Genomic DNA, 57,671 nt, shown 5'->3' with positions numbered 1-57,671 from the left:
CTGTAGTTTCCGTAACAGCGTCAATGGTTGGTTTTCCAACTACTACCATTGAGATTACAGAATCACAGTTGGTCGGGTTAGTGATCTCGCAGATGCTGTATTCAACATTATAGTTTCCGGCAGCAGTATTCGCTGCAACCGTTACTGTTCCGTCTGCATTTAAGGTTAATCCTGTTGGAACGCTGATTCCGGTTAATTTAACTTCGCCGGGATTTGTTCCGATAACAACCGGATTTCCGTTTAGAGTATCATTATTTACAAGTGAAATTGTTGTTCCGCCTGTGTTTCCATTGATTGAAGCTGTAGTTTCTGTAACAGCGTCGATGGTCGGTTTTCCTACCACAACCACCGAGATTACAGAATCACAGTTTGTCTGGTTGGTGATCTCACAGATGCTATATTCTATATTGTAGTTTCCGGCTGCAGTATTAGCTGCAACCGTTACTGTTCCGTCTGTATTTAATACAAATCCTGTTGGAACTGTGATGCCTGTTAGTTTAACTTCTCCTGGATTGGTTCCGATTACAACCGGGTTTCCGTTTAGGGTATCATTTGTAATTACTGATTCTGCTGTCGTTCCGCCTGCATTTCCATTGATTGAAGCCGTAGTTTCAGTTACCGCGTCAATGATTGGTTTTCCTACCACAACCACTGAAATTACAGAATCACAGTTTGTCGGGTTGGTAATCTCGCAGATGCTATATTCTACATTGTAGTTTCCTGCAGCAGTGTTCACTGCAACTGTTACTGTTCCGTCTGCGTTTAAGGTTAATCCTGTTGGAAAGGTGATTCCCGTTAGTTTTACTTCTCCGGGATTTGTGCCGATTACAACCGGGTTTCCGTTTAAGGTATCATTTGTAATTACTGATTCTGTTGTCGTTCCTCCCGTGTTTCCGTTGATTGAAGTCGTAGTTTCTGTAACAGCGTCGATAACTGGAGCAACAACTGTAATTTTAACTGATGCTGTACTGCAATTAGTTGTATTTGATTTTTCACAAATCGTATAATCAAATAAATAAGTACCAGCAGGAGTTTTTGGATTAACTGTTACTGATCCAGTAGTCGTATTAAAAGTTAAAACAGAAGGTAAAGTACTTGCTAAAGTAAGATTCACATCGCTTGTAATTGCAGCGTTACAGTTTAAAAGATCATTACTTAAAACATTTGAAACAGCAACTCCTCCTGAAAATCCATTAAATGAAGATATAATATCATCATTTGCTTTAATTGGACCTACTACTTTTACCATTTGTGTACACGTTTGTGTATTTCCCGAAGCATCTTTTGCTGTCCAGGTTACTGTTGTAACGCCAATTGGAAAGCTCGATGGTGCATTATTGGTAACTGTAATTGCTCCTGTACAATTGTCCGTTGTTGTTGGAGTTCCTAAAACAACTCCCGTAGTAGCGCATGAATTAACATCGGCTACAACCGTAACATTCGACGGACAGGTAATTGTTGGTTTTTGGGTATCGCTAACTGTTACCGTTTGTGTACACGTTTGTGTATTTCCTGAAGCATCTTTTGCTGTCCAGGTTACTGTTGTAATTCCGATTGGAAAACTTGATGGTGCATTATTGGTAACTGTGATTGTTCCTGTGCAATTGTCAGTTGTTGTTGGTGTTCCCAAAACAACTCCCGTAGCAGCGCATGAATTGGCATTGGCTACAGCCGTAACATTCGACGGACAGGTAATTGTTGGTTTTTGGGTATCGCTTACTGTTACCGTTTGTGTACACGTTTGCGTATTTCCTGCAGCATCTTTTGCTGTCCAAGTCACCGTAGTAATTCCGATTGGGAAACTTGATGGTGCGTTATTGGTAACTGTGATTGCTCCCGTGCAGTTGTCCGTTGTTGTTGGAGTTCCTAAAACAACTCCCGTAGCAGCGCATGAATTAACATCGGCTACAGCCGTAACATTCGACGGACAGGTAATTGTTGGTTTTTGGGTATCGCTTACTGTTACCGTTTGTGTACACGTTTGTGTATTTCCTGCAGCATCTTTTGCTGTCCAAGTCACCGTAGTAATTCCGATTGGAAAACTTGATGGTGCATTATTGGTAACTGTGATTGTGCCTGTGCAGTTGTCCGTTGTTGTTGGAGTTCCTAAAACAACTCCCGTAGCAGCGCATGAATTAACATCGGCTACAGCCGTAACATTCGACGGACAGGTAATTGTTGGTTTTTGGGTATCGCTAACTGTTACCGTTTGTGTACACGTTTGTGTATTTCCTGAAGCATCTTTTGCTGTCCAGGTTACTGTTGTAATTCCGATTGGGAAACTTGATGGTGCGTTATTGGTAACTGTGATTGTTCCTGTGCAGTTGTCCGTTGTTGTTGGAGTTCCTAAAACAACTCCCGTAGCAGCGCATGAATTAACATCGGCTACAACCGTAACATTCGACGGACAGGTAATTGTTGGTTTTTGGGTATCGCTAACTGTTACCGTTTGTGTACACGTTTGTGTATTTCCTGAAGCATCTTTTGCTGTCCAGGTCACCGTAGTAATTCCGATTGGAAAACTTGATGGCGCATTATTGGTAACCGTGATTGTGCCTGTACAGTTATCAGTTGTTGTTGGTGTTCCCAAAACAACTCCCGTAGCAGCGCAGGAATTGGCATCGGCTACAGCCGTAACATTTGACGGACAGGTAATTGTTGGTTTTTGGGTATCACTAACTTTAACCGTTGAAACTGCAGAAGTATTTTCGCAAGTTGTAGCTGTATTGGTGACTTTAACTTTATAGTCTCCATCAACTGTAACAACTAGTGTAGATGATATTTGTCCTGAAATTACGACGTTATCTTTATACCAAACATATGCTGGAGAACCAGCATTGGTAACTGCTGTTAATGTAGTTGTATAACATGCTGTTAATGTTCCGTTTATTGAAGCTGTTGGCAAAGGATTTGGCGTTGTTGAAATACTAGCCGAATTATTTGCTGAATTAGTATCCAAAACAGATGCCGGAATTACTGCAGTATTAGTATAAGCTCCACTAGCATTTACTTTGGCAACAATTTTTAATGTTACAGCTATCCCTCCGTTTATATCTCCAATACTCCAAACTCCTGTTCCTGAATTATAAGTTCCTACGGATGGTGTTGAACTCACAAAAGTATATCCTGTAGGAAGCAAATCATTTACAGAAACTCCTGTAGCATTATTTACTCCTAAATTGGATAAGGTTACTGTAAATTCAACATTCGATCCTACACATGGTGTTGTATTGTCTACTGTTTTTGTAACACCCAAATCTGTACACAAAGTAACGGATACAGGCTTTGATTGTGTTTGAGCTCCACATGTTAAAGTTGAAGCTACAGAATAAGAACCCGTTTTAGTTGCTGTGTAGGTATTTGAGGTAGCACCTGATATTGCAGTACCATTAAAATACCATTGGTATGGAACAAATCCGGTTGGTGTTGACAATATAGCTGTACTATTTGTACAACCACCTCCTGCAATATAAGACAAAGTTGGATCTTCTGGCTGAACAGCAAAATTCGAAAAGAAACCTGCCATAGAGAATCCTCCGCCTTGTTGTACAATCGAAACTGTTAATTTAGCATCACTAGATATGGAAAGAACATCCGGGCTTCCGATTTGAGTATCTTCAAAATTAATTAAATACCATCCTGTTGCTCCCAATTGATGACGTGCTGAAACTCCTGATTTTGTTTCAATATCTACACCATTAACATATACTTTTGCTACGGCATCTTTTAAAAGAACATATCCAAAATAAGGCAATGAACCTGTACCGTAATTTCTAAATTTTGCTGTTTCTATAAATTTAGACCCTCCACATTCTGAGACCGGAGCAATCGTCGAAATATCAACTTCACAAGATTGAGCTGTTCCTGAATAAACAACAACATTGTTATCTGCAGAAACTCTTGAAGCTGAAAAATTAGCTCCTGAAACACCATTCAAAAAGGTAAAAAAGCTACCCGCTGTTGCTAATGTTGTTGTTTTTGTAGATACTAAAGCACCGGTTACCGAATAAGTATCTACAATAACTTTTGTATTGGGTTTAGTTGCAATTACAGTAGTTTGTTCTGCCGTATCGTTTCCTTTTCCTCTTTCTATAAAATATTCTGAACCTAAAACTGCTTCTGGCGGAATTTGATTAAAAGCTCCATCTCCACAACCATTTGGTGTATCGATAAAAGCAGAAGTATTCATAACACTCGGGTTTGAAGTTTCTACTAAAGTTCCAATTGTTGCTTTGAATAAATAACTTTGTCCTGCATTTAAAGTTGCTGTTATAACACCTCCAATTGTTACGGTTGTACCGTTTGTAATTGCCATTACACTATAAATCGGACGTTGATCACCGTAATTATTGAAATTTCCAAGAGAACCATCTCTGTAATATCCAACTCTAAATCTTATCCCAATTCCGGCATCACCAAAACTAGTCAATGCTGCATTTCCTTTAATATCCTGATCAGATCCATCACCACCTAAAGCATCAGAAGCTACGTTTCGTAAATTAATAGATATCGGCGCACTACCCGTAACGATTAATCCTGCAGCATTTAAAACTGTATTAAATGTAAAAGCAGGAGCTGCACTCGGTTTACCGGCAAATCTATATATTGCAGGTGCTCCTTTTGAAGCTATAAGTGTTGTTACAACTGTACCATCACTTTTTGAAACGGTAATATTTACAGTTGCTGTTGAATTCGTCGCAATAACAATTTCATTTGCTTTACTAAAATACTGCCAAGGCGCTGGCGCTATATAATGCTTAGTATAAAATTGAGCTGAGGCATTATAGCTAATCATTAAAAATAAAATAAAAGCAAGTAGTTTAATTGAATTAAACTTTCTAAGAGTAAAGTTACGCATAGACAATTGTAATTTGAATAATAGAAATATTAGAAGTTGAAAAATCAAACGAGATCTTCAACATATAGGGCAGATACGATAAAAGAAAGGAAATGGATTTTGAAGATCTCTTAAAAGATTTGTCAAAATCAATGCAAAAAGAAAGTAGTGTTTGGACCATTAGTATTTATAGGCTCAAGACTAAAATTGTCTTTAGATTAAATTAGTAGTTTTGGAGTCGCGAAATTATATAAAGTCCTCTATACTAAATACTTTCGTCGACAAACTACCAAGATAAACGTTGAATAACACTTTTTATCAACAAAAATTAACCTGAACCTGTATAAAAATTAACTATTTGATAATAATAGCGGAGAAAATTCTTAAATTTTTATCAAATATTTTGTTTTTGAGCAAAAAGATGACAAAATCATAAAACAATCTTACAAAACAACAATAATAAATATTTTATAATCACTTATAAATCAAATAATTATATACTTTTACAAAACAAAAACAACCTACAACTTTTCACAGCTAGATCATGAATTTTATTCAAAAAAAAATAAACAGAAAAAACAAAAAGAAAGAATAAAAGCTTATAACTGAGTAGAATAAAAAATAAATTTTATTCAAGAAACTTAATATTTCGTTTTAAACCATCAAATTTTGTTCTCTTAATAGGAGAATTTTTAAAAACAGTACGAAAAGTTTCTTCTGTAATTTCAATCCAGTCTTTTTTAGTAAAAGAAAGCAAATCAGGATTAGGATTAAATAATGGTTCAGAATGCGATTTTGAGAATCTATTCCAGGGACAAACATCCTGGCAAGTGTCACATCCAAACATCCACTCATCAAATTTACCTTTCATGTCATTCGGAATATTTTCTTTCAATTCGATCGTATAATATGAAATACATTTGCTACCGTCAACAACATGAGGAGCAACTATCGCTTGTGTGGGACAAGCATCTATGCAGGCCGTACAAGAACCGCAGTGATCTGTAGTGGCATAATCATATTCAAGATCTAAATCGAGAATAAGCTCTGCAATAAAATAAAAAGAACCTACTTTTTGAGTTATGAGATTGCTGTTTTTTCCAATCCAGCCCAAACCGCTCTTAGCCGCCCAGGCTTTATCCAGAACTGGAGCAGAATCGACAAAGGCACGCCCGGAAACATCACCAATATTTTCCTGAATCGAAAAAAGGAATTCTTTTAATTTCTCCTTAATCACAAAATGATAATCCTGACCATAAGCGTATTTAGAGATTTTGAAACTTTCCTGAGTTTGAGATTCTTCAGGATAATAATTCAATAAAAGCGAAACAACACTCTTAGCATCGTCGACCAATAGAGTGGGATCTAATCGTTTGTCAAAATGGTTTTCCATATATGCCATTTGACCATGACTGTTATTTTTTAGCCAGCTTTCAAGTCGAGGCGCTTCTTGTTCTAAAAATCCGGCTTTGGAAATGCCACAAGAAAGAAACCCAAGCCTTTTCGCTTCAGTTTTTATAAATTTTGAATATGTTTCTTTAGCATTAATTGTCATCTTTTAGAGAATAAGACTTTTACTCCAACAGGCTTCAATGTAATCAGTGGATTGAGCTGTATTTCACTATTAACAGATGTAATATTGTATCTTTTTACTAAATTAGAAATCGTCAAACACATTTCATAAATAGCAAATCCAGCTCCAATACACATTCTGGGCCCTGCTCCAAATGGATAAAAATATTGCATTGACTGTTTCTTCTGTTCTCCCAGAAATCTTTCTGGTATAAATTCATCCGGATTTTCCCAATACTTTGGATTTCGGTGCAATTCATAAAAAGAAACCCCAATTAATGTTCCTTTCTTTATATTATAACCAGCTAAATTATCATCTTCAACATTTCCCCTGTCAGTAATCCAGGCTGGTGGATATAAACGCATAGCCTCATTTAAAACTGCATTTGTATAAGTCATTTTCTGAAGCTGCTCAACAATATTTTCCGTTTGAGATTCAATAGCTGTAATTTCATCTAAAACTTTCTGTTGTATCTTAGGATTTATTCCCAAAAGATAAAGAGTGAAAGTTAATGCATTTGCGGTAGTTTCATGACCGGCAATAAATAGGACTTTAATCTCATCAACCAATTGTTTTACAGACATTCCTTCACCTGTATCTTCATATCGCGTTTCTAAAAGCATATTAAGTAAATCATTAATATCTTCTTTAGATTTGCCTCTCTCCTCAACAATCTCCCGAATAATACTATTGTTCTCCTCTGCCAATTCAAGATGTTTCTTAACCTGACCTGTTACAGAAAACCACCAGGCTTTATGAGGAAGCCTAATTTCTTTGATTAAAAAATTCTGCACTTCTTCGATAATATATTTAATGCGAATTAATTTTTCTTCTGAAATTGACAGCTCGAAAAGAGACTTAGCAACAACATTAAAGGCCAACTGACTCATAATTGGAAAAAGATCAACTGCTTTTTCCTCAATTAAATCATCAAGCTCTAAAACAATTGTTTTATCCATATTTTCAACTAACTGATTCATTTTTTGCTTATGAAAGGCAGGTTGAATAAGTCTTCTTTGTTTCAGCCAGAAATCACCGTCAACAGTTAAAAGCCCTTTTCCTAAATATTTAGAAAGATAAACAGACTGAAACTTAGACTTATGATAGTTCTTCTGATTTTTTTGTAAAATATATTGGGCAACTTCGTTATCTCTGGATAAAATTATATGCTTTGAAAAGCCAATTTTTAAAGAAAAAGAATCTCCAAACTTATCAAAATATCTTTTATGAAAAGGAATAGGGTTTTTACGCACTCCTTCAGCATCCAAAAAAAATCTAAATATTGAAAGTCGGTTAGGGTAATTATATTTTTTATTCTCAGACATTTTAAACAGAATTAAAACAATCCGCCCTGAATGTTAGTGTTTATTTTTCCCAAATGCTTATACGCTTTATCAGTTACTTCACGTCCACGTGGTGTTCGCATAATAAACCCTTCCTGGATAAGGAATGGTTCATAAACCTCTTCAATTGTTTCACTGCTTTCTGAAACTGCAGTCGCTAAAGTTGAAAGGCCGACAGGTCCACCTTTAAATTTATTAATGATGGTCAACAAAATTTTATTGTCCATTTCATCAAGACCATGTGCATCCACATTTAATGCTTTAAGTGCGTAACGTGCAATTTCAATATCAATAGTACCGTTCCCTTTTATTTGTGCAAAGTCACGAACTCTTCTTAATAATGCATTTGCTATACGAGGTGTACCACGGCTTCGTCCAGCAATTTCAATTGCCGCTTCAAGCGAAATTGGCATTTTTAATATCGAAGCACTTCTCTCAACAATTGTCGTTAAAAGTTCAGTTGTATAATATTGTAGTCGTGATGAAATCCCAAAACGGGCACGCATTGGAGCCGTTAACAATCCAGATCTTGTTGTTGCTCCAATTAAAGTAAAGGGATTTAAATTGATTTGCACTGTTCTGGCATTTGGTCCAGATTCAATCATAATATCAATTTTAAAGTCTTCCATAGCCGAATATAAATACTCTTCTACGATTGGACTTAAACGATGAATCTCGTCAATAAATAAAACGTCCCTTTCATCAAGATTTGTCAATAAGCCTGCTAAATCACCTGGCTTATCCAAAACAGGACCTGAAGTTATTTTAATACCTACTTCCAATTCATTTGCTAAAATATTAGCTAAAGTGGTTTTACCTAATCCCGGAGGTCCGTGAAAAAGTGTATGGTCAAGTGCTTCTCCACGTTGATTAGCAGCAGCCACGAAAACTTTTAAATTTTCTAAAACTTGGTCCTGTCCTGCAAAATCATCAAATGACAGCGGACGCAATCTTTTTTCAAGATCTAGTTCTTCAGGGTTATATCCTTTTGTTGTAGGATCTAGATTTTCATTCATTTTACAAAGATAGACAAAGTAATCAGTTTGTAAAACAGATAATTTTTAATATAATTCAGAACTTCAGAAACAAATCCTAATATCTAAATTCCCAACTCCAATAATTGAGAACATTTCCGTAATTGAAATTTTCAGCTAAATACTAATTGGCCAAAACAAAAAAGGCCATCTTTTCAGATGACCTTTCTTTATTATTTTTAGTGGTGTAAAACTTCTTCACCTTCTTTCATTGGTACATTTTGAGGAACAAAATCTACATCATGATTTGGGTTACTGTAGTCATACGGCCAACGGTATACATGAGGAATTTCACCTGGCCAGTTACCGTGAATATGTTCTACTGGAGTTGTCCACTCTAATGTTGTTGATCTCCATGGATTTTGAACAGCTTTCTTACCATAGAAAATACTACTAAAGAAATTGTACAAGAATACTAATTGGAACGCGCCTCCTACAAGAGCAAATGTTGTAATTAAAACATTCACATTTTGTAAATCATCAAATAATGGGAAGTTTGTGTTTGTATAATAACGTCTTGGTAAACCAGCTAATCCAATAAAGTGCATTGGGAAGAATACTCCGTAAGCACAAACTGCTGTTACCCAAAAGTGAATATAACCTAAGTTTTTATTCAACATTCTTCCGTACATTTTAGGGAACCAGTGGTAAATACCAGCAAACATTCCGTAAAGTGCAGAGATACCCATTACTAAGTGAAAGTGAGCAATTACAAAGTAAGTATCATGAACGTTAATATCTAAAGTACTATCTCCTAAAATGATTCCTGTTAAACCTCCAGTAATGAAAGTAGAAACCATCCCGATAGAGAATAACATTGCAGGGTTGAATTGTAAGTTACCTTTCCATAAAGTTGTAATCCAGTTAAATGCTTTTACAGCAGATGGAATTGCAATCAATAAAGTTGTAAAAGTAAATACAGATCCTAAGAAAGGATTCATACCTGAAATAAACATGTGGTGACCCCAAACAATAGTTGATAAAAATGCAATTGCAAGAACAGACATAATCATCGCTCTGTATCCGAAGATTGGTTTACGAGAGTTCGTAGCCATAATTTCAGAAACAAGTCCCATTGCTGGTAAGATTACAATATAAACCTCAGGGTGACCTAAAAACCAGAATAAGTGTTCAAATAAAACTGGAGAACCACCTTGATAGTGTAAAACCTCTCCTGCAATATAGATATCTGACAAGAAGAATGAAGTACCAAAACTTCTATCAAAAATTAATAATAATGCAGCTGATAATAATACTGGAAACGAAATAACACCAATAATAGCTGTTACGAAAAATGTCCAGATTGTAAGAGGAAGTCTAGTCATAGACATTCCTTTAGTTCTTAAGTTGATTACAGTAACAATGTAATTTAAAGATCCCATTAAAGAAGATGCAATAAAGATAGCCATTGAAACTAACCATAAAGTCATACCTGTTCCAGAACCCGGAATAGCTTGTGGTAAAGCACTTAATGGTGGGTAAATTGTCCAACCTGCAGAAGCTGGACCAGCTTCAACAAATAATGAAGACAACATTATTACAGCAGACAAGAAAAACAACCAATATGAAATCATATTCATGAATCCCGAAGCCATATCTCGTGCACCAATTTGAAGTGGAATAAGTAAGTTACTGAATGTTCCACTCAAACCAGCCGTTAGTACAAAGAATACCATGATGGTACCGTGAATTGTTACTAAAGCCAAATAAATATCATTTGCCATTACACCATCTGGTGCAAATTTGTCTCCTAATAAAACATTAAAAATTTTAAAAGACTCCTCTGGCCATGCTAATTGCATTCTGAAAAGCAAGGACATTGCAATACCAATAATACCCATGATAATACCTGTAATCAAGTATTGCTTAGCAATCATTTTGTGATCAATACTAAAGATGTATTTAGTAATGAACGTGTCTTTATGATGATGTTCGTGCTCGTGATGATCGTGTCCGTGATCGTGATCGTGCGCTTCTGCTGACATATATGTGTACTTTAAATTTTCTTAAATAAATATTATTTCATAGCAACTTTAGCTACAGCTGCTTTTACAGTATCGATAACCGCTTTTACGGTATCTTTAGCAATAGTACTTACACTATCTGTAGTAGCTCCTGCTCCTTCAGCTGGCTTTTCAGCAGCAGCCGCCGCTTTAATATCCTGAGCTAAAGTAGTTTTTTCACTTAACCATTTTTTATAATCTTCCGGAGTATCAACAACAACTTTCATTTGCATGTTGTAGTGAGAAGCTCCACAAATTTTATTACATAATAATAAATAATCAAATGTATAAGGATCTAAAGCTGTTCCACCTTTTGCAACTAACTCTGTGCTTTTTTCAGATCGAAGTTTGTTTATGTTTGAAACTTTCTCAACCATAAATGGCAACTCTCTGTATTCAGCAGTTGTGTAAGTTGGAATGAAAGCAAACTCAGTAACCATTCCAGGCACACAGTTCATTTGCGCTCTAAAGTGAGGCATATAAGCTGAGTGCAATACGTCTTGAGAACGCATTTTGAAATGAATTTTTTTACCTTTTGGAATATGCAATTCAGAAACAATAATATCATCCTGAGCATTCGGATCAGACATATCAACACCCAAAGTATTAATACCTTCGATTAAACGAACATTAGCTTTTCCTAAAACATTATCCTGACCTGCATATCTTGCAGTCCATTTAAATTGTTGAGCATATAATTCGATTTCTATTACATCTTCATCTTTATCAACAAACATAATATTGTTCCATGCATACAATCCATAAAGAATTAAACATGCTAAAACTACAGATGGAATTATACTCCAGATTGCTTCTAATTTATTACTATCAGCAAAGAATAATGCTTTTTTATCTTTATGACCTCTATTTTTGAAAGAGAACCAATATAATAAACCCTGAGTAATAAATTGAACTACGAAAATTAAAACCCAAGTAATATTCATTAAATTATCTACTAAAAGTCCATGCTCTGAAGCAGGTGTATGAAGCGCTAAACCACCCCATTTTAGTAAACCATAAATTGTAAATATATATATGAATGCCAAGAAGCCAAACATAACATACCCCTGAATATTATTATCATTATCTGATGCAACCTGAGAATCGTCCGAAGAAGACCCTACCTGAGTAAGATCAAATATCTTGGTCAATTGCCATAATGCAACTGCTAATAAAACTAAAACTATAATTACCAACAAACTTGTCATCTGTTTATTTCTTTAAATATTAATAATGAAAATGTTTACTTTCTTCTATGAAAGGATTTCTTTTTGCTAACAGAGGAGCTTTAGTCAATGCAGTAAATACTACAAAAATAAACAATCCCAGGAAGAAAAGAATAGATGCAATTTCAGAAACTCCAATAAACCATTTATCTCCAACTGTACCAGGCATAACCATATTAAAGAAATCCACATAGTGACCTAATAAGATAACAACACCAGCCATTACAATAACCCAGCTTAAACGTTTAAAGTCAGTATTAACTAAAATCAATAATGGGAAAACAAAATTCATAACAACTGCTCCAAAGAAAGGCAAGTTATATAATTGAATTCTTGTGATAAAATAAGTTACCTCTTCAGGTATATTTGCATACCAGATCAACATAAACTGAGAGAACCATAAGTATGTCCAGAAAATACTAAAGCCAAACATAAATTTCGCTAAATCATGTATGTGACTTGTATTTACATATTCTAAATATCCTTTAGATTTTAAATATATAGTAACTAATGCTATAGTAGTAATAGCGCTTACAATGAAAGAAGCAAATACATACCATCCAAATAAAGTACTGAACCAGTGTGGGTCAAAAGACATAATCCAATCCCAGGACATGATAGACTCAGATACGATAAAGAATACTAAGAATCCTGCAGATAATTTAAAGTTCTTTTTGTAATTTAAATCATCGTTAGCTTCATCTTGAGCCAAGCAATTTTTTCTTGAATAGTGACGGTATAAATTCCATCCTAATAAAAATATACCTGCTCTAACAATCCAAAAAGGAAAGTTTAAATATCCTGCTTTACCAGCAATAATTTCATCATAATTTGGACTTTTAGGATCTGTAACTCCTTCACCTAACCATACAAATATGTGATTAAAATGTAATCCGCAAAGAACTAAAATTAAAAAGAAAATTACTGAAGCTACAGGTAAGTAAGCAGTAATTCCCTGCATTACTCTGAATAAAACCGGAGACCAACCTGCCTGAGCCACTTGTTGAATAGCATAAAATGCTAAAACTCCAAGAGAAATTAACAAAAAGAAAATACAAGCTACATATAATGCAGACCAAGGCTTATTTTGCAATTGGTGCAATACATGTGTTAAATGTTCTTTATGTTCATCGGCAGCACTAATTTCTGCATGTTCACCATCTTTATGTGATTCGTGTGAAGCTTCCGCAGCTTCATGATGTCCCGCTTCTTTATGGGAAGCCTCTGCAGTTTCTTCATGTGCAACACCATGCGAACCATGAGCATCTGCAGCAAGAATTTTTTCAACTTCTTGAATATCTTTAGGAGCAGTTAAAAAACCATATCCAATTCCTAATATACCAACGGCCATTAGGATGATAGAAAAAGTTTTTAATTTACTTGAAAATGTATACATATCTATTACGATCAGTTTGTTCAACAATTATAATTGGCTTTTTAGTTTTAGAACATAGTCAGCAACTAACCAACGTTCGTGGGCACTTAATTGATTTGCATGTGAACCCATTGCATTTAAACCATAAGTTTCAACGTGAAAGATACTTCCTTCAGTGATAACTCTGTCTTTATAGCTAGGTACTCCAAGAAATTTTTCTCTCTCCACCAATTTACCTTTACCGTTTCCAGTTGCACCATGACAACTAATACAGTAAATTTCGAAAAGTTCTTTTCCTTTTCCTGAATTTCTTTCAATAGAATCCAAAGGAGATTTTAAATTAGCTTTTGCCAATTCGTAACCTGCTGTTGAATTTTCATATTCATAAGGTTCGAAACCTCTATTAATAGTTCCTTCTACAGGAAGCTGTCCTTCTTTTCCACCTTTAAATATTTTTGCCTCTGAATAAGTTTCATAACCTACAGATTCATACATATTAGGGAAATACTGATAGTTTGGTGCCGAATTATTGTGGCAAGATGAAACTAAAATAGTTATACCAACTAAAAGTGTTATTTTATATATCCTTTTCATAGCTACAATTAATTCTTTTCAATTACTTTAACTTCAACAGCTCCTGTACCTTCGAAAAAAGAAACTAGTTCAGCTTCATTATCGTTTACAGCAACTTCCATTAAGAAATGGTCATCTGTTGTTCTTACATCAGGATTTTCTGCCTGTTTGAATGGCCATAACCTACTTCTCATATAAAAAGTAATGACCATTAAGTGGGCAGCAAAAAATACTGTCAACTCAAACATAATCGGCACAAAAGATGGCATATTCTGGATATAACTAAAACTTGGTTTTCCTCCAATATCTTGCGGCCAGTCATGAATCATAATATAACTCATCATGAATGTTGCAAAAGAAAGACCAACGCAACCATACAAGAAAGAACAAATTGCTAATCTTGTTGGCGCTAAACCCATAGCTTTATCCAATCCGTGAACTGGGAATGGAGTAAAAACTTCTTCGATATGATGATGAGCAGCTCTTGTTTTCTTTACTGCATCCATCAAAATATCATCGTCATTATAAATGGCGTATATTACTTTATTACTCATGATGTGAATCTTTATTTGCTCTTTCTCTAATGTAATTATCTCCTGTTCCTTTCAAAATTGTTTTAACCTCCGCCTGAGCAATTACAGGGAATGTTCTAGAGTATAATAAAAACAACACAAAGAAGAAACCAATTGTTCCAATAAAAATTCCAATATCAACAAATGTTGGTGAGAACATTGTCCAAGAAGATGGAAGGTAATCTCTATGTAAAGAAGTAACAATAATTACGAATCTTTCAAACCACATTCCGATGTTTACTACAATCGAAATAATAAATGAGAACATGATACTTGTTCTTAGTTTTTTGAACCACATAAATTGTGGAGAGAAAACGTTACAAGTCATCATCGACCAATATGCCCACCAGTAAGGTCCGGTAGCTCTGTTTAAGAAAGCATATTGCTCATACTCTACACCTGAGTACCAAGCTACAAATAACTCAGTGATATATGCAACACCAACAATAGAACCTGTAATCATGATAATGATATTCATCAATTCGATATGTTGTAATGTAATATATGCTTCAAGATTAGAAACTTTTCTCATAACGATCAACAACGTATTTACCATTGCAAATCCTGAGAATACCGCTCCAGCAACGAAGTATGGAGGGAAAATTGTTGTATGCCATCCCGGAATTACAGAAGTAGCAAAGTCCATCGATACAATCGTGTGTACAGAAAGTACAAGAGGAGTAGCCAAACCTGCTAATACTAAAGATACTTCTTCAAAACGCTGCCAGTCTTTCGCTCTACCACTCCACCCAAAACTTAGGATAGAATATACTCTTTTATTGAAAGGTGTTATTGCTCTGTCACGCAGCATTGCAAAGTCAGGTAATAAACCAGTCCACCAAAAAACTAATGATACCGAAAGATACGTAGAAATTGCAAATACGTCCCAAAGTAATGGCGAGTTAAAGTTTACCCATAAAGATCCAAATTGATTTGGAATAGGTAAAACCCAGTATGCCAACCATGGACGCCCCATGTGAATAATTGGAAATAAACCTGCCTGAACTACAGAGAAGATAGTCATTGCTTCTGCAGAACGGTTAATAGCCATTCTCCAACGTTGACGGAAAAGTAATAATACCGCAGAAATTAATGTTCCAGCGTGACCAATACCTACCCACCAAACGAAGTTCGTGATATCCCAAGCCCAACCAACTGTTTTATTTAATCCCCATGTTCCGATACCGGTAGATACGGTGTAAATTATACAACCTAACCCCCAAAGGAAGGCTATTAATGCGATTGAAAATACAATCCACCATTGTTTGTTTGCAGGCCCTTCAACAGGTGCAGCTACATCTACAGTTACATCGTGATAAGATTTATCACCTATAACTAAAGGTTTTCTAATGGGTGCTTCGTAGTGAGACGACATAATCCTTTATATTGTTTCTTATTAATAATTTTACTAAGTATTTCTAACTTTTACGTGATAGAAAACATTTGGTTTTGTACCAACATGCTCTAATAAATGATACATTCTTTCGCTTTCTGCTAATTTAGCCACAGCGCTTTCTTTATCATTTACATCTCCAAACACCATTGCTCCAGATGAACAAGCTGCAGAACACGCACAAGCATTGTTGAATTCATCTTTTGCCACAACTCTACCTTGACGTTTTGCCTCAAGAATAACAGCTTGTGTACTTTGGATACAGAATGAACATTTTTCCATAACTCCACGAGAACGAACGTTTACGTCTGGGTTTAATACCATACGACCTAAATCATCATTCATGTGGTAATCGAATTCACTGTTTTTGTTGTACAAGAACCAGTTGAAACGACGTACTTTATAAGGACAGTTGTTTGCACAATAACGAGTACCAACACATCTGTTGTATGCCATATGGTTTTGACCTTGACGACCGTGAGATGTAGCAGCAACCGGACAAACTGTTTCACACGGTGCGTGGTTACAGTGTTGACACATTACTGGTTGGAAAGCAACTTGTGGATTATCTCCAGGTTTTTCCATTTCATTAAATGTAGATAATGAACTAGATAAACCAGCGATATTTTCTTTTCTTTCGTTATCACCTTCAAAAGTACTTTCAGAAGAATAATATCTGTCAATACGCAACCAGTGCATATCACGGCTTCTTCTAACTTCTGCTTTACCAACAACAGGAACGTTGTTTTCAGCATGACAAGCAATAACACATGCTCCACATCCTGTACAAGCATTTAAGTCAATTGAAAGATTAAAGTGATGTCCTGTAGAACGATCAAATGATTCCCATAAATCGACTGTTGTAGCTTCAACCTCCTGGTGATCTAATGATACCATTGGTTGCTCATTCCAGTGTTTAGCATCTTTAGTATTGAAGATCTCTAAAGTAGTTTCTTTAATGATATCTCCTCTACCCATTAATGTTTTTTGTCCCTGAACACAAGCAAACTCATGCTCTCCATTTGCTTTCGCAATAGAAACAGACTGAACACTATTAAAGTTTTTATATAAAGCGTAAGCATTTAAACCTACTTGCATTTCTTCTTTCAAAGCCGCTTTACGACCATAACCAACAGCTAAACCAACTGTTCCAATAGCTTGTCCTGGCTGAACAATTACTGGTACATTTTCTAATTTAGAACCATCAGCAGTAGTAATTGTAGCATAACTTCCGTTTAAACCTCCGTTAGCAACAATTTCATTCGTTAAGCCTAATTTTTTAGCATCTGCATTTGAAACAGTAACATAGTTATCCCAAGAAACTCTTGTGATTGGATCTGGAAACTCTTGCAACCATGGGTTGTTAGCATGTTGTCCGTCTCCCATACCTGTTTTGGTATACAATACTAATTCAAAGTCACCAGTTGATTTTGATTTTGAAACTGCATTTGCAGCAGTAGAATAATCAAAAGAACCAGCAGCTAATGCACCAGAGCCAATTACAAAAATACCATCATGTAATACTTTATTCCAAGAAGAACCTACAATAATACCAGCTGAATTAACTTTAAGGTAATCATAGAAATTTCCAGAAACTCCGTTTAATGACAATAAAACATCTTGAAATTGTTTTGTATTAAATATAGGACGAATAGTTGGTTGAGTTAAACTATAAGTACCTTTTGTAATTTCAACATCTCCCCAAGATTCTAAGTAATGAGGTGCAGGAGCAGCAATTGTAGTAATCGAAGCAGTTTCATCTTCTTTTAAAGAGAAAGCAACTGAAGTTTTTACTTTTTTCAATCCAGATACAAAAGAAGCTGAATCAGCTAATGTGTAAACAGGATTAATTCCACTCATGATTAAAGTATGAACACTTCCAGCATTCATATCTTTTATTAATTGAGATACAACCGCATTAGAACCTTTTCTAATTTGTCTTGTACTAGCTGTATTATAAGCTTCACTAGCCAATACCTGATTGATAGCCAAAACTAATAATTGAGCATTTTTATCTTCAATTCCAGATACTAAAACTCCTTTAGAACCAGCGGCTCTTAACTGTTGGGCAGCTTTAACTACTTCTGTTTTGTACTTAGCTTCTAAAGTAACCGGAACAGAAGCACCTGCAACGATATTGTATATTTGAACTAAAGCTTGTTTTTGATCAGCAGTTGTCATTGGGACACGCTTATCAGCAGCAGCTCCAGATAATGTCATATTTGATTCAAACTGAAAATGACGAGACATTTTTCCATTTTGAGGAATACGTCCCTGAGCATATCCAGCATCGTATCCTCCACCTTGCCAGTCTCCTAAGAAATCAGCACCAACAGAAACGATTAATGAAGCTTTTGAAAAATCATAATCAACTAAAGCTCTTTCACCATATACAGTCTCAAATGCATCTAATGCGTCTGATGAAGAAACCGCATCATAAACAACGTGTTTTGCATTAGGATTCTTAGCGATGAACTCAGCTATTAATTTTTCAGTAGATGGACTCGCCAAAGTATTAGTCAACAACACTACTTGTCCTCCTTTTGCTTTTGCATCAGCAAGACTTGATTTAATTTTCAAGTCAACAGCAGACCAGCTACTATTTTTACCTTCCAATTTAGGTTCTTTCAAACGCATACTATCATATAAAGCTAAGATAGATGCATGAATTCTCGCATTGGCTGAAAATTTAGCTCCAGAAATAGTATTGTTTTCAATTTTAATTGGACGACCCTCACGAGTTTTTACTAATAAGTTAGCAAAATCAAAACCATCAAAAACAGTAGTTGCATAATAATCTGCAACACCAGGAATGATTTGTTCCGGTTGTAACACATAAGGGATGGACTTGTGAACAGGACCTTCGCAGGCAGCAAGTGTAACAGCTGCTGTACTAAACCCTACGTACTTTAAAAAGTCACGACGTGAAGTTCCAGATGAAGCTAAAGCATCTGCATTTCCTAAGAATTCATCCGTAGGAATTTCTTCAACAAATTCGTTATTTCTAAGCGCCTCAACAATAGAACTATTTTCTAGTTCTTCAACACTTTTCCAGTATTTTTTGTTTGATGACATTGTATATAAATATTAAAATCTTAATAATTCGATTAATAGTGGCATTTACCGCATTCTAAACCTCCCATTTGCGCTGCAGTCAATTTTTCTACACCGTATTTTTTAGAAAGTTCAGCATGAATTTTATCATAGTATGCGTTTCCTTCCATCTTAACATCAGTTTTTCTATGGCAATCAACGCACCATCCCATTGTTAATTTAGAATATTGTTTCATGATTTCAAATTCTTGTACCGGACCGTGACAAGTCTGACATTCAACTCCTGCAACAGAAACGTGTTGTGAGTGATTGAAATATACAAAATCAGGTAAATTATGAATACGAACCCATTTTACAGGCTTAGTTTTTCCAGTATATACTTGTTTAGTTTTATCCCAACCAACAGCATCATACAGCTTTTGAATTTCACCATCGTAAAATGCTTTACTGTGATCTGCAGTAGCTGTAGTTTCAGCAACTTCAGAAATATTTTTATGACAGTTCATACAAACATTTAAGGAAGGAATACCTGCATTTTTACTTACACGTGCAGCAGAGTGACAATATTTACAATTGATCTCGTTATCTCCAGCATGAATTTTATGCGAATAGTGAATTGGCTGAATTGGCTCATAGTTTTGATCTACACCAACCTGCATCAAAAATCCATACACAAAATAACCACTTGCCAAAAGTAAAAATATAGAAGTAACCAATACTAAAAATTGATTTTTAGCAAATGCTTTCCAGATTGGAGTTCTTGCCTCTCTAGGAGCGACTACAATACCATTGTTACTAGCAACTTTAGTTAACACTTTGTTTACCATGAACAACATGACAACCAAAATAGCCATTACCAAAGCAAGAGCACCTAAAATAATATTATTAGAAATTCCACTTCCTTCCTGCACACCACCTGTTGGCAATGCAGCAGTTCCAGGAGCACCAGCAGCTGGCACAGCTTTTTCTTCAGAAGTATAAGCGATAATATTATCAATATCACCTTCAGATAATTGAGGAAAAGAAGTCATTACAGACTTGTTGTTTTCTTCAAAAAGTTTTACTGCAACAGGATCACCTGACTTAATCATGTCAGAACTGTTATGAACCCACTTGTAGATCCAAGCCATTTCATGCTTAGCAGCAACTCCTCGTAGAGCAGGACCTGTCGATTTAGCATCTAGTTTGTGACATGCAGCGCAATTTGCATTAAAAAGTTCTTTCCCTTTTACTGGATCACCGCCTGCAGTTGCAGCCGGAGCAGCAGCTTCAGGCGCCGCCGGAGCAGCAGCAGCATCTTGAGCAAATGAAGTTAGGGAGAAAATAAGTGTTAGCGATAAGCTAAGCAGCAATTTTCTTGAGATCGAATTATGGTTACCCACCTTTTTCATATAGTATAATAATTATCTACTAATTTTTGGTATGATTTTTTCTGTATTAATTAAGCAAAAATCTATACCCTCTTTTAAAACTTGCACAAAAATACGACTTATGAACTATTCTCAAAACCTTAAAATACTCTTAAATATCAATTTATATCAATTCTAAATAATATCAAAATTTTTAATACAAACTTTAAATCCTATTTTTGCATAAAAACCATCACATTATGAGAATTTTAACTCCTTCAAAAAAAGTTTTCTTAACATTAATAATGACAACTTTAGCATATAACATTAATGCGCAAGACCAAAATTTAACACTAAATCAAGACCCTAAATTTGAGCAATTATTAAATGACAAGCGTAAAATTAACACGTCGTTAACCACAAACGAAACTTATAAAATTCAAATATTCAGCGGAAAAAGCGAAGAGGCAAAAAAGACCTTGAGTGATTTCAAAAGAGAATATAGTGATATTGATGGTACTATAATTTTTAATACTCCCAACTACAAAGTTTTAGTTGGAAATTTTAAAACAAGAATAGAAGCTGAACGAAATTTAGTCGAGATTAAGAAAAAATACAAAAGTGTTTTTCTAATAAAACCAACCAAGTAATGATAAAAAAAGCAACTTAATTAAGTTGCTTTTTTTATGACCAAATCACAAAAATAAATTTATATTAAAGATTCCCCAAAATAAAAATAATTTTGTTTTTTGTTTCAAAATTTACCTGATTTATTTTAAATCTGATTAATCATTTTTATTCTTTTTCTTTACTTTGCTCTATTATTCCTAATACTTCTTCTTTAACTGCTTCAAAGTCTCTTTGGAAAGCCTGATTAGAACGAAGACACTTTACGGTTTCATTCCCCATAATCCTACCCATTTCCACATCACTATACAAATGCGCATTACAAATGACACGACTTTCACCAAACTCGTATCCACGTTTTAAAATCATTTCTTCTCTATAGGGAAAAATTTCGCTAAAAACCAATGTCCAAGTCCAGCCAACGGCTGTATCCAGAGGGAAAAGAACCTATTTTACACAATACTTCCTCTTGCTCCGTAGTACAGGTTTTAGAATTATTAACAACAAAAGGGCGTTCTCGATTGTAATGATTTTTAGCTGCATATGTAGACAAACCGGCATCTGTCATTACTCTGCGCATAAATAAAGCTTGGGTGTTTTTTCCTCACTAATTTTAATACCTAAAGTAGATTCAAAGGATTTAACTGCAGCCGGAAATGACAAATTTGCATCATTAGCCGCCTGTATAAAACGAATTCTATCTTAGATTCTACTGCTTTTTTAGCATGCTCCAGGTCAAGTATGAAGGCCTCATAATTAAGTTCCGGAGGTGGTGATAACAACACTAAACTATTTGGCATTTCGTCTTCTGATAAATATCCGCACAACAAATCAGGCATAATTTCCTTTAACTGCTCAATATTTGTAAAGGCACGTATAGCATTAGATTTAAAAACCTTTATTTATAAGTGTATTTATTGTATGAATTATTCTAATTTTCATTTAAGACTTTCATTAATAAAACAAAATTTCTTCAATCAGAAAACAAAAAATGTTATCACAAAGAAATCAATAATTCATTAAAAATTATGCGTAATTATAATTTGAAACAATTAATTACCAATGTCTAATTGAAAGCTATTTAGATTTCATCTTGTTTAAAATACGCCACCATTATAAAAGAATGAATAAAAAACAACTCTGAAACATAGAAATTCAATTTCAAAAAGTATAAAACAAAAAAAAATCCCGATGGCTCGGGATTTTTATATTTGAAAAATATTTCAATTTTATTTCAATTTTTTCTTGATAGCAACTTCATGGTATGCTTCAATAACATCTCTTTCTTCAATGTCATTATAACCTTTAATCTGGATACCACAATCGTAACCTTTCGAAACTTCTTTCACATCATCTTTGAAACGTTTCAAGGCCACAAGTTCTCCCGTATGCACTACTACTCCATCTCTGATAACTCTGATTTTAGAAGTTCTCATAATTTTACCATCCATCACCATACAACCTGCAATCGATCCAACTTTAGAAATTTTGAAAATCTCACGAATTTCAGCAGTTCCTAAAATTTCTTCTTTCATTTCAGGAGCCAACATTCCTTCCATTGCATCTTTCAAGTCATCTATCGCTGCATAGATAATAGAATAGTAACGGATATCGATTTCTTCCTTATCTGCAAGTTGTCGAGCATTTCCAGCAGGACGAACATTAAATCCAATAATAATCGCATCAGATGCAGAAGCCAACATAACATCAGTTTCAGTAATTGCCCCCACTCCTTTATGGATAATATTAATTTGAATTTCTTCTGTAGAAAGTTTAGAGAACGAATCTGACAATGCTTCAACAGATCCATCAACGTCTCCTTTAAGGATTACGTTTAATTCTTTAAACTGACCAAGAGCGATACGACGACCAATTTCATCAAGTGTTATATGTCGTTGTGTACGTACAGATTGTTCACGCATTAATTGAGAACGTTTTGATGCAATTTGTTTTGCTTCTTTTTCATCTTCAAAAACGTTAAACTTATCACCTGCAGTTGCCGCACCATCAAGACCTAAAACAGATACCGGAGTCGAAGGACCTGCTTCTATAACGATATGCCCTCTTTCATCATGCATGGCTTTAATTTTACCATGATGTTTCCCAGCCAACATATAATCTCCAACTTTTAATGTTCCGTGTTGAACCAAAATTGTTGATACATATCCTTTTCCTTTATCTAAGAAAGCTTCTACAACTGTTCCTTGTGCCGCTTTGTTTGGATTAGATTTTAAATCTAGTATTTCAGCTTCTAATAAAACCTTCTCTAATAATTCTTTTACCCCTGTTCCGACTTTTGCAGAAATATCATGTGACTGAATTTTTCCACCCCAATCTTCAACAAGTAAATTCATACCAGCCAAACGCTCTTTGATTTTCTCAACATTAGCATTTGGTTTATCAATTTTATTGATTGCAAATATAATTGGAACTCCCGCTGCTTGTGCATGAGAGATTGCTTCTTTAGTTTGTGGCATGATATCATCATCCGCAGCTACAACGATAATAGCAATATCGGTAACCTGAGCTCCACGTGCACGCATAGCGGTAAACGCCTCGTGACCCGGTGTATCTAAGAATGCGATTTTTTGACCGTTATCAAGAGTTACTCCGTAAGCTCCAATATGCTGTGTAATTCCTCCAGACTCACCTGCAATAACATTTTCTTTACGAATATAATCCAGTAAAGATGTTTTACCGTGATCGACGTGCCCCATTACAGTAACGATTGGCGCTCTAACAACTAAATCTTCTTCTTTATCTGCAACTACCTCAATAGCTTCTTCGATATCAACAGTAATGAATTCAACTTCATAACCAAATTCATCAGCTACGATTGTTAATGTTTCAGCATCTAAACGTTGGTTCATGGTTACCATGATACCAAGAGACATACAAGTTCCAATTACTTTGGTAATCGGCACATCCATCATGATTGCAATTTCACCTACAGTAACAAATTCAGTAACTTTAATAGTTTTACTTCCTTCATCAAGTGCTCTTTGCTCATCATCAGATTTCTGACGGTGCGTTTCTCTTTTATCTCTTCTGTATTTAGCTGCTTTTGATTTTCCACCTTTACCCTGAAGTTTTTCAAGAGTTTCTCTAATTTGGTTTTTTACTTCCTCTTCAGTTGGCTCAACTTTAGCAACAATAGCCGGACGGTTTCCTTTTACAAAACCAGGTCTTGCACTTCTGTTTGCATTAAAACCTCCACCACCAGTGTTTGGTGTAATTTTATTAGGATTTGGTGTCCCCGGCGCATTACCAGTTGCTGGTTTTGGCGCACCCGGAGTTCCAGGCTTAGGAGCAATTCTTTTACGCTTATTTTTGTTAGCGTTATTTCCTGCTCCCGGAGCACCCGGTTTATTTGGTGTTATCTTAGGATCTTCTTTCTTTTTCTTAGGCTTGTTAAATTGAGATAAATCAATTGTTTGCCCAGTAAGAGTAGTTCCTGATAATTTTTGATATTGAGTAGTGATGGTCTCCTCAGCTGTTGCAGGATCTGTTGAAACAACAGGTTCTGATGCTACTTTAGGAGTCTCAGCTTTTACTTCTTTTTTCTCTGTAATAATAGGTTTTTCAACCTTTTTCTCTTCAGAAACTACAGGAGCTACAACAGGCGGCTCAGGCTGTACAATTTCTTTTTGAACAGGTTTTTCTGGTTGAGTTGGAGTAACAGCTACCTTTGGTTCTTCGACTTTAGCCGGTTCCTCAACAGGTGGTGTAGAAACAACTGCAGGTTTCTTTGGATTTAAATCTATTTTACCAACTTGAACAGGCCCTGTTACAACAGCTCTCGCTTTGATAATCTCTTGTTGTTTTTGGCGCTCTTCGTCCTGTCTGCGTTTGTCTTCAATTTCTTTCTCACGCTCAACACGTAATGCTTCTTTTTCTTTTCTTTTTTCTTCTCCTACCTCTTTAGAAGCTTCCTTATTCCCCTTATCGCCCGCAAATTGGCTTTGTAGGATATTAAATTCGCTATCAGAAATTTTCGCATTTGGATTTGCATCAATAGCAATCCCCTTATCTTTTAGATAATCAACAGCTCTTTCTAACGAAATATTTAATTCCCTTAAAACCTTGTTTATTCTTATTACTCTCTCTTCAGACATATAACCTTTTTATTATTACCTTTTTCGTTGTGTTGTTAGAGCAGATAACTAACTATCAAACTCTTCTTTTAGTATTTTCATAACGTCAAGAATAGTTTCCTCTTCTAAATCCGTTCTTCTTACTAAATCTTCTACTTCTTGCTTTAAGATACTTTTTGCAGTATCTAAACCTATTTTAGCAAATTCTTCAATTACCCAGCCTTCGATTTCGTCTGAAAACTCTGTTAATTCAACATCGTCTTCATCAGCCGTTGCACCTGCAACATCTCCTTCACGAATAACATCTAACTCGTAACCTGTTAGCTGACCTGCTAATTTAATATTGTGACCTCCTCTACCAATTGCTTTAGAAACTTCTTCTAATTTTAAGAAAACTTCAGCTCTTTTGTTTTCTTCATCAATTTTGATTGAAGAAACTTTTGCAGGGCTTAATGCTCTCGTAATAAACAATTGAATATTGCTTGTATAGTTGATTACGTCAATATTTTCGTTTCCTAATTCACGAACAATTCCGTGAATACGAGATCCTTTCATACCTACGCAAGCTCCAACAGGATCAATTCTATCATCATAAGAATCTACCGCTACTTTTGCTTTTTCACCAGGAATACGCACTACATTTTTAACTGTAATTAAACCGTCGAATACCTCAGGAATTTCTTGTTCAAATAATTTTTCCAAGAACTTTTCAGAAGTTCTTGACATGATAATTTGAGGTTTATTTCCTTTTAATTCAACACTTTCAATGATTCCACGAACGTTATCTCCTTTACGGAAAAAGTCAGACGGGATTTGTTTTTCTTTCGGAAGCACAATTTCGTTTCCTTCATCATCTACTAAGATAACTACTCTAGGGCGCACGTGGTGTACTTCAGCAGTATAAATATCACCGATAATATCTTTAAATTGCTTGTAAAGATTTGTATTATCGTGTTCGTGAATTTTAGATATTAAGTTTTGACGCAATGCCAAAATAGCTCTTCTTCCTAAATCGATCAATTTAACTTCTTCAGAAACTTCTTCACCAATTTCAAAATCCGCTTCAATCATTCTTGCTTCAGTCAAGGTAATTTCTTCGTTCTCAAAATCAAGATCTTCGTCAGCAACGATTACTCTTCTTCTCCATATCTCCATATCCCCTTTATCAGGATTTATAATAATGTCGAAGTTGTCATCAGAACCGTATTTTTTCTTCAATGCATTTCTAAACACGTCCTCTAAAATTGCCATAAGCGTTACACGATCAATAAGTTTATTATCTTTAAACTCTGAGAATGAATCGATTAATGCTAAATTTTCCATGCGAATTCTTTAATTAAAATGTTACTGTAACAATTGCCTCTTTAATTTCTGTATAAGGTATTTGTTGCTCTTTTTGAACTGTTTCTTTTCCTTTTCCTACTTTTTTCGGTTCTCTTGCTTTCCAAGACAAAATTATAAAAACATCGTTAGCTTCTACTAATTCTGCTTCAATTTTTTCAGTTTTTGTAGTAACAATCAACGTTCTACCTACATTTTTCTTGTATTGTCTTGTCATTTTCAAAGGCGATCCTACTCCAACAGATGCTACTTCAAGCGAAAAATCCTGCTCTTCACGATCCAGATTATTCTCGATTGCGCGACTAATATCGATACAATCCTGCAACGCCACTCCATTATCCCCATCTAAACCTACACTAATTTTGAAAGAATCCGAAATAGCAAGATCAATCAAAAAGATTGACGGCTTTTCCAGAAGAGCCTCTGTAATTAGTTCGTTTACTTTTTCTTTAAATGTCATAATTTTATAAAAAGAGGGGACACTTAGTCCCCTCATTATTTAGATTTTAATAAATAACGGTGCAAATATAGTGTTTTTTTTATAAATCAAAATAAATACATTGCTCTAAAATATTTCTTATCTTTATAGAAGCATTAAAAATAAAGAATTTCACCTTATTTAACCCTAAAAGTTATGAAACGAATTCTAGTACCTACAGATTTTTCAGAACATGCTGAAGACGCTTTAAAAGTCGCCGCACAAATTGCCAAAAAAAACGATTCTGAAATTATCATTTTACACATGCTTGAGTTGCCCCATCAAATGAATGATGCAATTTTGGGCGGTGTGAGTATTCCGGAAACCATGCTTTTTATGAAAAAAGCAAACGAAACACTTGACGAAATTTCATCAAGTCCATATCTGGACGGAATTCCTGTTACCGAAATTGTAAAAATGGACAAACCAATTCACGGCATCACTCAAATAAGCAAAGATTACGATGTTGACTTAATCATTATGGGATCACACGGTTCTTCTGGAATTGAGGAATTACTAATTGGCTCTAATACTGAAAAAGTGGTTCGTAATTCTGAAATCCCGGTTTTGGTTATCAAAAAAGACATAAAAAACTTTAATGCTTCAAATATTGTTTTCGCATCAGATTTTACAGAAGAAACTAAAAAGCCATTTGAAAAACTGTTGAATATTACTAAATTTTTCGATTCAAAAATACACCTGGTAACTATTTGCACACCAAACAGTTTTAAACCAACTCATGTTGTAGAACAAGCAATAAAGGAATTCACTTCAGAATTCAACCTTACGAATTACTCAACACACATTTACAACGACACGAATATAGAAAAGGGAATTATTAATTTCTCTAATAGTATAAATGCAGACATTATTGGGATGTGCACACATGGAAGAACCGGTTTTGCACATTTTTTCAATGGAAGCATTAGCGAAGGTTTAGTAAATCACGCTGTTAAACCCGTAATAACATTTAAAATTTAAATAACACAACAAACACAAAAGCTTCTCAATTGAGAAGCTTTTTTTATAATAACTACGTTTAACACTCTTATGTTACTATTCCAACTATTGGATTAATAATTGGCTCTAAAGATTTTATCACCTTTACAAGCTCATCAAACAAATTTCCTCCTTGCACTTCTTTCATTTCAGAAGAATCTAACTTCTCAAACTCAAATTTTTTTAAATTATCCATAATTTTAAATTTTTAGTTAAAACAAAAACGCACTGCAGTATTTTTTCGTCATATCAAATATACTTAAAACACTAATAAACAGACATATAAGTCAAATAAAAAACTTACTTATTTGAAATTTTAACATCTAAATTTATATTCCGCTATAATTATTCTTCATAAAAACTTTTTTTTATGAGCTTTATAACAAAGTCTATTTGAGCCTTACAACAAAGCAAGCAGTATTCTTAATCCAGATCTTTGTCTAATAAAATTCATAAAAAATATACCATGAAAACAATAGACAAAATTTACATTAACGGAGAATTTATTACACCAAAAGGAACAGAATATTTCGATCTTATTAGCCCCACAACTAATGAAAAATTAGGAAAAGTTCTTTTAGGAAACCAAGAAGACACACAAAAAGCGATAGACGCCGCTAAAACAGCTTTTAAAACTTTTTCTAAAACAACAATTACCGAAAGAATTCACTATTTACAGAATATCCAAACTTCTATTAAAAAAAGAAAAGAAGAATTCATTAGCACAATGATTGAAGAATACGGGGGAACATCTCAATTTGCAACAATCAGCTTTGATTATATGCTAAAAAGTTTTGAGTCGGCAATTCAACTATTAAACACTTATAGTTTCAACAAAATTATGGGTGAATCTGAAGTTCAGATGACACCAATTGGTGTGGTTGGAATTATTATTCCATGGAATTCAAGCAATGGTTTTATCTGTGGCAAACTCTCAACAGCAATTGCCGCAGGATGTACGGCAGTAATAAAACCAAGCGAAATGAGTGCTCAACAAACACAATTAATTACAGAATGCCTTCATGAAGCTGGCTTGCCAAAAGGCGTTTTTAATATCGTTAATGGTTTAGGCGAAATTGTCGGTGCCGAAATAAGCCGCAATCCTGATGTTGCTAAAATTTCGTTTACAGGCTCTACAGCTGTTGGAAAAATTATTGCAAAAGAAGCTGTTAACACTATGAAACGCGTTACACTAGAACTTGGAGGAAAATCACCTAATATTATTCTGGATGACGCTAATTTTTCAGAAGCAATTCCGCGTGCAATAGCTGCCGCGTATATGAACAGTGGACAAGCGTGTATTGCAGGCACAAGATTATTGGTACCCGAAGATAAACTAGAAGAAGTTAAATCGTTGATTAACAACAGCACTCAAAACATCGTTGTTGGCGATCCAAAAAACACAACTACTACAGTAGGCCCAATGGTTAGCATAAAACAATATGAAAGAGTTCAAAATTATATTCAAATAGGAATTAATGAAGGTGCCGAAATTTTAATTGGCGGTTTAGGAAAACCTAACGGATTAGAAAATGGCAATTTTGTTAAACCAACTGTATTTGTAAATGTAAAAAACAACATGCGTATTGCACAAGAAGAAATATTTGGTCCAGTTTTATCAATCATTACTTACCAAACAGAAGAAGAAGCCATTAAAATTGCAAACGACACCACTTACGGATTACAAGCTTATATAAGCTCTTCTAACGAAAAAAGAGCACATAACGTAGCTTCTCAAATTAACGCAGGACGTGTGCAAATAAACGGAATTAAACATGATCCTATGGCTCCTTTTGGCGGATTTAAACAATCAGGAATAGGCAGGGAATTTGGCACAATTGGACTTGAAGCTTATCTTGAACCAAAAGCCTTAATTCGATAAATACCTAAATACAAGGATCTGAAAATCTTCATAAATAGATTTTCAGATCTTTTACTAACTTTACATTATGACAGCAATCACAAATACAAAACCCAAAATACTATATTCCTGTTATTTTGCACGCAGTCGACAAGGTGAACATTTTATTCCCGAACATGTTTTTAGTTATCAGGTTTCCGGAGAAATGATCGCTTCTGACAGCAAAAACACTTATCATTCTAAACCGGGTGATTTTCGCCTTAGCAAAAGAAATCACTTAGCTAAATTTATTAAAATTCCGCCCGAGGGAGGCGAATTCAAATCGATATCACTTTTTCTAGATCAGGAAATTTTACGCGAAATAAGCAACGAATACAACATCAAGATTCAAAGAAAAACAGATTCGGAATCTATGATTCCACTAGCTTCTGATCCGCTGTATAAATCATTCATAGAATCACTAATTTCTTATCTTGAAGTTGAGCAGGAAAACAACGAAGCTTTATTTAAACTAAAAATAAAAGAAGCCATTCATCTTTTAATCAAAGTGAATCCTGAATTAAAGGATATTCTGTTTGATTTTACCGAACCCGGAAAAATAGATTTAGAAGCTTTTATGAATAAAAACTTTCATTTTAACGTACACTTAAATCGTTTTGCTTATTTAACCGGCAGAAGTCTTGCTACTTTTAAAAGAGATTTTGAAAAAGTATTCCAGCAAACGCCTGGAAAATGGTTGCTAAACAAAAGACTTCAGGAAGCTTATTATTTAATCAAGCAAGGAAATCCTCCATCAGAAGTTTATATCGGAGTAGGCTTTGAAGATTTATCCCATTTTTCTTTTTCGTTTAAAAAGAAATTTGGAGTAGTTCCTTCTTCCTTGTTTTCAAAATAAATATTCAACAACTATTTATATTTTTCAGCAAAGCTCGTATACAATACAAGAAAACGAGAAACCTGAGCTTCTCATTTTCAATTTTTATTTAAATATTCAGATATCAAGAGATTAAATACTACTCTCAAGTAGTACACTTGCTTCAGCACGAGACATTGCATAAAAAAAGCCTCTCGATTGAGAGGCTTTTATGTTGGTCTACAAGGACTCGAACCTTGAAAGACTGCACCAAAAACAGTTGTGTTACCATTACACCATAGACCAGCAGTGCGATTAAGCGAATGCAAATTTAATTTAATTTTTAGTTTACACAAACTTTTTATAAAATAACCGTAAACATTTTTTTTATAAAAATCCAAACACTAACGAAAGATTAAATAAAAAGAGAAAATTATTTTTTTTTCTATAAAAAATTTCTCTCTCCAGTAAAAATTGAAAATTACTTATCTCAACAAAATCTTTAAGTTTATAACATAAAAAAAGCCTCTCGATTGAGAGGCTTTATGTTGGTCTACAAGGACTCGAACCTTGAAAGACTGCACCAAAAACAGTTGTGTTACCATTACACCATAGACCAGCAGTGCTGTTAAGCGAGTGCAAATTTAAAGCTTTTTTTAGTTTGCGCAAACTTTTTGACGAAAAAAATCAATTTTTTTTCCTTTTTATTCCTCCAAAATCTTTAATACCACCACAAGTATTTCACAAACAATACGTTACTTCGAGCAAATAGTTTTGTAGAATTTTTTGTTAATGGTCGTTTCTTTACACAAAAAAACATTTTCTTTGTAGGATAGAAAACATACAAAATTTTAACACCTAAATATGGCACAATTCAATTTCAATAAATGGAATACAATTATTGGTTGGTTTGCATTTGCAATCGCTTTAATTACCTATACACTAACTGTTGAACCTACCATGAGTTTTTGGGATTGTGGCGAATATATTGCTACAGCCGCTAAACTGGAAGTTGGCCACCCTCCGGGAGCACCTTTATTTCAAATGATGGGTGCCTTTTTCGCCATGTTTGCTATAGATAAAGAACATGTGGCGGTAATGGTAAATATGATGTCTGTATTTTCTAGCGCATTTACAATTTTGTTTATGTTTTGGTCTTCATCAATGATTTTGAAAAAAATCATTGCAAGATTTGCAGAAATTGACAAAAACAATTCAATTGTTATTTTGGGAAGTTCTTTTGTTGGAGCCCTTGCTTATACATTCTCTGACAGTTTTTGGTTCAACGCTGTTGAAGCCGAAGTTTATGCCATGGCTTCCTTATTAATCGCATTGCTTTTTTGGCTTGGATTACGTTGGGAACAAGATATGGACGAACCTAAAGGAAACAAATGGTTATTAATCATTTCACTTGTTATCGGACTTTCTTTTGGAGTTCACTTTATGGCACTATTAACCATTCCTGCAATTGGTTTTCTTTACTATTTTAAACACTACGAAAAAGTTACGATCAAAAATTTCATTATTGCAAACGCTGTTGTAATTGCAATTTTGTTGTTTATATTCAAATTGCTACTTCCGTTAACAATGGCTTTCTTCGGTAAAACCGAAATATTCATGGTAAACAGCATGGGATTGCCTTTTAACTCAGGAACTATTTTCGTTGGATTACTTTTTATTGCATTCTTTTATTTTGGATTAAAATTCACCAAAGAAAAAGGACTGGTTTTCTACAACACTATCATTCTTTGCATTCTTTTTATCTTAATAGGCTTCTCTACCTGGATGATGCTGCCGGTTCGTGCTAATGCCAATACTGTAATTAACGAAAACAAACCATCGGATGCTACAGAGGTTTTAGCATATTACAATCGTGAACAATATGGTGTAAATCCATTGTTTTATGGACCACAATACACAGAAGTATTTGCTGGTTTAGATGCAAAAACGCCTTATTTAGATAAAAAACCAAACTACGAAAGAGACTATAAAACCGGTAAATATATTATTACCAATAATTATAAAAATGCAGAGCAGAATACTGATGATAATCAAAAAACGATTCTGCCAAGAATGTGGAGTACCGAAACCGGACACATTCAAAACTATATCAATTTTACAAATCCTCCTCAATTCAAAATAAACCCTAATTATCCTTATGAAGATGATTTGGCAAAATACGGAATTGACGCCAGCCAATTAAGCGAAGAAGAGTACAATAAAGCTACTGCACAATTACGTAATGAAGTTGAGAAAACAGTTTCTGAATTTAGAAGAGCTTATGCGCAAAAACAAATTGACAACGAAGGTTATGTAAAATTCCTTAAAAGTTACGGCGATTATTTAATCATCGAAAAACCAACTACTGCTGATAATTTCAGTTTTATGATTGAATATCAATTTGGATATATGTACTGGAGATATTTAATGTGGAATTTTGTTGGACGCCAAAGTGACGTTCAGGGGAAATATGACAATCTGGATGGAAACTGGATTAGCGGAATTAAACCTCTGGACTCTGTACATCTTGGGTCTCAGGATAATTTGCCTTCAGATGTTTTAAATAACAAAGGAAGAAATGTTTATTTCTTCCTGCCATTTATTCTTGGACTTATTGGTTTAATGTACCATGCAAATAAAGATCTTAAAAGTTTCTATGTGCTTTTAGCATTATTCTTATTTACTGGAATTGCTTTAAAAATATACTTAAACGAAAGACCTTTTGAGCCTCGTGAAAGAGATTATGCTCTTGTAGGATCATTTTATGTATTTGCAATCTGGATAGGTTTTGGGGTTTATTCTTTATATGAAAGTATTCAGAAATATGTTGCTCCAAGAATTGCTGGCCCAATTATTATTGCGGGAAGTTTATTGGCAGCACCAATTTTAATGGCATCTCAAAACTGGGATGATCACGACAGATCTAACAAACGCACGGCAGTTGCAATGGCAAAAGCTTACCTGGATTCTTGCGACAAAGATGCTATTTTATTTACCATTGGAGACAATGATACTTTCCCGTTATGGTATGCGCAGGAAATTGAGCATTTTAGAACCGACGTAAAAATCGTAAATACGAGTTTATTTATGACGGATTGGTATATCGATCAAATGAAAGCCAAATCGTATGAATCTGAGCCGTTACCTATTTCATTTACGCATGCAGAATATGTGGGTGACAAACTGGATTATGTAGCTCATATACCAAAAATAGAAACTCGTTGGAATATTAATGACTTTATTAGTTTTATTAAGAATCCTAAATCGACTGTTGGTTTACAAAACGGACAAACGATTCACTTTTATCCAACAAATAAAATCAGAGTAAATGTTGACAAAGCTTTAATCATCAAAAATAAAGTTGTCAACCCTAAATACAACGATTCTATTGTTCCTTATATGGATATTGATATCAAAGGAAGCGCGATCTACAAAAACCGCTTAATGATGTTGGATATCTTAGCGAATAACAACTGGAAACGTCCTATTTATTTTAGTGGAGGTGCTTTTGATGATGAAGATTATTTATGGCTGAAAGATTATTTGCAGCTAGACGGAATGGTCTATAAATTAGTTCCTGTTAAAAATACGCCTTCTAAAGATGGCGGACCTATGGATATGGGACAAATTGATGCTGATAAAATGTACGACATTGTAATGAAATGGGATTGGGGCAACAGCGAAAGCGAAAAAATCTATCACGATCCTGAAACAAGAAGAAATAGCATTACATACCGTACAAACCTGTCGCGTTTAATGTATCAACTTATTGAAGAAGGAAAAATTGACAAGGCTAAAAACATTATCAATTTGGCTATGACAAAAATGCCTTTAGACAAATTTGGTTATTATTCATTAGTAGAGCCTTTTGCCGGAGGATATTATAAAGTAGGAGAAACGGCAAAAGCACACAATTTACTTGATAAACTAGTTCAAAAATACAGAGAGAACTTAGATTATTATAAAACTTTAACTGCCGGAGACCAATCTGATTTGGCAATTGATATCATTACAGATATTGAGCGCTACAGAAGCTTGTTACAGGTGATGAAAGAAAACAAGGACTCAGTTTTTTATGAAAAACACAAAGCTACTTTTAACACTTATGTAAATATTTTCGAACGCTTTGGCAGAGAAAAAGAATAATAAGATACGAAAAACATATTAATTAAAAAAATGTAGCATTATTGAAAAATAGCGCTACATTTTTTATTTTTACATATATCTAAAATAATTTCAAAATGAGCTTTTATTGGGTAAAAACTAATTCATTTATAAAAAGGGTATTTTCTAAATATTGTTGGGATATTCCGAACAACGAAAAGAAAATCTACCTCACTTTTGATGATGGGCCTACTCCAGAAATTACGGATTGGGTTTTATCTGAATTGAAAAAATTTGATGCAAAAGCGACTTTTTTCTGTATTGGGAAAAACATAAAAGCCAATTTATCCTTATTTGAAAAACTAATTAAAGAAGGTCATTCAATAGGCAATCACACAATGAATCACGTTAATGGATGGAAAAGCCAAACGAATGATTATATAGAGAATGTAAAAAATTGTGCTGCTGTTTTAGAAGAAGAGAAAAAAGAAAAAACACTTATATTTCGTCCTCCTTACGGGAAAATCAAAAAAGAGCAATCTAAGATTTTACGAAATTTGGGCTATAAAATAATAATGTGGGATGTTTTGAGTGCCGACTTTGATCAAAGCATTACACCCGAGAAATGTCTTGAAAACGTTACTAAAAATGTAAAATCAGGAAGTGTAATTGTATTTCATGACAGTATTAAAGCTTCACAAAATTTAAAATTTGCGTTACCTAAAACACTGCATTTTTTAAAAGAAAACGGGTTTGCTTTTGATATTATTCACTAATATCCTTTTAGGAGAGTTTCCTTTATACGCTAAATTGATCCTGAACGATTCCTATAATAGTATTCGCATCAAGTTCTCCGGATTGTCTCCAGATCATTTGTCCTTCTTTATAAATCATTAAAGTAGGAAGTCCTTTAATACGTAATGCTTCAGCCAGCTCCTGATTCTTATCTACATCAATTTTAATCACTTTGGCTTTATCGCCAAGCGCAGCCGCAACATCCTTAATAACAGGATGCATAGATACAGATGATTCGTTCCAATCAGTGTAAAAATCAATTAACACTGGAACTTGAGCATTTATAAGTTCTCCAAATTTTGACATAAAACCAAAAATTTAATTCTTTTAATCTTTTAAAAAGAGATAATTAATACAAATGTAGCATTTTTAACGAATTAAGCCACATTGTTGCCTTTTTTTAGTTCAATAACCGTTATTTCCGGCATGATACCAACACGTCCCGGATAGGCATGAAATCCAAAACCGCGGTTTACATAAACATATCTTCCTACATTTTCATAAAGGCCGGCCCATTGTTTATATATGTATTGAGCCAGACTCCATTTAAAATATCCCGGAATTTCAATTCCAAATTGCATTCCATGCGTATGTCCTGCTAATGTTAAATGGAAATTTCTAGGATGCTCTTTAATCTCAGCTTCCCAATGACTTGGATCATGGCTCATTAAAACTTTAAAATCGTCCTGATGAACATTTTGCGAAGCTTTATTTAAATCACCCGCTTTCTTAAAATTCACACCCCAGTTTTCAACACCAATAATTGCAATTTTATCATCGCCTTTTTGAATGTAAGTATGTTCGTTTAATAAAAGTTTAAAACCTATTTGCCCGTAAAGACTTTTAATAGCCTGAAAATTTTCATCTTTTTCTTTTTCAGAAGGCCATGTCACATATTCTCCGTAATCATGATTTCCTAAAACTGAAAACTTACCATATTTATACTCTTTTATTCTATTAAAAGCCGTTAACCATGGGTTCATTTCTACAGCGTGTGTATTTACAATATCACCTGTAAACAAAATTATATCCGATTCTTGTTCATTAATCAAATCAATAGCATAATTTATTTTTTCGGGATTATCAAAACTTCCGCTATGAACATCTGAAATCTGAGTGATTTTAAAACCATCAAAAGCATCCGGCAAATCAGGAAAAAAGATCGTTTGTTTGAATACCTTAAAATTATATTTTCCTTCAAAAATTCCGTAAATCAAAGATAAAAACGGTACGGCAGCAAGCCCTAAAGCGATCTGACTGATAAACTTTCGTCTGTCCGGCATCATTTCTTTTCTTGGAGCATTATAAATAAAATAATTCAGGATACTTGCCCCTACTCTAAAAATATCTTCTCCAAACATTACCAATGTCAGAACAATTTTTGGGACATAAACCAGCAACATTAAACCTGTAGTAAACATGAACTGTTTAGTTTGACCAACAGAACGATCTACTTGCGAAAAAGAATAAATTATAAAAAGTAAAATAAGTAAGCTTATAACTTGATAACTGATCAAAACCCATCTTAATTTGATTAGGGTACGAAAGGCTTGATAAGAATAAAACTCAATAAATAAAAAAAGGGCACAAAGAATAACAAAACGAATTATCATGTAGGTATAGTTTTAAGCAAAGTAACAAAGAATGAAAATTTTATTGCTTTTTATTATCAAAAATTTAACTCAAAAAAGAAACAAAAAAAGCTGATAGATTTCTCTAACAGCTCTTTCTCTGACTAAAAATTATCATTGTCAACTAATTTCATAAACCAAACCAACAATTTATGAACCCAAAATGAAAATCAATCGTTATTTTTTAGCTTTTGCAGTTTCTGGCTTTGCAGCTTCTGTTTTTGCAGCTTCAGCTTTTTTATCTGCTTTTTCTGCTTTCTTTTTTGAATGTTTTGTAGCTTTAACTTCTTTTGTTGGAGTAGTTTGAGCTGGAGTAGTTTGAGCGTTTACCATTGCTGTTGTTCCTAAGATTGCTACAGCTAACATTACTAATTTTTTCATGACTTAAAGTTTTTATGATTATTATTGTTTCATTATTTATAAGCCAAAGATATAATCGCTAAATGAAGACAAAATGAAGAAATTATCTTACTAAAACAATTAACATTTAATTGGCTTTTACAAGATTTGGAAACAATAATAAAAACGTCGTTCCATGATTTAAAGTCGAAGTAACTTTAATTTCGATGTGATGAAAAACGGCAATACTTTCTGCAATAGCAAGACCTAAACCCTGTCCGTCCTGATCTGAGCTAATACGGGTAAAACGATTGAATATACGTTCTAGTTGAGATTCATCCATTCCAATTCCGGAATCAGAAATAGATAAGAAATAATTTTGATTTGAAAATCCGTCGCTAACTTTGACATTTCCATTTTCGCGATTGTATTTTATCGCATTGGTTACCAAATTATACAACAAAATATGAATTAGTGTTTTATTTCCTGTAAAATGAAAATCGTGCCGAATTGCATTTTCAAACTGCAAACCTTTATCCTCAATTCGATCCTGCAAATCTTCGTATAATCCATTTATGATTTCATTAAAGTCAATACTTTCATTGGCTTCATATTGATTGTTTTCGATTCTGGAAATCAACAATAAATTATTAATGATTTTTTTGAGCATATCCAATGTTTTGAGCGAACTGGCAATTTTATCAATTGCATTATCATCCAAAGAATCATTTTGAAGCAAGTTCTCCAATTTGTTTTTTAGCAAAGCAATTGGCGTAAGCAGTTCATGAGAAACATTCGAAATAAATTGTTTTTCTTTTTTGAAAACAATTCCAATGCGGTCCATCATTTGATTTAAAACCAAATCCAATTCTCTAAAATCTCTCGATTTGGCATTTATAGGCGTATAATCAAACGCTTCGGGTTCGTTTACACGCCTTATTTTAGTATCGATAATTTTATAGAAAGGTTTAAGCAAGTATTCAATATAAAAAGTATCTGCCAAAAAAGTGACCAGAAGAATAACCACCAAAACAATAATAATAAACAGTTTTATAATAAATGTAAGATCATTTACTTCGCTAAGACTGCTTCCAATTTCCAGTTGATAATCCTGATTTTCATAAGTAAAATGATGGCGAAGAATTCTATATTCACTTTCTTCACCTTCAATAATTCGGAAATCGTTGCTAAAAGTGGTTTTCTTTTGTTTTGGTTTAACCGAAGTTCTCGACAAAACCAAAAACTCACTGTGTAAGGTCGAAAATTGAGAATACGTTTCGGTAGAATCACCTTCGTTTTCGATAAAATCATTAATTTCATTTTGGTTTAAATGATCAATGAATTTTTTCTTCTTTTCCAGCAATCCATTATTAATGTGTTTGTAAACTACATTCTGAACTAAAATTGGCAACATCAGCCATAAAACCAAAATCACCAACAAACGCGTTAGTGCATTAAAAATAGCCAGTTGATGTTTTATTTTCATCGTTTATTTATTCGTTTATACGATAACCCACATTTCGTACGGTTTCGAACCAATCTATAGCAGTATGTTTGTCGAGTTTTTTTCGAAGATTTCGAACATGAACATCAATAAAATTAGAATCAGAATTGACTTCGAGAATATCTCCCCAAATATGCTCTGTAAGCTGTAATCTTGTAATTACCCGGTTTTTATTCAGAACCAAATACTGAAAAATATCAAACTCTTTTTTCGTCAAATTAATTGGAATTGAATCGTAGCTTACTTTATAATCCTGCAATTGCATTGAAAATCCGTGAATCAGTAAATCATTCAAAGTAAAACCATGTATTCTACGAATTACAGCGAATATTCTGGCGCTAAGTTCTGTCAAAGCAAATGGTTTTGTCAAATAATCATCGGCACCAAGATGCAGTCCATTAATTCTGTCATCGAGTTCGCCGCGTGCCGTAATAACAATTACCGCTATTTTAGATTTTGATTTTCTAACAGTTTTTAAAACCTCAAAACCATCTCCGTCAGGCAAACCAAGATCGAGCAGCATCGCATCATAATCGTTGCTGTTGATTTCTTCTAAAGCATCAGCGCATGTATTTGCAATTTTGCATATATAACCCGTGTTGCACAAAAAGTCGTAAACTTCTGCAGCAAGTTCTTTATTATCTTCAACAATTAAAATATTCATAAGCCGATGTTCTAAGGGATTAACGCTAAATGTTATGAGAAACATTAATAATTTTATACTCCCTAATTATTTTTTACCGCAGAGGACTCAATCCCGATAGCTATCGGGATTCACAGAGATTCACTAAGATTTAAGTTGTGTTTACACAATCTAAGTTCCTAAAGCTTTGTGAACTTTGTGATTTTACTAAACTTAGTATATTTAAAAACCTTGCGTTCTCCGTGGCAATTTTTTTCTCTCTACAGGTTTTAGAATTAATCTGTTCTAAGCGCAACTAAAATTAAGCAAATATAAAAAGTGCGGTTGCCAATTATTAAAAAATTAACGAATCAAAAAAAAAAAGCTGATAAATTTCTCTATCAGCTCTCTCCATAATTATCCTTTCTGTTTTGCTGCCCTTACAATTCTTCGATAGCAAAACAAAAAAAATACTATTTACTTGCTTTGGCAGGTTCTGATTTAGCAGTTTCAGATTTTGCTGTTGCTTTTTTCTCAGATTTTGCTTTTTTCTCAGCTTTGGTTTTTGGGTGTTTTGTTGCTTTAATTTCTTTCACCGGAGTTTCTTTTCCTTTTGCAGGAAATGCACTTACCATCACACTTGTTCCTAAAACTGCTACTAATAACATCAATAAATTTCTCATGATTTCTACTATTTAAAAATTATTACTTTTTATTTTACAGATCAAATTTACCTCTGTAAAATGAAGAGAAAATGAAGAAAATAGCTACCGTGAATATTTTAACGAGACATTAACGGTTTGTGTGGTTTTCCACCATATAAGTTATATAAGTCAATATTAGTAGAGACGCTTATTATTGTAGAGACGCACTGCAGTGCGTCTAACATTACGTTATTAAAATTAAATGAACTTATATAACTTATATGGTGAAAAAAAATTCTTATTAGTCTAATTTTTGAGAACCCAATTGTTTATTTTTACAGACTAATATTTTTTTTATGTCAACTCAAAAACGTCTTTTTCTTCTCGATGCCTATGCATTAATTTTTCGTGGATATTATGCCTTTATAAAAAACCCGCGAATTAACTCAAAAGGAATGGATACATCAGCGATCATGGGATTTATGAATTCGCTTTTAGATGTTATAAAACGTGAAAAACCGGATCATTTAGCTGTAGCTTTTGATAAAGAAGGAAGTCAGGTTAGAACCGAAATGTATTCTGATTACAAAGCAAATCGTGATGCAACACCTGAGGCGATTAAAATTGCTATTCCGTATATTCAGGATTTATTAAGAGCCATGCATATTCCGATTATCGAAATGGCCGGTTGCGAAGCCGATGATTTAATTGGAACTATTGCCAAACAAGCCGAAAAAGAAAACTACAAAGTTTTTATGGTTACTCCCGATAAAGATTTTGCACAATTAGTTTCTGAAAATATATTTATGTACAAACCAGCCCGTATGGGAAATGGTATCGAAATTTGGGGAGTTCCCGAAGTTTTAGCAAAATTTGAAATCGAAAGACCAGATCAGGTAATTGACTTTCTTGGAATGATGGGAGATGCTGTCGATAACATTCCGGGACTGCCGGGAGTTGGAGAAGTTACCGCTAAAAAATTCCTGAAAGAATTTGGTACGATGGAAAATCTTTTGGAAAACACACATTTACTGAAAGGTAAAATGAAAGAAAACATCGAAGCCAATAAAGAAAAAGGAATTTTATCTAAAAAACTGGCTACTATTATATGCGACTGCGATGTTGTTTTTAATGAGAATGACTACGAACTTTCTCGCCCTGATATTGAAAAAACAGACGCTATTTTTCAGGAATTGGAATTTAGAAGAATGGCCGAACAATTTGACAATTTATTTAAAATTGGCGGTGGAAATGAATTAGCTAACAAAGGTGACGAAGCCAAATTATATAAAAAACCACAACCTAAAAACGAAGATCAGTTTGATCTGTTTGGAGGCGGTGCAACTATAGACGCAGAAACTGAGGAAAGAACTTCCTTTTACAATACTCTAGAAAACACAACGCATTCCTATCAGGCTATTGAAGGTGATTTGGGAATAAAATTGCTTTTACAAAATTTACAAAAGCAGACTTCCGTTTGTTTTGATACAGAAACAACTGGTTTAGACGCATTGCACGCAGAATTGGTTGGAATGTCATTTTCTTATGAAAAAGGAAAAGCTTTTTATGTTCCGTTTCCTGAAAGTCAGGAAGAAGCACAGATTTTAGTGGATAAATTCAAACCGTTTTTTGAGAATGAAAACATCGAAAAAATTGGTCAGAATTTAAAATACGACTTAAAAATACTTTCTAATTATGGTGTTACCGTAAAAGGAAAACTTTTTGACACTATGATTGCGCATTATTTGATTAATCCGGATATGCGTCATAATATGGATATTTTGGCAGAAACATATTTGAAATATTCTCCCAAATCTATTGAAACGTTAATTGGTAAAAAGGGAAAAAATCAAATTTCGATGCGTCAGGTTCCTCTTGAAGATATTAAGGAATATGCTGCAGAAGATGCCGATGTTACTTTACAATTAAAAGAAATCTTCACTACAGAATTAGATAAAACCGAAACCAAAAAATTATTTAATGAAATCGAAATTCCGTTAGTAAGTGTTTTAGCTGCAATGGAAACCGAAGGAATTCGTTTAGATACAGAGTTTTTAAGTATCATGTCTAAAGAAATGGAGATTGAAATCAAATCTTTAGAAGAGAAAATATACGAAACTGCGGGCGAGAAATTCAATTTGGCCTCACCGAAACAATTGGGTGATATTTTATTTGACAAATTAAAAATTGGCGGCGCAAAACAAAAGAAAACCAAAACAGGACAATATGCAACCGGTGAAGAAGTTTTGACATATTTGGCAAACGACAACCCGATTGTAAAAGAAATTTTGGATTGGCGCCAAATGGTGAAATTACAAAGCACTTATATTTTGGCTTTGCCAGAACAAGTAGATAAAAAGACATTGCGCGTTCATACCGATTATATGCAAACTGTTGCCGCAACGGGACGTTTGAGTTCTAATAATCCGAACTTACAAAATATTCCGATTCGTACAGAAAGAGGCCGTCAGATTCGTAAAGCGTTTGTAGCGCGTGATGAAAACCACACTTTAATTTCTGCCGATTACTCGCAAATAGAATTAAGAATTATTGCTGCTTTAAGTGGTGAAGAAAATATGATTAAAGCTTTTCAGGATGGAGAAGATATTCATAAAGCCACCGCTGCAAAAGTTTTTGATGTTCCGTTAGGAGAAGTTTCACGAGAACAAAGAAGCAATGCCAAAACAGTAAACTTCGGAATTATCTATGGTGTTTCTGCTTTCGGATTGAGCAATCAAACTTCGTTATCAAGAAGCGAAAGTGCTGCTTTGATCGAAGCGTATTATAAAACATATCCAAGATTAAGATCTTATATTAATGAGCAGATAGAATTTGCACGTGAAAAAGGATATGTGCAAACGATTTTAGGTCGTCGCAGATATTTAAAAGACATTAACTCGGCAAATGCTGTGGTAAGAAGTGCCGCTGAACGAAATGCCGTTAACGCACCAATTCAGGGAAGTGCTGCCGATGTCATTAAAATTGCGATGATCAACATTCATAAAAAATTAACAGAAGAAAACTGGAAATCTAAAATGCTGCTTCAGGTGCATGATGAGCTTGTGTTCGATGTTCACAACGATGAGCTCGAAAAAATTCAGCCTATGATTAAACATGAAATGGAGAATGCTTTTATAATGGCTGTTCCTTTAGAAGTTGAACTTGGTTTGGGTAAAGACTGGCTGGCTGCGCATTAATAATTTTAGATTTACCTACAATCTTGTCAGAAATGACAAAAACGAAAAAAGACTGCCCTTTCGGACAGTCTTTTTTTATATTTTTTTGTTTATTTAACTTTTCTAGTCGACTCTCGTTCTTTCAACTTTGTTTTAATAACGATAGTTTCATAATCTGAAGTTTCATCTTCTTTTTCTTCTAAACGTTTGATTAATTGTTTAGCGGCAACCTCTCCAATTTCAATTCCGTGTTGGCTAATTGTAGTTAAACTTGGTGACAAACGGCGGGATGCTAAAATTCCATCGGCAAAACCTATTATCGAAATATCTTCCGGAACCCTAAAACCTTTTTTCAAACTTACTCTTAAAGCAGCAACCGAATCATTTTCATCCAAAGCAAAAATGGCATCGATTTTATGATCAAACAATCCATCAATTTTAGCTTTCATATCATCTTCAGAATCGGTACGAAGGATAATTTTTTCGTTTACCGGAATATTGTTGTCTTTTAAAGCTTTTAAATATCCATCAGCTCTCAATTTCCCAACACTTAAATTATCTACAGAAGAAATTAAGGCAATGTTTTTACATCCTAAATTAATTAAATGCTGTGTTGAATTTAAAGCCGAATCAAAATCATCAACTACAACTTTATCACATTCTACTTCATCTGCAATTCTGTCAAACATTACAATTGGCGTTCCGTCATTAATAATAGCAGAAAAATGACTGTAATCTTGTAATTTCTGAGCTTCTTCAGAGACAGAAAGAATAAATCCGTCAATTGTTCCGTTGCTCAGCATTTCAAGTGTATGAATTTCTTTTTCTAAAGATTCATTCGAAATACATGTAATTACATTATATCCTTTTTTATCCGCTACTTTTTCGATACCACTAAAAACCTTTGCAAAAAAGGAGTTTAATATATTAGGTATAATTACCCCAATAGTTTTGGTTTTACGATTCTTTAAATTCAGACCAATAACATTCGGCTTATAATTTTTGAGTTTGGCATACTCCTTAATCTTCACCTTCGTTTGCTCACTGATTTCCGGACTGTCATTCAATGCTTTAGACACAGTCGACACAGAAACACCTAGTTCTTTCGCAATTTGTTTTAGAGTTGCTTTAGCTTTCATCTAATAAATGTTTATGTAATTGATACAAATATAGTAGAATTACCGAAAATAAAACAAAAAACACCTATTACTATTTCAAATTATAAGCCCTTTTCAAAATAAAACTAAAAAAGATTGATTTTATAAAACCGCACTTCCTAAAATTTCGTTAATAACTTAATACATGTTATTAACTTATTAAAAAACCTTTAATTATGAAAAACGAAGTTAAAATTCATGAAGTAGATCCTTCATTGAATAACAGAAGGAGCTTTCTTAAGCTCAGTGGCTTAACATTAGTTACCGCAGGTTTGGTTTTGGCTGGATGCAGCGATAATGATAACGATGAAGAAATGGATGACACTTCATTGCCTGGAATTCGAAATGGTGTTTTCGATTTAGGATCAGGAGATTTTGGCGTACTAACTTATGCTTATGCCTTAGAACAGCTTGAAGCAGATTTTTATACTAAAGTTGTAAATGCTACAAGTTTCAATGCAACTTTTAACGATACAGAGCGTCAGGTTTTGACTGACTTGTATCATCATGAAGTAATTCACAGAGATTTTTTCAAAGCAGCTTTAAGCGGAGCACTTCCAGATCCTAGTTCACAATTACTTCCATCCTTAGCTTTTAATTATGGTGCTTTAAATTTTAACAGCCGTACCGAAGTTCTTGCTACTGCAAAAGCACTAGAAGATACCGGAGTCGCTGCTTATAACGGAGCGGGAAAATTAATTAAAAGCCCTGACTATTTAGTATTGGCTGGGAAAATTGTTTCTGTTGAAGCAAGACACGCTTCAGCGATCAGAAGTTTGATTAATCCAAATTCTAAAGATTTTGCCGGTGATGATGTTATTAATACATCAACAGGATTAGATGTTGCTCAGGATCCTTCTAAAATTCTGCCAATTGCAGGAGGATTTATTACTACAAAATTTACTGCCAAATATTTACCTTAATCTTAACTAGCTAAAACTTAGAAATTATGAATATTTTAAAATTTATAGAAACCTTCACTGATGATAGCTTAATGAGAAGCACTGGCTCTCGCAGAGACAGTTTTTCGCAGTTTGGAAACATAGGAAAAACATTGGCATATGCATCAATTCCATTCGGATTATCTGCGATGGCAAATAAAGCATTAGCAAAAGATATTACTGCAACTCCCGCAACTCCAATTGGGGCTTTGCAATTTGCATTGACTTTAGAATATCTTGAAAACGAATTTTATGCTATGGCCTTAGATTCAGGAGTAATTCCTGCATCAGAAAATGGCGGACGCGATTTAAAGGTTTTCCAGCAAATTGCAGCACACGAAGCAGATCACGTCTCTTTTTTAATCGCTGGTTTGGGCGGTACCATGAGTGCAAATTTTGTTCCGAAACCTACTTTTGATTTCACTGTTGGTGGAGCATTTGATCCTTTTGGTGATTATCCAACCTTTTTAGCATTGGCACAAGCCTTTGAAGACACCGGAGTAAGAGCCTATAAAGGTCAGGCCGGAAATTTAATTACAACACCTGACTTATTAACTGCAGCATTACAAATACACTCTGTAGAAGCTCGTCACGCATCAGAAGTACGACGCCTGCGCGGATTAAAAGGATGGATTTCTAATGATGAAAGAGGTGCCGGAATGCCAGAAGCAACTCAGGCAGTTTACGCTGGCGAAGGCGTTACAGTACAGGCAGGTTATAATACCGCTACTTTATTTGGAGCAGCCGCCGGATCAGAAGCTTATGATGAGCCGCTTGCAACACAACAGGTAGTTGATATTGCCAATTTATTTATTGTTTAACAAAAAAAAATCTAAATATTGAACCACCTTCGCGTTATTGTGAAGGTGGTTTTTTTTTATTGTTTTAAATAAAAAAGGGAGACCCTGATTTTCAGTAGATAAAATAATCTTTTCAGGTATTTGGTTTTAAAATAATTAATTGTACTTTTGCATCCCCTTTATTGGGGATGGAATGTTTAATTAAAATAATATTATGGACGCATTAAGCTACAAGACAATTTCAGCTAGCAAAGCCACTGTAACAAAAGAGTGGATTGTTGTTGACGCTGAAGGTCATAACTTAGGTCGTCTTGCTTCAAAGGTTGCGATGATCTTAAGAGGTAAGTACAAGCCAAGTTACACACCACACGTTGACTGTGGAGATAACGTAATTGTTATCAACTCAGAAAAAATTAACCTTACAGGTACAAAAATGAATGACAAAATTTACATGCGTCATACAGGTTACCCAGGAGGACAAAGAACTTTAACTGCTAAAGTATTGCAATCTAAAAATCCTGCATTATTAGTAGAAAAAGCTGTAAAAGGAATGTTACCTAAAAACAAATTAGGAGCTGAACTTTTTAGAAATCTAAATGTTGTTGTAGGTGCTGAGCATACTCACGGAGCTCAAAAACCTAGAACTGTTAACCTAAACGATCTTAAGTAATGGGAGTTATTCACAAAATCGGTAGAAGAAAAACCGCTGTTGCACGTGTATATGTTTCTGAAGGAACAGGAAAAATCACTGTAAACAAAAAAGAATTCGCAACTTACTTTCCAACTGCAACTTTACAATACAAAGTTTTACAACCAATGTCTATGACAGAAAATGTAAACAACTTTGACGTAAAAGTAAACGTTTACGGAGGTGGTTCAACTGGTCAGGCAGAAGCTGTAAGAATGGCATTGGCACGCGTTATGTGTGAAGTAAATGCTGAAAACAGAGCTATCCTTAAACCAGAAGGTTTATTAACAAGAGATCCAAGAATGGTTGAACGTAAGAAATTCGGTCAGAAGAAAGCTCGTAAGAGATTCCAATTCTCTAAACGTTAATATTACCTGTCTTGTACATATGGTACAAGACATCATCAATTTATTGAAATTAAAAAACACAGTTGTTGTTGCTCTCCTATCGAGGTAGGAAATAGTTTAGCATCTAAATGTATAAAGCCTGGGAAACCGCCATTTATACATTGCTAATCAACAGAACGTAAACTAGTACAAAAATGGCAAACAAAATAGAAGTAAAAGACTTACTAGAAGCAGGTGTTCACTTCGGACACATGACTAGAAAATGGGATCCAAACATGGCCCCTTACATTTATATGGAGCGTAATGGTATTCACATTATCAATCTATATAAAACTGCAGCAAAAATTGAAGAAGCTAACGAAGCTTTGAAAAAAATCGCTGCATCAGGTAGAAAAATTTTATTCGTAGCTACCAAAAAACAAGCTAAAGACATCGTTGCTGAAAAAGCAAAGGCTGCAAACATGCCTTACATCACTGAAAGATGGCCTGGTGGAATGCTAACTAACTTTGTAACTATCAGAAAGGCAGTTAAAAAAATGTCTTCTATTGATAAAATGAAGAAAGATGGTACTTTCATGACGTTATCTAAAAAAGAGCGTTTGCAAGTTGATCGTCTACGTGCTAAATTAGAGAAAAACTTAGGTTCAATCGCTGATATGTCTAGACTACCTGCAGCATTGTTCGTAGTAGATATCAAAGCTGAACACATCGCAATAAAAGAAGCACAAAAATTAAACATTCCAGTTTTCGCAATGGTTGATACGAATTCTGACCCAAGAGAGGTTGATTACGTTATTCCTGCAAATGATGATGCTTCTAAATCAATTGACAAAATTTTATCTTTAGTAACTGCTGCTGTAATCGATGGTCTTTCTGACAGAGGTTCTGATAAAGAAACTGAAGTATTTACAGAAGAAGCTGCTGCTGAAGCTGCTCCTGCTGCAGAGGCTGCACCAGCTGTTGAAGCTGCTGCTCCTGCAACTGAAGAATAAATCAAATTTTAAATTCCAAATTTTAAATTCTAAAATCCAAATACAAAATTAAAAACGTTATGTTGATAATTTAATAAAATTGGAGTTTAGAATTTAAAAGATGGAATTTTTACTTTTAACATTAAAATTCAAAATATTATGGCAACAATTACTGCTGCAGACGTAAATAAATTAAGACAAACTACAGGTGCCGGAATGATGGACTGTAAAAAAGCTTTAGTTGAAGCTGATGGAGATTTCGATAAAGCTATACAAAACCTTAGAGAAAAAGGACAAAAAGTTGCTGCTAACCGTTCTGACCGTGAGTCTTCTGAAGGAGCTGCTGTTTCTTTTATCAATGCTGACAAAACTAAAGGAGCTATCATCACTTTAAACTGCGAAACAGATTTCGTAGGTAAAAATGAGGCTTTCGTAACTTTGGCTAAAGAATTAGTAGAAAGAGCTATTAACTTTTCTTCTAAAGAAGAATTTTTAGCTTCAGATTTCAACGGAATTACTGTTGCTGAAAAATTAATCGAGCAAACTGGTGTTATCGGTGAAAAAATCGAAATCGGTGGTTTTGAAATTTTAGAAGGTGCTTTCGTTGGATCTTATGTTCACGTTAACAAAATTGCTGCATTAACTGCAATTTCTGCTGCAATTCCTAATGCTGACGTTTTAACTAAAGATGTTTCTATGCAAGTTGCTTCTATGGGAGCTGATACATTATCTTACAAAGATTTTGATCCTGCTTTCGTTGAATCTGAACTTGCTGCTCGTATTGCTGTAATCGAAAAGGATAATGAAGAAGCAAAACGTTTAGGAAAAACTTTAAAAAATGTTCCTAAATATATTTCTTTCTCTCAATTGACTGAAGAAGTTTTAAAACAAGCTGAAGAAGATGCTAAAGCTGAATTAAAAGCTGAAGGTAAACCAGAGCAAATTTGGGATAAAATTATTCCAGGAAAAGTTCAACGTTTCATCTCTGACAACACTACTTTAGATCAGGAAAAAGCTTTACTAGATCAAAACTTCATCAAAGATGATAGTAAAAAAGTTGGTGATTATGTTAAAGGATTCAATGTTGAAATTACAGGTTTCAAAAGAGTTACTTTAGGTTAATATATTATTATTTCAATATAAAAAGCCCGAATATTAATTTATTCGGGCTTTTTTATTTAGCAATGTTTATTAAATTTTTTCTGTAATTGGAAAATTTCTCGCTCGCATCAGCGCATCAGATTTTGGCGCTCTTCCTCTAAAATTCTCGTATCCTGTTTCATTGTCCAGAGTATTTCCAACACTAAAAACTGTATCATAAAGTCTTTTTGCAACTTCTTTATCATAAGGGCCTTTACCTTCCATAAAAGCTTCATAAGCATCTGCATTTATCACATCTGCCCATAAATAACTATAATAACCGGCCGCATATCCATCTCCGGAAAAAATATGTGCAAATTGTGGAATTCTGTGACGCATCACAATTTCTGATGGCATATTGAGCTTTTCTAATGTTTCTTTTTCAAATTTATCAGGATCAATAGTCTCAGTTGTTAAATGCAGTTCCATATCAACAAAAGAGCTTGATATTGTCTCAACCGTTGCAAAGCCTTCGTTAAAATTTGCCGCTTGTTCTATTCTGTCAACCATTGATTGTGGTAATGGTTCATTGGTTTTATAATACAGAGCAAACTTATTCAACACCTCTGGTGTCGCAAGCCAATGTTCTAATAACTGCGAAGGGAATTCAACATAATCCCTTGCAACTGCCGTTCCTGCCAAACTTGGATAAGTTACATTAGAACATAATCCGTGTAGCGCATGACCAAATTCATGAAATAAAGTTGTGGCATCGTCCCAGGAAATTAAAACAGGTTCATTTTCGTTTCCTTTAATGAAATTGCAATTGTTAGATACTATTGGCAGAACATCTCCATCCAACTTCTCCTGATCACGACAGGAATCCATCCACGCACCGGAACGTTTTCCAACTCGCGCGTAAGGATCAAAATACCACAAACCAACTGCCTTATCTGTGACTTTATTTCTTACTTCCCAAACACGCACATCCGGATGAAAAACAGACACATCGGTAATTTGTTTAAAACTTAAATTAAACAATTCACCTGCAACCCAAAACATAGCTTCACGCAAGTTTTCAAGTTGCAAATATTGTTTAACTTCATTCTGATCTAAATCATATTTTGCTTTTCTAACTCTTTCGGCATAATAGCGATAATCCCAAGGCTGAATTTTAAAATCGCCACCTTCTGCATTTACCATTTTTTGCATTTCGGCAACATCCTGCTGTACTTTTTCGACTGCCGGTTTCCAAACTGAATTCATTAAGTCAAGTGTTTTTGCAGGGTCTTTTGCCATTTTATTAGACAAACTCCATTCTGCAAATGAACTAAATCCTAACAATTTTGCCTTTTGAGCACGCAATTTTAAAATGGAAATCAGCGTTTCATTATTGTCATTTTCATTTCCATTATCACCTCTTTTAACAAAAATATCAAAAGCTTTCTTTCTTAAATCTCTTCTGGTAGAAAATGTCAAAAACGGTTCGATTGAAGAACGCGTATTTGCAACACATCCTAAAGCATCAATATTTCTCTCTTTTGCTTCGGCAATAGCAGCATTTTTTATTTCGACAGGCAAACCTTCAAAATCAGCATCAGTTTCTAAAACTATATACTGACCATTTTCTTCTGCCAATAAATTTTGACTGAATCTTGTAAAAAGCGTTGCCAATTCCTGATTGATCTCAGCCACTTTTATTTTATCGTCATGGTTTAATTTTGCACCTTCACGAACAAAATTTGTATAATACAGCCAAACCAAGCGCTGTTGCTCGCTATTTAGTTTTTCTTTGTCTTTTGCATTGTACAAAGTTTCAATACGAGAGAAAAGTCTATCATTTTGGTACATTTTATCACTCAAAGCTGATAATTTCGGTGACATTTCTGTTTCTACAATTCCAAATTCTTTTGTAAAAATATTAGAACTATATATTCCATATACAGCATTAATTCTGGCAATTGTTTTTCCTGAATTTTCGAGTGCTGCTATTGTGTTCTTAAAAGTTGGTGTTTCTAAATTATTCGCAATAGCATCTAATTCATTTAAATTTTCCTGAATAGCAAACTCTATTGCGGGTTGGAAATCTGAAACTCTATATTTATCAAAAGAAGGTACTCCTCCATAAGGACCTGACCATTTTTGAAGTAATGGATTCTGAAAAGATCCTTCTGTAGCGTTAAAAGTTGTTGTAGTCATAAGAAATAACATGATTTTTATTCATAAAAAATAATCTATTAAAGCACAATATTGTCCATTTTAAATGCATTTATAATAAATTATTAACCCAAATTTACAATTTTATTACGCTCAATTTGATCTTTTAATTTATTAGTTCAAACAATAATTTAAATAGAAATACCTTAAATTTGAAAAATAATTTACCAGAAATAGTATGTTTAAAACCAAAAAAGAGATTGTATTTGTAATTCTTGCCGGAATATTTATAACCAACGCCGTTGTTGCAGAACTTATTGGAGGAAAATTAATTCAGATTGGACCATTTGTAATGAGTATCGGTATTTTGCCCTGGCCAATTGTTTTTCTTACTACAGATTTAATAAATGAATATTTCGGAGAAAAAGGAGTTAAAAAACTTTCTTTTATAACAGCCTGTTTAATTGCATATGCCTTTTTGATATTGTTTATGGCAATCGTAATTCCGGCTGCAAAAGGAATAAGCCCGGTAAATGATGAACAATTTCAGGCAGTTTTTGGGCAAAGTATGTGGATTATCGTAGGTAGTTTAGTAGCATTTATTGCATCTCAATTAATTGACGTTTGGATTTTTTGGTTTTTTAAAAGACGAACCGGAGAAAAAAAAATCTGGCTTAGAACAACAGGATCAACTGTAATTTCTCAATTATTCGATTCATTTATTGTTCTTGGAATTGCTTTCTGGTTGCCTGGAAAAATTGATTTTGACACTTTTATTTCATCAGGATTGACGGGATATATTTTCAAATTATCAGTAGCCGTTTTACTTACTCCTTTAATTTATGCTGGTCATCATTTAATAAAAAAATATTTAGGTCAAGATGATGAAAATCATTCTCAAGAACTATAAGACGAATTACCACAATGAAAAAATACATCATAATTATACTTTTCTCTATAGTATATTGCTTTTCCAGCTGTGGTAACGACGAAAAAAAACAGCCGAAGAAAAAGCTGTATCCTGTCAATTCTTTAAAACCTATTTCTGAAACTATTTCTTCAAATACTATAACTATTACTACACCTATTAAAAACAAACATAATATTACTAATACTAAAAAAATATTATTCCCTAATAAACCAATTGATAGTTCAGCAATTGAAAAGAAAAGCATTGCAGATGAAACAAACAACGAATCAAATAATCAATTAATAAGTTTTGTTAATATTCGTAAAATTCTTTCTGGGGCTGAAATTGGGGAAACCCTGACACAAAAAGACTTAATTCACAATTTTGCAATTCCGAAAGATGCAGTAAAACTAGTAAAAAGTGTTACTAAAACTGCCGAAGATGAAATTGATCTAAAATGGCATTCGACTTGGTTTATTGAAAAAATTTCAGATGCAAAGCTAAGCGATGGTCGTATGAAAATTAAGTTTGTTGCTAATAAAATGTACACTTCCGGCAAAGCCATCGGCATAAAATATAATAGAAAAATCTATAATGATTTGGTAATTATTGGCCAATCCGCTTATATTCCAAAGGTAAAAGGATATCATTGGGAAATTGGAAAATAATAACCTGAAAATCATTCTAAATTTATCCGCAAAATAATCTTCTCCTTATTCACTTTCTTTTAGCTTGGTATTGCATTTTGATTTTAACAAGATCATTTTTACAGCATAAAAAATGATGTTTTTAACAAGTACGCTCTTTATCAATACATTACACAAAAATGCAAAATAAAGACGAAAAAACCTGTTATATTATGTTAATTTTTTAAAAAAGATTTTATTTTTGCCAAAAAATTAACAATTAAAAACCCACCAAAATGAAAAAATTAAGCATTTTATTTTTGTCTGTATTGACATTAGGATTAGCAGCAACATCTTGTAGTAGTGATGATGACAATGGAGGATCAATCGAAGGAAAATGGCAACTTACTGAAGTAGGAGTTGTTTTTAATGGTCAGGAAGCATTAGAGCCAGCTACAAATGAAGGATGTGATAACGATATCGTCGAATTTAAAACAGACGGAAAATTTGTTGATAGTTACTCAGAATTTTCTAATGATAAATGTACTGCTTATACTCAAGAAGGAACTTGGACTAAAGACGGAAGCAAATTGACTAAAAAATACGCAAGTGAAGATGAAGAAGAATATGAAGTTGCTGAATTAACAGGAAGCAAACTAAAAATAAAATTCACTTATTCTCAAGGAGGAATCACAGTTTCAGCCGTACAAGTATACAAAAAAATCTAATTTTTAAAAGATACTAATTTTGAACAACCTCAAATCTTAATTGATTTGAGGTTTTTTTATACATTTGAAATAAAAAATGGAACCGATAAGATGTGGTTGGTGCACCGCCAGCGATTTATATAAAAAATACCATGACGAGGAATGGGGCGTTCCGGTTTACGACGATCCTACTTTATTCGAATTTCTAATTTTGGAGACATTTCAGGCAGGACTAAGCTGGATTACAATTTTAAACAAAAGAGAAAATTTCAGAAATGCTTTTGATCATTTTGATTACAAAAAAATAGCCTTCTATTCTGAAGAGAAAATTGAAGAGTTGATGCAAAATACAGGAATCATCAGAAATAAACTTAAAATAAAAGCCGCAGTTTCAAATGCACAGGCCTTTATAAAAATACAGGAAGAATTTGGTACTTTCTCTGACTACATCTGGAAATTTACTAACGGAAAACCGATTATAAATCATCCGAAAACATCAAAAGACGTTCCAGCCACTACTCCACTTTCTGACGAAATTAGCAAAGATTTAAAAAAAAGAGGTTTTAAATTTGTGGGCTCAACTGTTGTTTATGCTCATATGCAAGCCACCGGAATGGTCAATGATCACGCCGAAAATTGCTGGAAAAGAAACCAGTAAACAGTCAAGGTTTTCAGTCATAGTTTTCAATTTTTCACAACCTGAAACCTGAAACTTGAAACTTTTAAACAAAAATTACATATATTTGCTTCACACTTTAGGGGTGTCTGCTAAAAAAGCAGGCTGAGATTTTACCCTCTGAACCTGATCTAGTTCATACTAGCGTAGGGAAAAGTAAGATGACTTCTGCGCGCATTTTTATGCGTAATTGTAGCCATTCCTAAGGTAGAGATTCACTGCAGTGAATCTTATAAAACCTAAAAAATTAAGGAATGGAACTAAAAATCAACCAACAAATCAAAAAATTCAATGCTGAATCGCTAAGCGTTCAATCATTGCTCGATCTAGAAATTCCTAACAAACAAAACGGAATTGCCGTTGCCATCAACAATACTGTTGTTCCAAAAATTAATTGGAACCAACATTTTGTATCCGAAACTGACGAAATTTTGATTATTTCTGCTACTCAGGGAGGTTAAGGATTAAATTCCAAAAATTAAATTCCAAATTCCAATTATATACATAACGTAGACGCACTACAGTGCGCCTATAAGAGCGCAAACAAAAAACACCGTCAAGATCAACCTGAAACTTGAAACCTGAAACAACAAACAACAAACAACAAACCATAAAACTTCTCTCTATGACAACCGAAGAACAAATCTCCAGAACTCCCTTTCCTAATTCCAAAAAAGTATACGTTAATGGCGAAATTCATCCTATAAAAGTTGCTATGCGCGAAGTTATTCTTAGCGATACCAAGCTTTCAAACGGTGGAATTGAGAAAAATCCGCCTGTAACTGTTTACGACACTTCAGGTGCTTATACAGATCCAAACATTGAAATTGACATTCGAAAGGGATTGCCACGCTTACGCGAAAATTGGATTTTAGAAAGAAATGATGTCGAAATCTTAGAAGAAATCTCTTCAAATTACGGTCAAAGCCGATTGAAAGATGAAAGTTTAAACCATCTTCGCTTTGAGTATTTACACCAGCCAAAACGTGCAAAAAAAGGCGCCAACGTAACTCAGCTTTATTATGCGAAACAGGGAATAATCACTCCTGAAATGGAATATATTGCGATTCGTGAAAACCAACGCATCGAACTCCTAAACGAGCAAACTAAAGCAATGCAATGTCAACACAACGGACACAGTTTTGGAGCAAACACACCAAAAAGCAAAATTACAGCCGAATTTGTTCGTAGTGAAGTAGCTTGCGGAAGAGCAATTATTCCCAACAACATCAATCATCCTGAAAGCGAACCTATGATTGTTGGTCGTAACTTTTTGGTCAAAATAAACGCCAACATTGGTAACAGCGCTGTGACTTCGAGCATTGAAGAAGAAGTCGAAAAAGCAGTTTGGGCTTGTCGCTGGGGTGCAGATACAATTATGGATTTATCTACAGGAAAAAATATTCATGAAACCAGAGAATGGATTATTCGCAATTCGCCGGTTCCAATTGGAACAGTTCCGATTTATCAGGCTTTAGAAAAAGTAAAAGGAATCGCAGAAGATTTGACTTGGGAAGTTTTTCGTGACACTTTAATTGAACAGGCAGAACAAGGTGTTTCGTATTTCACGATTCATGCAGGAGTTTTGTTGCGCTACATTCACTTAACTGCAGATCGCGTTACCGGAATTGTTTCCAGAGGAGGATCCATCATGGCAAAATGGTGTTTATTTCATCATAAAGAAAACTTCTTATATACACATTTTGAAGAAATCTGCGAAATCATGAAACAGTATGATGTAGCTTTCTCTCTTGGTGATGGTTTACGTCCGGGTTCTATTGCAGATGCCAACGATGCCGCACAATTTGCGGAATTAGAAACCTTGGGTGAACTCACAAAAATTGCCTGGAAACATGATGTTCAGGTTTTTATAGAAGGTCCGGGTCACGTGCCAATGCATATGATTAAAGAAAACATGGATAAACAATTGGAACATTGTAACGAAGCGCCATTTTACACTCTTGGACCATTAACGACTGATATTGCTCCGGGTTACGATCATATTACATCTGCAATTGGAGCTGCCATGATTGGCTGGTACGGCTGCGCGATGTTATGTTATGTAACACCAAAAGAACATCTTGGTTTACCCAACAAAAAAGATGTAAAAGATGGTGTGATAACTTATAAAATATCAGCTCATGCTGCAGATTTGGCCAAAGGTCATCCGGGTGCACAATATCGTGATAATGCATTGAGTAAAGCTCGTTTTGAATTCCGTTGGGAAGATCAGTTTAATCTGTCTCTTGATCCTGATACGGCCAGGGAATTTCATGATGAAACACTTCCTGCTGACGGTGCAAAAGTTGCTCATTTTTGTTCGATGTGTGGACCGAAGTTCTGCTCTATGAAAATATCTCAGGAAATTAGAGATGTCGCTGCCGCCGAAAAAGGCATGCAGGAAAAATCGGAAGAGTTTATTGAACAGGGGAAAGAGATTTACATTTAAAGAAAATAGAGTAAAGAAAAAAGATATGATTGTGATTACTAATCCTTCTGCAATTTCTGGCGAAATTAGCATTATTGATTCTTTATTTGAGGAAGGATTGTCTTTGCTTCATATTCGCAAACCTGATTTTTCTGAAATAGAAATGGCACAATTTATTCATCAGATAAAAATCGAATTTCGATCTAAATTGGTATTGCACAATCATCATGAATTAGCAGAAGATTTTGGAATTACCCGAATTCATTTCTCTGAAAAAGACAGAAAGAACAGTTTTGATCCTGCGAGGTTTTCAAAACCTTGCAGGTATACAACTTCAACTCATTCAATTGAAGATTTCAATGCATTGGAAAATGATTTTGATTATGCCTTTTTAAGTCCGGTTTTTAAAAGTATTTCTAAAGAAGATTATTATCCAAAAGAGAATTTATTCGCAGCATTAAAATCAAGAACAAATCACAGTACAAAATGTATCGCTTTAGGCGGAATTGATTCTGAAAACATCAAAAAAACACTCAAAAACGGCTTTGATGATGTTGCACTTTTAGGAACTATCTGGAACAATAAAAATCCTGTAAAACAATTTAAATTATGTCAGCAAATCGCCCATTCATACTTAGTATAGCCGGTTACGATCCCTCTGGTGGTGCAGGAGTTTTGGCGGATATCAAAACATTCGAACAACATTCCCTGACTGGATTAGCAATTATAACGGCAAATACAATTCAAACCGAAAATGAGTTTTTTGACATTCAATGGATAGAT

At 34.2% G+C, this 57,671-nt stretch carries 46 protein-coding genes, 2 tRNA genes and 1 riboswitch (2 of these 49 only partly in view); of the genes, 21 read left to right on the top strand and 27 right to left on the bottom strand.

The genetic code is table 11. The features are described 5' to 3' along the window. The 12 genes from BUE22_RS10715 to BUE22_RS10660 form a co-directional block, all read right to left on the bottom strand. Window positions 1-4,858 carry part of the coding region annotated (locus BUE22_RS10715) for an HYR domain-containing protein (protein ID WP_143165855.1) on the bottom strand (this coding region is incomplete at its 3' end). The annotated region extends 2,398 nt beyond the left edge of the window, so 4,858 of the 7,256 annotated nt are shown. Window positions 4,859-5,465: 607 nt separating this feature from the next. Beyond that, the gene (gene queG, locus BUE22_RS10710) at window positions 5,466-6,392 is read right to left on the bottom strand and encodes a tRNA epoxyqueuosine(34) reductase QueG (RefSeq protein WP_073395004.1); all 927 of its coding nucleotides are present in this window, start codon (window positions 6,390-6,392) and stop codon (window positions 5,466-5,468) included. Further along, window positions 6,389-7,735 (bottom strand): cytochrome P450, encoded by a 1,347-nt coding sequence (locus BUE22_RS10705; protein ID WP_073395003.1) that lies wholly within the window; start codon window positions 7,733-7,735, stop codon window positions 6,389-6,391. Before BUE22_RS10705 ends, queG begins: the two co-directional genes overlap by 4 nt. An 11-nt stretch (window positions 7,736-7,746) precedes the next feature. After that, the gene (gene ruvB / locus BUE22_RS10700) at window positions 7,747-8,769 is read right to left on the bottom strand and encodes a Holliday junction branch migration DNA helicase RuvB (protein ID WP_042566285.1); all 1,023 of its coding nucleotides are present in this window, start codon (window positions 8,767-8,769) and stop codon (window positions 7,747-7,749) included. Window positions 8,770-8,966: 197 nt separating this feature from the next. Beyond that, on the bottom strand, window positions 8,967-10,772 hold the full coding sequence (locus BUE22_RS10695; protein WP_042566284.1) for a cytochrome c oxidase subunit I: 1,806 nt from the start codon (window positions 10,770-10,772) through the stop codon (window positions 8,967-8,969). 32 nt (window positions 10,773-10,804) lie between these two features. After that, window positions 10,805-11,998 (bottom strand): cytochrome c oxidase subunit II, encoded by a 1,194-nt coding sequence (locus BUE22_RS10690; protein WP_073395002.1) that lies wholly within the window; start codon window positions 11,996-11,998, stop codon window positions 10,805-10,807. A 19-nt stretch (window positions 11,999-12,017) separates the two neighbouring features. Continuing rightward, window positions 12,018-13,412: a cation-translocating P-type ATPase gene (locus BUE22_RS10685; RefSeq protein ID WP_042566282.1), complete on the bottom strand. Its 1,395-nt coding sequence runs from the start codon at window positions 13,410-13,412 to the stop codon at window positions 12,018-12,020. A 27-nt stretch (window positions 13,413-13,439) separates the two neighbouring features. Next, a complete protein-coding gene (locus BUE22_RS10680; protein WP_042566281.1) occupies window positions 13,440-13,985 on the bottom strand; it encodes a c-type cytochrome in 546 nt (181 codons plus the stop codon). Window positions 13,986-13,993: 8 nt separating this feature from the next. Further along, entirely contained in the window at window positions 13,994-14,518 is a 525-nt protein-coding gene (locus BUE22_RS10675; protein WP_042566280.1) for a DUF3341 domain-containing protein, read from the bottom strand. Next, complete coding sequence (gene nrfD / locus BUE22_RS10670; RefSeq protein ID WP_042566279.1) at window positions 14,511-15,911, bottom strand: NrfD/PsrC family molybdoenzyme membrane anchor subunit; 1,401 nt, start codon at window positions 15,909-15,911, stop codon at window positions 14,511-14,513. The genes BUE22_RS10675 and nrfD overlap by 8 nt, the downstream gene beginning before the upstream one ends. 33 nt (window positions 15,912-15,944) lie before the next feature. Further along, window positions 15,945-19,004 carry a TAT-variant-translocated molybdopterin oxidoreductase gene (locus BUE22_RS10665; RefSeq protein ID WP_073395001.1) on the bottom strand — a complete coding sequence of 1,020 codons (3,060 nt, stop codon included), beginning with the start codon at window positions 19,002-19,004 and terminating at the stop codon, window positions 15,945-15,947. Window positions 19,005-19,036: 32 nt separating this feature from the next. Then, window positions 19,037-20,374, bottom strand: a complete 1,338-nt coding sequence (locus tag BUE22_RS10660; RefSeq protein WP_073395000.1) for a c-type cytochrome — start codon at window positions 20,372-20,374, stop codon at window positions 19,037-19,039. A 218-nt stretch (window positions 20,375-20,592) separates the two neighbouring features. Between BUE22_RS10660 and BUE22_RS10655 the strand changes: the two genes are divergently transcribed. Beyond that, window positions 20,593-20,982, top strand: coding sequence for an SPOR domain-containing protein (locus tag BUE22_RS10655; protein WP_042566276.1), 390 nt, complete (start codon window positions 20,593-20,595; stop codon window positions 20,980-20,982). A 145-nt stretch (window positions 20,983-21,127) separates the two neighbouring features. Here BUE22_RS10655 and BUE22_RS23895 read toward each other — a convergent pair whose 3' ends face one another. The 4 genes from BUE22_RS23895 to rimP all read right to left on the bottom strand — a co-directional run bounded on the left by BUE22_RS23895 (window position 21,128) and on the right by rimP (window position 26,854). After that, window positions 21,128-21,328 (bottom strand): phosphatase PAP2 family protein, encoded by a 201-nt coding sequence (locus tag BUE22_RS23895; protein ID WP_243396785.1) that lies wholly within the window; start codon window positions 21,326-21,328, stop codon window positions 21,128-21,130. An 860-nt stretch (window positions 21,329-22,188) separates the two neighbouring features. Beyond that, window positions 22,189-25,074: a translation initiation factor IF-2 gene (infB, locus tag BUE22_RS10645; RefSeq protein WP_073394999.1), complete on the bottom strand. Its 2,886-nt coding sequence runs from the start codon at window positions 25,072-25,074 to the stop codon at window positions 22,189-22,191. A gap of 48 nt (window positions 25,075-25,122) precedes the next feature. After that, window positions 25,123-26,376 (bottom strand): transcription termination factor NusA, encoded by a 1,254-nt coding sequence (gene nusA / locus BUE22_RS10640; RefSeq protein ID WP_042566274.1) that lies wholly within the window; start codon window positions 26,374-26,376, stop codon window positions 25,123-25,125. A 13-nt stretch (window positions 26,377-26,389) separates the two neighbouring features. After that, complete coding sequence (gene rimP / locus BUE22_RS10635; protein ID WP_073394998.1) at window positions 26,390-26,854, bottom strand: ribosome assembly cofactor RimP; 465 nt, start codon at window positions 26,852-26,854, stop codon at window positions 26,390-26,392. Between the two features lie 174 nt (window positions 26,855-27,028). Between rimP and BUE22_RS10630 the strand changes: the two genes are divergently transcribed. Beyond that, the gene (locus tag BUE22_RS10630) at window positions 27,029-27,853 is read left to right on the top strand and encodes a universal stress protein (protein ID WP_073394997.1); all 825 of its coding nucleotides are present in this window, start codon (window positions 27,029-27,031) and stop codon (window positions 27,851-27,853) included. A gap of 67 nt (window positions 27,854-27,920) precedes the next feature. On the opposite strand, the gene BUE22_RS23720 is transcribed toward BUE22_RS10630, so the two are convergent. Then, the gene (locus BUE22_RS23720; RefSeq protein ID WP_159438471.1) at window positions 27,921-28,067 is read right to left on the bottom strand and encodes a hypothetical protein; all 147 of its coding nucleotides are present in this window, start codon (window positions 28,065-28,067) and stop codon (window positions 27,921-27,923) included. Between the two features lie 270 nt (window positions 28,068-28,337). On the opposite strand from BUE22_RS23720, the gene BUE22_RS10625 reads away from it, so the two are divergent. Both BUE22_RS10625 and BUE22_RS10620 read left to right on the top strand, forming a co-directional pair. Then, window positions 28,338-29,753 (top strand): aldehyde dehydrogenase family protein, encoded by a 1,416-nt coding sequence (locus tag BUE22_RS10625; RefSeq protein WP_073394996.1) that lies wholly within the window; start codon window positions 28,338-28,340, stop codon window positions 29,751-29,753. Window positions 29,754-29,820: 67 nt separating this feature from the next. Further along, on the top strand, window positions 29,821-30,627 hold the full coding sequence (locus BUE22_RS10620) for a helix-turn-helix domain-containing protein (RefSeq protein WP_073394995.1): 807 nt from the start codon (window positions 29,821-29,823) through the stop codon (window positions 30,625-30,627). Window positions 30,628-30,820: 193 nt separating this feature from the next. Here BUE22_RS10620 and BUE22_RS10615 read toward each other — a convergent pair. Together BUE22_RS10615 and BUE22_RS10610 are read right to left on the bottom strand one after the other, a co-directional pair. Continuing rightward, window positions 30,821-30,891 (bottom strand) — tRNA-Gln (locus BUE22_RS10615). Window positions 30,892-31,133: 242 nt separating this feature from the next. Next, window positions 31,134-31,204 (bottom strand) — tRNA-Gln (locus BUE22_RS10610). 245 nt (window positions 31,205-31,449) lie between these two features. Here BUE22_RS10610 and BUE22_RS10605 point away from each other — a divergent pair. Next, window positions 31,450-34,731 (top strand): glycosyltransferase family 117 protein, encoded by a 3,282-nt coding sequence (locus BUE22_RS10605; RefSeq protein ID WP_073394994.1) that lies wholly within the window; start codon window positions 31,450-31,452, stop codon window positions 34,729-34,731. 95 nt (window positions 34,732-34,826) lie between these two features. Beyond that, window positions 34,827-35,465 (top strand): polysaccharide deacetylase family protein, encoded by a 639-nt coding sequence (locus BUE22_RS10600; RefSeq protein WP_073394993.1) that lies wholly within the window; start codon window positions 34,827-34,829, stop codon window positions 35,463-35,465. Between the two features lie 22 nt (window positions 35,466-35,487). Here BUE22_RS10600 and BUE22_RS10595 read toward each other — a convergent pair whose 3' ends face one another. From BUE22_RS10595 to BUE22_RS10570, 6 genes are all read right to left on the bottom strand, one after another. Next, window positions 35,488-35,790 (bottom strand): thioredoxin family protein, encoded by a 303-nt coding sequence (locus BUE22_RS10595; RefSeq protein WP_042566267.1) that lies wholly within the window; start codon window positions 35,788-35,790, stop codon window positions 35,488-35,490. Between the two features lie 71 nt (window positions 35,791-35,861). Next, window positions 35,862-37,097 (bottom strand): metallophosphoesterase, encoded by a 1,236-nt coding sequence (locus tag BUE22_RS10590; RefSeq protein WP_073394992.1) that lies wholly within the window; start codon window positions 37,095-37,097, stop codon window positions 35,862-35,864. A gap of 195 nt (window positions 37,098-37,292) precedes the next feature. Beyond that, window positions 37,293-37,496, bottom strand: coding sequence for a hypothetical protein (locus BUE22_RS10585; RefSeq protein WP_042566265.1), 204 nt, complete (start codon window positions 37,494-37,496; stop codon window positions 37,293-37,295). Between the two features lie 106 nt (window positions 37,497-37,602). After that, complete coding sequence (locus BUE22_RS10580; RefSeq protein WP_243396784.1) at window positions 37,603-38,940, bottom strand: sensor histidine kinase; 1,338 nt, start codon at window positions 38,938-38,940, stop codon at window positions 37,603-37,605. 7 nt (window positions 38,941-38,947) lie between these two features. Continuing rightward, the gene (locus BUE22_RS10575) at window positions 38,948-39,622 is read right to left on the bottom strand and encodes a response regulator transcription factor (RefSeq protein ID WP_042566264.1); all 675 of its coding nucleotides are present in this window, start codon (window positions 39,620-39,622) and stop codon (window positions 38,948-38,950) included. Window positions 39,623-40,053: 431 nt separating this feature from the next. Further along, window positions 40,054-40,263 (bottom strand): hypothetical protein, encoded by a 210-nt coding sequence (locus tag BUE22_RS10570; protein ID WP_042566263.1) that lies wholly within the window; start codon window positions 40,261-40,263, stop codon window positions 40,054-40,056. A 317-nt stretch (window positions 40,264-40,580) separates the two neighbouring features. On the opposite strand from BUE22_RS10570, the gene polA reads away from it, so the two are divergent. Then, entirely contained in the window at window positions 40,581-43,421 is a 2,841-nt protein-coding gene (polA, locus tag BUE22_RS10565) for a DNA polymerase I (protein WP_073394991.1), read from the top strand. A gap of 89 nt (window positions 43,422-43,510) precedes the next feature. Here polA and BUE22_RS10560 read toward each other — a convergent pair whose 3' ends face one another. After that, window positions 43,511-44,539, bottom strand: a complete 1,029-nt coding sequence (locus tag BUE22_RS10560) for a LacI family DNA-binding transcriptional regulator (protein WP_042566261.1) — start codon at window positions 44,537-44,539, stop codon at window positions 43,511-43,513. A gap of 194 nt (window positions 44,540-44,733) precedes the next feature. Here BUE22_RS10560 and BUE22_RS10555 point away from each other — a divergent pair, with 194 nt between their 5' ends. The 6 genes from BUE22_RS10555 (at window position 44,734) to tsf (ending at window position 49,426) form a co-directional block, all read left to right on the top strand. Next, entirely contained in the window at window positions 44,734-45,480 is a 747-nt protein-coding gene (locus BUE22_RS10555; RefSeq protein WP_042566260.1) for a ferritin-like domain-containing protein, read from the top strand. Window positions 45,481-45,506: 26 nt separating this feature from the next. Then, window positions 45,507-46,319, top strand: coding sequence for a ferritin-like domain-containing protein (locus BUE22_RS10550; protein ID WP_042566259.1), 813 nt, complete (start codon window positions 45,507-45,509; stop codon window positions 46,317-46,319). A gap of 193 nt (window positions 46,320-46,512) precedes the next feature. After that, window positions 46,513-46,968, top strand: coding sequence for a 50S ribosomal protein L13 (rplM, locus tag BUE22_RS10545; RefSeq protein ID WP_026983738.1), 456 nt, complete (start codon window positions 46,513-46,515; stop codon window positions 46,966-46,968). After that, window positions 46,968-47,354 carry a 30S ribosomal protein S9 gene (rpsI, locus tag BUE22_RS10540; RefSeq protein WP_007808909.1) on the top strand — a complete coding sequence of 129 codons (387 nt, stop codon included), beginning with the start codon at window positions 46,968-46,970 and terminating at the stop codon, window positions 47,352-47,354. Before rplM ends, rpsI begins: the two co-directional genes overlap by 1 nt. A 173-nt stretch (window positions 47,355-47,527) precedes the next feature. After that, window positions 47,528-48,325, top strand: a complete 798-nt coding sequence (gene rpsB, locus BUE22_RS10535) for a 30S ribosomal protein S2 (RefSeq protein WP_042566258.1) — start codon at window positions 47,528-47,530, stop codon at window positions 48,323-48,325. A gap of 138 nt (window positions 48,326-48,463) precedes the next feature. Then, the gene (gene tsf / locus BUE22_RS10530) at window positions 48,464-49,426 is read left to right on the top strand and encodes a translation elongation factor Ts (protein WP_042566257.1); all 963 of its coding nucleotides are present in this window, start codon (window positions 48,464-48,466) and stop codon (window positions 49,424-49,426) included. A gap of 69 nt (window positions 49,427-49,495) precedes the next feature. Here the strand turns inward: tsf and BUE22_RS10525 are convergent, their stop codons facing one another. Then, a complete protein-coding gene (locus tag BUE22_RS10525; RefSeq protein WP_089075941.1) occupies window positions 49,496-51,583 on the bottom strand; it encodes a M3 family metallopeptidase in 2,088 nt (695 codons plus the stop codon). A 196-nt stretch (window positions 51,584-51,779) separates the two neighbouring features. Here BUE22_RS10525 and BUE22_RS10520 point away from each other — a divergent pair, with 196 nt between their 5' ends. From BUE22_RS10520 to BUE22_RS10485, 8 genes are all read left to right on the top strand, one after another. Further along, window positions 51,780-52,451, top strand: a complete 672-nt coding sequence (locus BUE22_RS10520) for a queuosine precursor transporter (RefSeq protein ID WP_073394989.1) — start codon at window positions 51,780-51,782, stop codon at window positions 52,449-52,451. Window positions 52,452-52,465: 14 nt separating this feature from the next. After that, window positions 52,466-53,119 (top strand): hypothetical protein, encoded by a 654-nt coding sequence (locus BUE22_RS10515; RefSeq protein ID WP_073394988.1) that lies wholly within the window; start codon window positions 52,466-52,468, stop codon window positions 53,117-53,119. 254 nt (window positions 53,120-53,373) lie between these two features. Next, window positions 53,374-53,805 (top strand): lipocalin-like domain-containing protein, encoded by a 432-nt coding sequence (locus BUE22_RS10510; RefSeq protein WP_073394987.1) that lies wholly within the window; start codon window positions 53,374-53,376, stop codon window positions 53,803-53,805. 76 nt (window positions 53,806-53,881) lie between these two features. After that, window positions 53,882-54,442, top strand: a complete 561-nt coding sequence (locus tag BUE22_RS10505) for a DNA-3-methyladenine glycosylase I (RefSeq protein ID WP_073394986.1) — start codon at window positions 53,882-53,884, stop codon at window positions 54,440-54,442. 89 nt (window positions 54,443-54,531) lie between these two features. Then, window positions 54,532-54,630, top strand: a riboswitch (TPP riboswitch). Window positions 54,631-54,714: 84 nt separating this feature from the next. Continuing rightward, window positions 54,715-54,921: a sulfur carrier protein ThiS gene (gene thiS, locus BUE22_RS10500; protein WP_073394985.1), complete on the top strand. Its 207-nt coding sequence runs from the start codon at window positions 54,715-54,717 to the stop codon at window positions 54,919-54,921. Window positions 54,922-55,085: 164 nt separating this feature from the next. Continuing rightward, window positions 55,086-56,909: a phosphomethylpyrimidine synthase ThiC gene (gene thiC, locus BUE22_RS10495; protein WP_073394984.1), complete on the top strand. Its 1,824-nt coding sequence runs from the start codon at window positions 55,086-55,088 to the stop codon at window positions 56,907-56,909. 25 nt (window positions 56,910-56,934) lie between these two features. Beyond that, window positions 56,935-57,531: a thiamine phosphate synthase gene (locus BUE22_RS10490; protein WP_073394983.1), complete on the top strand. Its 597-nt coding sequence runs from the start codon at window positions 56,935-56,937 to the stop codon at window positions 57,529-57,531. Further along, window positions 57,498-57,671 carry the 5' end (the start) of a hydroxymethylpyrimidine/phosphomethylpyrimidine kinase gene (locus tag BUE22_RS10485; protein WP_073394982.1) on the top strand. It continues 582 nt past the right edge of the window, so only the first 174 of its 756 coding nucleotides appear in the window; its start codon is at window positions 57,498-57,500; its stop codon lies beyond the right edge, outside the window. The genes BUE22_RS10490 and BUE22_RS10485 overlap by 34 nt, the downstream gene beginning before the upstream one ends.

It is taken from the genome of Flavobacterium pectinovorum, from assembly GCF_900142715.1.
Lineage (GTDB): Bacteria > Bacteroidota > Bacteroidia > Flavobacteriales > Flavobacteriaceae > Flavobacterium > Flavobacterium pectinovorum.
Note: the sequence above shows the minus strand (reverse complement) of the source record. Positions and strands in the feature narration are given on the sequence as shown.

What these genes read in the sequence shown, in the direction of transcription:
- queG (WP_073395004.1), bottom strand. Translation starts at nt 6,392, where the DNA reads ATGACAATTAATGCTAAAGAAACATATTCAAAATTTATAAAAACTGAA.
- BUE22_RS10705 (WP_073395003.1), bottom strand. Translation starts at nt 7,735, where the DNA reads ATGTCTGAGAATAAAAAATATAATTACCCTAACCGACTTTCAATATTT.
- ruvB (WP_042566285.1), bottom strand. Translation starts at nt 8,769, where the DNA reads ATGAATGAAAATCTAGATCCTACAACAAAAGGATATAACCCTGAAGAA.
- BUE22_RS10695 (WP_042566284.1), bottom strand. Translation starts at nt 10,772, where the DNA reads ATGTCAGCAGAAGCGCACGATCACGATCACGGACACGATCATCACGAG.
- BUE22_RS10690 (WP_073395002.1), bottom strand. Translation starts at nt 11,998, where the DNA reads ATGACAAGTTTGTTGGTAATTATAGTTTTAGTTTTATTAGCAGTTGCA.
- BUE22_RS10685 (WP_042566282.1), bottom strand. Translation starts at nt 13,412, where the DNA reads ATGTATACATTTTCAAGTAAATTAAAAACTTTTTCTATCATCCTAATG.
- BUE22_RS10680 (WP_042566281.1), bottom strand. Translation starts at nt 13,985, where the DNA reads ATGAAAAGGATATATAAAATAACACTTTTAGTTGGTATAACTATTTTA.
- BUE22_RS10675 (WP_042566280.1), bottom strand. Translation starts at nt 14,518, where the DNA reads ATGAGTAATAAAGTAATATACGCCATTTATAATGACGATGATATTTTG.
- nrfD (WP_042566279.1), bottom strand. Translation starts at nt 15,911, where the DNA reads ATGTCGTCTCACTACGAAGCACCCATTAGAAAACCTTTAGTTATAGGT.
- BUE22_RS10665 (WP_073395001.1), bottom strand. Translation starts at nt 19,004, where the DNA reads ATGTCATCAAACAAAAAATACTGGAAAAGTGTTGAAGAACTAGAAAAT.
- BUE22_RS10660 (WP_073395000.1), bottom strand. Translation starts at nt 20,374, where the DNA reads ATGAAAAAGGTGGGTAACCATAATTCGATCTCAAGAAAATTGCTGCTT.
- BUE22_RS10655 (WP_042566276.1), top strand. Translation starts at nt 20,593, where the DNA reads ATGAGAATTTTAACTCCTTCAAAAAAAGTTTTCTTAACATTAATAATG.
- BUE22_RS23895 (WP_243396785.1), bottom strand. Translation starts at nt 21,328, where the DNA reads ATGATTTTAAAACGTGGATACGAGTTTGGTGAAAGTCGTGTCATTTGT.
- infB (WP_073394999.1), bottom strand. Translation starts at nt 25,074, where the DNA reads ATGTCTGAAGAGAGAGTAATAAGAATAAACAAGGTTTTAAGGGAATTA.
- nusA (WP_042566274.1), bottom strand. Translation starts at nt 26,376, where the DNA reads ATGGAAAATTTAGCATTAATCGATTCATTCTCAGAGTTTAAAGATAAT.
- rimP (WP_073394998.1), bottom strand. Translation starts at nt 26,854, where the DNA reads ATGACATTTAAAGAAAAAGTAAACGAACTAATTACAGAGGCTCTTCTG.
- BUE22_RS10630 (WP_073394997.1), top strand. Translation starts at nt 27,029, where the DNA reads ATGAAACGAATTCTAGTACCTACAGATTTTTCAGAACATGCTGAAGAC.
- BUE22_RS23720 (WP_159438471.1), bottom strand. Translation starts at nt 28,067, where the DNA reads ATGGATAATTTAAAAAAATTTGAGTTTGAGAAGTTAGATTCTTCTGAA.
- BUE22_RS10625 (WP_073394996.1), top strand. Translation starts at nt 28,338, where the DNA reads ATGAAAACAATAGACAAAATTTACATTAACGGAGAATTTATTACACCA.
- BUE22_RS10620 (WP_073394995.1), top strand. Translation starts at nt 29,821, where the DNA reads ATGACAGCAATCACAAATACAAAACCCAAAATACTATATTCCTGTTAT.
- BUE22_RS10605 (WP_073394994.1), top strand. Translation starts at nt 31,450, where the DNA reads ATGGCACAATTCAATTTCAATAAATGGAATACAATTATTGGTTGGTTT.
- BUE22_RS10600 (WP_073394993.1), top strand. Translation starts at nt 34,827, where the DNA reads ATGAGCTTTTATTGGGTAAAAACTAATTCATTTATAAAAAGGGTATTT.
- BUE22_RS10595 (WP_042566267.1), bottom strand. Translation starts at nt 35,790, where the DNA reads ATGTCAAAATTTGGAGAACTTATAAATGCTCAAGTTCCAGTGTTAATT.
- BUE22_RS10590 (WP_073394992.1), bottom strand. Translation starts at nt 37,097, where the DNA reads ATGATAATTCGTTTTGTTATTCTTTGTGCCCTTTTTTTATTTATTGAG.
- BUE22_RS10585 (WP_042566265.1), bottom strand. Translation starts at nt 37,496, where the DNA reads ATGAAAAAATTAGTAATGTTAGCTGTAGCAATCTTAGGAACAACAGCA.
- BUE22_RS10580 (WP_243396784.1), bottom strand. Translation starts at nt 38,940, where the DNA reads ATGAAAATAAAACATCAACTGGCTATTTTTAATGCACTAACGCGTTTG.
- BUE22_RS10575 (WP_042566264.1), bottom strand. Translation starts at nt 39,622, where the DNA reads ATGAATATTTTAATTGTTGAAGATAATAAAGAACTTGCTGCAGAAGTT.
- BUE22_RS10570 (WP_042566263.1), bottom strand. Translation starts at nt 40,263, where the DNA reads ATGAGAAATTTATTGATGTTATTAGTAGCAGTTTTAGGAACAAGTGTG.
- polA (WP_073394991.1), top strand. Translation starts at nt 40,581, where the DNA reads ATGTCAACTCAAAAACGTCTTTTTCTTCTCGATGCCTATGCATTAATT.
- BUE22_RS10560 (WP_042566261.1), bottom strand. Translation starts at nt 44,539, where the DNA reads ATGAAAGCTAAAGCAACTCTAAAACAAATTGCGAAAGAACTAGGTGTT.
- BUE22_RS10555 (WP_042566260.1), top strand. Translation starts at nt 44,734, where the DNA reads ATGAAAAACGAAGTTAAAATTCATGAAGTAGATCCTTCATTGAATAAC.
- BUE22_RS10550 (WP_042566259.1), top strand. Translation starts at nt 45,507, where the DNA reads ATGAATATTTTAAAATTTATAGAAACCTTCACTGATGATAGCTTAATG.
- rplM (WP_026983738.1), top strand. Translation starts at nt 46,513, where the DNA reads ATGGACGCATTAAGCTACAAGACAATTTCAGCTAGCAAAGCCACTGTA.
- rpsI (WP_007808909.1), top strand. Translation starts at nt 46,968, where the DNA reads ATGGGAGTTATTCACAAAATCGGTAGAAGAAAAACCGCTGTTGCACGT.
- rpsB (WP_042566258.1), top strand. Translation starts at nt 47,528, where the DNA reads ATGGCAAACAAAATAGAAGTAAAAGACTTACTAGAAGCAGGTGTTCAC.
- tsf (WP_042566257.1), top strand. Translation starts at nt 48,464, where the DNA reads ATGGCAACAATTACTGCTGCAGACGTAAATAAATTAAGACAAACTACA.
- BUE22_RS10525 (WP_089075941.1), bottom strand. Translation starts at nt 51,583, where the DNA reads ATGACTACAACAACTTTTAACGCTACAGAAGGATCTTTTCAGAATCCA.
- BUE22_RS10520 (WP_073394989.1), top strand. Translation starts at nt 51,780, where the DNA reads ATGTTTAAAACCAAAAAAGAGATTGTATTTGTAATTCTTGCCGGAATA.
- BUE22_RS10515 (WP_073394988.1), top strand. Translation starts at nt 52,466, where the DNA reads ATGAAAAAATACATCATAATTATACTTTTCTCTATAGTATATTGCTTT.
- BUE22_RS10510 (WP_073394987.1), top strand. Translation starts at nt 53,374, where the DNA reads ATGAAAAAATTAAGCATTTTATTTTTGTCTGTATTGACATTAGGATTA.
- BUE22_RS10505 (WP_073394986.1), top strand. Translation starts at nt 53,882, where the DNA reads ATGGAACCGATAAGATGTGGTTGGTGCACCGCCAGCGATTTATATAAA.
- thiS (WP_073394985.1), top strand. Translation starts at nt 54,715, where the DNA reads ATGGAACTAAAAATCAACCAACAAATCAAAAAATTCAATGCTGAATCG.
- thiC (WP_073394984.1), top strand. Translation starts at nt 55,086, where the DNA reads ATGACAACCGAAGAACAAATCTCCAGAACTCCCTTTCCTAATTCCAAA.
- BUE22_RS10490 (WP_073394983.1), top strand. Translation starts at nt 56,935, where the DNA reads ATGATTGTGATTACTAATCCTTCTGCAATTTCTGGCGAAATTAGCATT.